Consider the following 57,671-nt stretch of genomic DNA (forward strand, 5'->3'; position numbering starts at 1 on the left):
CTGAAGAATCTTTCCGTTTGGAAGATATTGAACCGAACGAAGACGAATTAAAGATACTTCACAGAACTATCAAAAAAGTGGATGATGATATTAACAATTTCTCATTCAACACTGCTATTTCTCAGTTGATGATCTTTGTGAATGAATTAACTCCAAGTGCTCGTAGACCTCGTAAGATCCTAGAGCCTTTTTTACTTTTGATCGCTCCATTTGCTCCTCACTTAGCGGAAGAACTTTGGTCCTTGGCAGGAAAGCCTGATTCATTGACATACCAAGGTTTTCCGGGTTATGAGGAAAAGTATCTGACTGACGACGAAATACTGATCGTAGTTCAGGTAAACGGAAAGTTAAGAGCGGAATTCAAAGCAGCAAAAGAGATCGCTGGGGAAGAAGCGATTAAGATCGCAAAATCCTTGGATAAGGTACAGGTATTCTTAGATGGAAAACAGATCCGAAAAGAGATCTATGTTCCTGGAAAATTGGTAAACCTGGTAGTTGGATAGAAGAAGCGTTGTAGGAACTCCTACATCGCAATCACATAGTAAAGTCTGTGATTATAGCGCAGACTTTACTATTTCAATAAAATAAACGCAAGCAGTCCGACTAGTAGAACTACTCCAACCAAAATCGCGTAGTTGAGAGTATTATTGCTTTCGGATTGTTTTGCACCCATCCCGGCTGGACGAGGTGCGTTTGCTGCAGTTTTAGGTCTAGCTAAACGGACCGGTCTTTCTTCGAATGCTTGTAAAAGAACTCCAGCAGGACCTTTTGCAAAAATATGATATTCATTTTTTCCGGAAGCGATAGCAACGAAGGAACCGATCACAGGTTTTACGTTTCCATCTTTATCCATAGCACCTAAAGTTTTAGCCAAAGCTTTTTCTTCTGGAGAAACGGAAGGAAGTTGTAATAGGATCTTGTCGCCTTCGTTTAGATCGTCGAAGTCAATTCCGTTTACTGGAGAAAGAATAGTCTTAGCTTGTACCACTCTTCCGAAACCTTTTCGAATGGTTTCTATTTGGCGCATGACTGCAGCCTTTTCCGGATCCAGATTTTCTACTGGAGCTCCTGCTCCTTCTGCGGGTTCTTCAGGCGGTTTAGGAATGGATTGGATAATACCTGCAAAAAAACTTTTGCCTCTACATTTTAAACTAGATACGTATTCCACGTCTGCTTGGACACGGATCATATTGATCTTCATACTAGTTTTGATCTGATTCTCTAGCATATTGACTAGAGCTGCAGTATCATTACGATCCCACATTGGATAATATTGTTCTAATATTGGTCTTGTTAATTTAGTATGAAGAAGTCTTCCTACTAGGTCGGACAAACCAGGATCTGGAGCTTCTTGTCTAGCTGCTTCCGCAATATCATGTGAGATTTGACCGAAGTCTTCGAATGTCCTGATCTTTCGGATCACTGAGGAGTTGGAGAATAAGGAATATAATTCTAAAAATTCGTTTTTATATCTGGATAATAATCCTAAAACTACGCCAGCTTTGTTCTCAACATCGATCCTTAATTTTAAAAGGTAGGCGTCCTTGATTTTTCCTTGGATAAGTTCGATCGCTTGTTCTTCGGTATGAACGGATTCCAAGGCAAGGTTCATCTGATTTGCCTGTTCTTGGAGTTTACTTGTCTGAGGATTCTGTTCCATATTGCTAAAGACCTAACTGTAGTAAGGAGAACTTTAGGTCATGTTAAGCCGCTAGCCTTTTCTTGTAACCATTTTTGGTATCTTTGTCTTCTGGGCACATAATTCTGATCTAAAGGGATTTCGACTCTGGCAACAGTTCTATTCTCTGCCTGGCGGCTATAGATCGTAAACAAATGGCGGTCATAGCCGCTTTGGGCTACCAGTATTTCCACCATCGTGATACCCATACCTGCACCTTCCGTGGTATCACCATATTTCATATAGTACTCGAATAGATTGTCAAATTCTTTAGAATGGACGAACTTTTCTCGGATCCTTTTCTCTTCGCGAACTGCGAGAGTGAAATTATTTTGTACGAATAGAATGATCCGATCCGAACTGAAGCTGAGAGTAACTTTTACAAATAGACCATGCTCTTTCATCTTCCTACGATAGTAGGGAAACTTTCTACTAACTAGATTTTCCTTAAAAGACTCCATTCCCAAATCGTATTGGGAAGGGTCCGCGATATTCAGCCCGAGCTCCTTAAATAGAACCCGTTTAATAGCCGCTTTCGTTGCATTTACGATCAGCTCCTTTGCTGAGGTAAATATAAGTTCAGTCAGATCCTCTCTTTTGTATTTAGCGAGGACAGTTTGGATGATATGTTTGAGCTTATTTTCGCCCCGGGTACTCAGGACGTAGGTAATGATAGAAATCGGCTCTTCTTTTTTTACGGCCGTCTCGACCTCGAAGAGGAATTCTTGGGGAAGTTCCTCGATTCCCTCGTACATTTGGATTCTCGATTATATGGACCCCGGCGGGCTTACGAGAAAAAAACGAAATACGCTCGGGAAAAAAGAACGGGAATTTCCAGTGGAAAATGAAAAATTTTAACCTTTCATTTGTAGAAAACCGCTGATTTCGTCCATTACGGCTCCCACTTCCGGCTTGCAGGATCGAATAACGTTTACCAATTTCTGGTCGGTTCCCGGGATTTTTCCTTCATGGAATTTGAGTTTAAATTCGGTGAATTTTAAACCGTGTGCGGTAGAGATTACGACCACCTGATCACCTTTTGCAATCGTTCCTTTAGCCATCAGTTTGTATAAAGCGGCGAGAGCCACTCCAGTATGAGGGTCATTATACAATCCGAATAGATCGGTTTTGGCAGAAGCTTCCGAAAGTTCCGCTTCACTTGCCTGTTCCACAACCCCATTGAATTTTTTTAATGTACGAATTGCCTTTTGAACTGATACAGGATTTCCGATCTGTATTGCTGATGCAAGAGTAGGTTTTGCATCAACCGGACTGAATTCTTCGAAATTTTTCAGATAAGAAAGATAGAGTGGATTTGCATTCTCCGCTTGGGCCAAAACGATCCTAGGAAGTTTATCGATTAATCCTAATTCTTTTGCCATCTCGAAACCTGCGCCTAGAGCGGAAACATTTCCTAAATTTCCACCTGGAATAATGATCCAGTCGGGAACTTTCCATTCCAATTGTTGAACGATCTCAGGTGCGATCGTTTTTTGACCTTCGATACGAAGACTGTTCATTGAGTTTGCGAGATAGATACAGGCTTCTTTAGTAACTTCTTTAACGATCTTCATACAACCGTCAAAATCCGTTTCGAGAGCGATTACTTTTGCGCCGTTAGAAACAGGTTGGATCAATTGTGCTTGGGAAACTTTTCCCGCAGGAAGGAAAATAATAGCAGGGATCCCGGCCTTAGCAGCGTAAGAAGCTAAAGCAGCAGAAGTATCTCCTGAACTAGCACAAGCTACCGCTCTGATCTTAACTCCCTTATTCAACATATGTTTTACTTGAGAGAGAAGAACCGTCATGCCGAGGTCCTTAAATGAACCAGTGTGGGAGATCCCACATTGTTTGATCCAAAGGCCGCCTAGGCCAAAATGTTTTGTAAGTCTTTCAGAATTGAATAGATGAGATAGGCCTTCTCCAGAGCTTACGATCTCAGAATCTTCTACATGAGGAAGAACCCATTCTCTTTTATTCCAGATACCTGAGCTGTTCGGAAATTTTACCGAGCCCAATCTGGAATCGAATAGGTCCTTCCATTCCTTACCTGACTTTTCTTTAAGAGCTCCCATATCATGGGAAACTTGGAGAAGGCTTCCACATTTACGACATTCGTATACGATATCATTCAGATCGTAAGTTGCTCCGCAAGAATCGTTGATACAGCGGAATTCCGCTTTCAACTTGGTGAAGGTAAGGCTCATACTTTAGATAGAATTTAGAATGTCCTTTTTTTTGGCATCAAATTCTTCCTGAGAAATCAGGCCTTGGTCCAACATACTCTTGAGTTTTGTGAGTCTTGCTGTTGCATCGTTCTGGTTGGAAGTCCCACCGGCATTGTTCTGTCCCATCATTCCGGCCATCATATTTCCCATATTCATTCCCATTCCGAGGCCCATGCCTGCAGACATACCTTGACCGGCGTTCCCACCTTCGTTTTTGGCTGCTGCTTCTCCGATATCCAACATTCTTTTTTGTTGGTACATTCCGCCCAGAGCATCGATCTCGAATTTTTCCGTGAGAACCTTTTGGATCTTTTGGAAGTTCGGATCGTTTTGATCAAAGTTGATCGATTGAACAAAAAAATCTAAAACATCTATACCGTACTTGGAGAAGTCAGGTTGGATCTTTGTTTTTCCTGCGGAAGAAGCTTCTTCCAAATGTTGGTTCAATCGAGTGATCGGCTCTCCAGATTTTAAAACGACTTCCGCTAGAAAATCGCTTAGTCTAGTTATGATCATAGGCCTTAAGAAGTTATCCACCTCGTCTTGCGAATAAGCTCCTCTTGCACCGACTACTCCTACAGCAAATGCTTTGGAGTCCACAATCTTGATATTATATGAACCGTTTGCTCTTAATCCTAATGTGATCGTGTATTTAGGATCTTCTACTTGGATGGGCGCAGGAGTTCCCCATTTTAATTGGATAAGTGCCTTGTTGATATAAACTACTTCCGCAGTAAAAGGAGTTTGGCCTCCGAAAGGAAGGTTTACTAGTTTTTCCAAAATAGGAACGTTACCAGTTTTTAAAGTATGAGTTCCGGGTCCGAAAATATCCAGAGCCTTACCTTCTTTAAAGAAGATGGCTTCCTGGCTTTCGTTCACTACCAATTGTCCGAAGGTGCTGATATCGTTACGGGGAAATTTCCATACAATCTCTCCCGGTTTTCCTTCGTATTTTATTACGTCTATTAATGCCATAAGAACTCCTTGGAAATATATTATTCACTACTTAACATTCGGCAAATCAAAAATAAAACTAGCGTTTCAAGAAGACATCCTTCCTGCTCTTTAAGGCGGAATCGAATTCGTCTAATTCGGATCTAAAACTACTGACCCAATTTCTTACCGTGTCTACTAAAACTTCCGGAGGGAAGTTCGGGGATTTAACCTTGGTGGATAATTCTTCCGCATGATGGATCAAAGAATAATCCCATTCTGCCAAGGCTTCCAACTCTGATTCCGTTGCTTTGAACCCAGTGCCCAATCCGTTCAGACCGTAACTTGCTCCAATAATTTCGTTTTTGAGTCTTTCTAAGATGGAAAGTAAGACCTCAGTAGAGCCGATTAGGTCCATTCTTCTTTCTCGGACGAAATTTTCTTCGATCCTACGTATAGGTTCTTTGAGAGAATCCAATTTTTTGGATAATTCGTTTCGAGCGATCCTGTCCGCTTCGTAATATTGATGGTTCTTTAAGACTTCTCCATAAAAAGGAAATGAAGATAGAAAGGATAAGATCTTTCCCTTCTCCGCTTTGAATCTGGAAACATATTGTGAGATCGGGCTGTTCGAAGTCATATACAGAAGAATGATCCGGAATTTCTTTCCAAGCAAGACAAATACTTCGATTTTCTTATCATATCCATGAAATCGTAACTTAGGTCTTTGGATCCCCGGATTTATTTCTTGCTAGCAGATCCCTGAAAAGTTTTTAATTCAATTCAGGAAATAGAATCTCTTCATTATGAAATCCTATATACTGTCTATCTTTGCTTCCAAAAAGGGAGAAATAGAATCACTAAACGGAATCAGGGCGATCGCAATTTTGATGGTAATGACCAACCATCTTTGGGTTTCCAAACAACCGATCATGGGCGAGATGCCTTTTTGGTTGTCTTGGTTTGTGGAGAATCAAACCACGATCGTGGATGTGTTCTTTGTACTGGGTGGCTTTCTTAATTACGGAGGTATACTCCAATTTTATAAAAAGGAAAATAGCTTCCCTTATCGTAAGTTTATCGTCAATCGTTCTTTGAGAATACTTCCCGCTTATTATGCTGCGTTAGCTTTTTCTTATTATTATTTTTCTAAACAAATAGCAGGCCTGAAAAATATACCGAACCCAAATGCGGATCTGATTTGGTTGATAGATAAAGGGCAGAAGGCACTGGATTATGTTTGGGCAGATGGGATCTTCTTATCTAATTTTTTCCCCAGAGTTTTGGATGTGGGTTGGTACATTTCCTTAGAGCAGCAGATCTATTTTTTGATGGTTGTTTTGGGGCCGTTCTTCTTATTCTCTAAGACTAAGAAAATAAGGGTGATCATATTATCGATCATATATATTATCCCTTTCTTATCTAGATGTTATCTATATTCTAAAGGGCAGATGAACGCGGAGGCGCTTTTCTGGACTGAAAATCGATTCGATTCCATGATAGCAGGAATGCTTTTAGCAGAATATGTGGATTATAAACCTGTAGGAGAAAGTTTAGGAAAACTGAAATATTCTCTGATAGGGATCACTGCGATCGCTTTTATATTAATCTCTTATTCGTTCGATTGGAACCATATCATACGATTAACCCTCGCGAATAATTTTTACAATATTGCGTTGGCTTTGATCATCTACTTAGCAATCCAAAAGGAGGGGATATTCAAAACCATATTAGGTTTACCGATCTTCCGTCCATTATCTAGGATCACATTCACAGTATATTTATGGAATATACCTTTGATGGGGATCGCCACAAGATGGGCCCTCAAAGGAGAAACCTTAGTGACGTTGAGTGTATTGCCTAAACTTTATCTGATCTGTTTTGGATTTACGATCATAGCTGCTTGGCCGATCTTTTTATTGATAGAACAACCTTTTATCTGGTGGAAAGAAAAACCGAAAGTTTTGGAAAATAAGAACGAGGCCAAGACTGCATAGTCTCGTCCAATCAATACGAAACCATAGTATGAAATTTGATCCGGAAATTATTCGTTCGATCCAACAGTCCGTATTTCGCTGGATCAGACTTTCTTTTCCGATCGTATTTGCAATATTCTTCATATTATATTTCAGGATTTTCGTAATCCAATTCTATTTGATCAGCGGCACAAGTATGATGCCTAGCTATAAAGAAAGCGATTGGGTCCTTGTCAAAAAATGGGGATTCCCTGCGCAGGTTGGTCCTTGGGTTTTATATATTTTAGAACCGGACGTAGATAGATTCGATGTATTGGTTTTGGATGGGATTGGAGCAGAACTAAGTTTAAAAAGGGTGGTTGGACTTCCTGGAGATTTTTTCAGATTTTCAGAAGGAAGAATTTTAATAAACGACTCTTCCTTAGAGGAACCTTTTTTGAATTCAGGTTATAAGACCCAAGCTCCATCTGCATCTATTCTTCCTGTGATCGGAGTCTCCGGAAATATAGGCATAGGAGATTCGGGCAGAATCCCACCGGGTTATGTTTTGGTCTTGGGAGATAACCGAGAATTCTCCACGGATTCCAGAAACTACGGCCTAATTCCTTTCAAAAAGTTGAGAGGGAAGGTAATCACCAGCTTTTAAACCATTATTCCAATTCGGATTTCACTTGTACTAGAAAAGCTCTTTAATCATTCTGAAAAAGACCGAAATTTATAAAAGCGGTTCACTCATCGATGGATTATAGCCCTCTTAATCGGAAAAGATTCACCATCTTATTCATTCTATTATGCGTATTTTTTTCCGGGCTTTTGGTCCGAGTAGGTTATCTAGTATTTTTTAACGATAGAGAGATTGCGTTCAAGAATGGAGAAAGGATCCTAAGAGGAGCCATCTACGATAGAAGGGGAATTGAATTGGCATTGTCCATTGATTCTTCTACAATTGGGATTTATCCAGGAAATGTTTACGATCCGAATTTTACTGCAGTACAAATCTCTCCATATCTAGACATTCCTCCTGAAAAGATAGAATCTCTTATCAGAGAAAAAAGCAGATATTTCCTTTTAAAGAGAGAAATAGATGATACAACTGCAAGTCGTATCATGGAGATGGCCCTTCCTGGAGTGAGAAGGGAAAGAGAATTTAAAAGAGTTTATCCTCACGGAAGTTTAGCGGCAAGTCTTGTAGGCTTTACTGGAATGGACGATGATAAAGCTCTCTCCGGATTAGAATATTATTATAATCAGGAATTGATGACACCTACTGAGGCTGACTCTACCAGAGGTGCCAATGTACATTTGACTCTGGATGGGCTCATACAATTCAAATTAGAGAAGGCCTTAGGTAAAAGATTCGAGGAAACTGGGGCCAAAAGAGCGGTAGGACTTTTAATGGAGATCCATACCGGAAGAATATTGGCTATGGCCAGTTTTCCATCTTTCGACCCAAATCGTTACTCTTCCTTTGAAGAATATTCGCATACTAATTGGGCGATCCGACATGTATATGAGCCTGGTTCTACGATGAAAATTTTCCTGGCGAGTATTCTTCTTAACGAAAACTTAATACATCCTAACGAAAAATTCGATTGTCCAGGATACGTCGATTATGGAAAGACCAGGATCAAATGTACACATGTTCACGGAAAAGTGAATTTAGAAGAGATTTTACAATATTCTTGTAATGCAGGGATCATCAAAGCGGCTGCAAAGATCCCGAATGATGTACTTTACGAATATATGAAACGATTCCGATTCGGAGATAGATCAGGACTTTTACCCAACGAATCCGTAGGATATATGCCTATCTTGAACAAATGGACGCCGACCACTCCTATGTTCATGGCAATCGGCCAAGGAATTTCGGTAACTCCGATTCAGTTGGTCGCTTCTGCAGCTTCTATTGTAAATGGAGGAAGGTTTATCACGCCTAGAGTTGTCTCCCATATCACCGATTCTTACGGAGAAGTCCTGCACGAATTCCAATCGGAAGAAACTCCAGTAGGTATCAAAGAATATTCCACCGAAAGATTATTGAAGGCGATGACTCGAGTGGTCCAAGCCGGAACAGGAAAAAACGCATACATACAAGAATATTCCATTGCTGGAAAAACAGGAACAGGACAAAAGGCAGTTTCTGGTCGAGGCTACCAAGACGGATTATGGTCCGCCTCTTTCTTAGGATTTTTTCCTGCAGACAAACCTAAAGTGGTCGGTTTGATCCTATTTGATGAACCAAGAGGTGATAGTCATACTGGAGGAGGACTTGCCGCGCCTGTATTCAGAGAAGTGGTGGAGAATATTATCCCTATTATAGAACAGGGAGAAAGAACGGTTAACGTTAATCTTCCTAAGTTGGATAGAAAGCCACTTTCGGGAAAATCCGAACGTGTACCTGACTTGATCGGAAGAAGTAAAAGAGAAGTAGTGGAATTGTTAGCTCCGTTAGGGGTTCCGTATAAACTTCACGGAAGCGGTTTCTGTTACGAACAAGATCCTGCTCCGGGTTCTTCTTACGAAGAGAAAAGGATAAACGTATTCTTCCAATGAAAGAATTTAGGTCGGATTTACTCGAAAAAAATTTGGCCTCACTTCGCAGTTTCGCGCCGGAAGCCTCCGAGAGAATCGGATCTGCTCGGATCAATTTTGAGATCATTCCTACAAAGACGGAAGATCCTAGTTTGAAGATCGGCACTGTTCTATTGCATAGTTCAATGGATCCTCGCAAAGAAGCGGAAAGGCAGCTTGCGGATCTAAAAAAAGGAGATGAAGAAAGAGCATTTCTGTTTTTCGGCGCCGGGCTTGGCTATTCAATCCAACATACATTAGAATTTGATAAAATAATTTGCGTATGGATGGAACCGTTTCCGGAGATCATCAAGGCGGCATTTTCACTTTTCGATTTTTCTTCCATGATACTTTCCGGGAAGCTGAGAATATTTCTATCACCATATGAAGAATCTGCATTTTACGAAGGCTTCAAAGGGATCTCAGGATATCCCGTAAGTTTTATCCCTCATAGAGGAAGTTTACAGTGGAAAAAAGAAGAATACCAAGAACTTCGATTTTTAGCTGAGACATTCTTTCATAAGAAAGATGTAAACACTGCTACATTGACCAGATTCGAGAAGGTTTGGACCGGTAATTTTATCAGAAACCTTCCTGAACTCGTAGATATGCAGCCTATAAACGAATTATTCGGTTTATGCAAATCCAAAGTTGATGTGGTTGTTTGTGGGGCTGGACCTTCTCTTTATCTTTCCTTGCAGGAATTAAAAGAATATAGAGAAAACTTTATATTGATCGCAGTGGATACGGCACTTCTAATTCTACAAAAATCAGGAATAGATCCGGATCTTGTATTTAGTGTGGATCCTCAGCCTTTAAACTCGAAATACTTAGAAGGTTATTCCGGAAAGGCAAAGTTTATATTCGATCCGACTACTTCTTATCATTCATTAAGAATGCCTTATATAGGAAAAAATCATTTTCTGACTTCTTCTCCTTTTCCTTGGATTAAACTTTTGGAGAACGCTTCCGAAAACGGACTCGGAGCCGTGGATTTCGGTGGTTCCGTTTCCACAAACGCGGCCAGTCTCGCAGAGAAAATGGATGCAAGATCTATTTTACTTTTAGGACAAGACCTTTCTTTTCCAGGTTCTCAAGCTCATTGTAAGGGAGCGATCTTGGAAGAAAGATTGAACTTTTTAGAATCTAGGACTCATAGAAGGGAACATCATAATTATAAACAGATGACTGCTTTACCTCCTAAGTGGATTGAATCTTTAGAAGGGAAAAAACTCAGGACTAACGAAAAACTTCTTATCTTTAAAAAATGGTTCGAAGAGAGACAAAAAGATCGTCCTTGGGCCAACTTAGGAAGAGACGGAGCTAAGTTGGAAGGGATCAAAAATATTACATTTAAAGAATGGTTTAAACAGAACCCGTCGAATACAAAAGAGGTTTCCGAGGTCAAAGAAAAGATCCAGCGACTTCTTCCTTCCAAGATCAATGGGAAACAAGTATACGAAGAGTTAAACAAGATACATCAAGAATTAATAGAATTCGGAGTTCAAGTTTCTACTGGAGAAGTCCTTTCCGAAAAAATATACAATCTTATCCAAAGCGGAGAGAAGGATAAAGAATCCATTCGAAAAGCATTACATGAGATTTCCGTAATAGATGATCGTATCAGTTCTAAAAAAGGGCTCACTGAATTTTTAGGAATTAGTTTGCAGAGAGTGATCTTGGCGATCACAGAAGGATACGATACGGAACTTACATTAGAAGAGAAGAAGAACGAAAGACTTGCAGTCGCTAAAAAGAGTCTTCTACTCTATTCAGGGCTAAAAAAAAGTACGGAAATGAATTTGCATCTTATAAGCAAGGCAGTAGGGCGATTTTTTTCTTAAAGAAGTGAAGAATTCTTATTCTTCGGGGCCTATAATACGTGCATAACCTGTAAATAGCCTAGCGCGAATCCACCTTACTCTGCAGATTCCACCAAGTTTGCATCCGAATCCTGTCATAATTGCGTCGCATTTCGCAAATAGCATAAAAATCCATCTTTGAAACTTTTTTTCGTTTTTTGGTTGACTCTGTTTGTGCTACGCACTACAAATGGATTGTGCGCCGCACAACGGTGTGCCAAGGAGCTAAAAATGGAAAAACAAATTCTAGATGTACTGAACGCAGGTCTTGGTTTGGTTAAAAGCGGACAAGAAGGTCTGGATAAAGCGAAAGCAGAATTTACTAAGAGTTTTCAAGAACTTGCAGCTAAAGGCGCTTCCGACAATTCCGAAGCATCTGTTCGTGTTCGTGAGTTCGTAGACAAATTCTTAAACGAAGCAAAAGAATTAACTACTGCAGCTACTAAAACCTACGAAGATTCTCGCGCTAAGGCACTTGAAGTTTATAACCAGATTGCAGAAGAAGCTAAGAAATTAGTTCCTGCTGAACAAATCGAAGCTATCAAGGCAAAATTTAGCGAAGTTACGGAGTCAGTTAAAAAACCTGCTGCTCCAACTAAAAAAACTGCTTAATAAAAGCCTTTTGAACCTCCCAATATCGGCGGGAGATTCTTCCCGCCGAGAATTTTTCCTCTTATAATTTTCCGATCTTAATTCACGATTTAAAACCTACCTAGCTCATTTCCCGATAAACTTCGAACAATCTTTCTACTCCGATTTTTGTTTCTTCTTCAGAAGCGTTAGAGAAGTTCCAGCGTAGATGATTTCTTTCCGGTTTGCCAACGAAGAAGGATGATCCCGGAACCGTAGCGAGCCCTTTCTCCAAACATTTTTGAAAAAGAAGATCCGTGTCGATCTCTTGTGGGAATTCCAACCAATAAAATAATCCTCCTTTAGAAATTTGTAACGGAAGAGAATCACCGAAATTTTTCCGAAAACAATCGAATGTATGTTCTGACTTTCTTCGGTAGGATTTTCTGATTAAAGAAAGATGTTCTTCATATTTTGAAGAGGATACAAATCCGTAGACTAGTTCCTGATTTAAAGTGGCGGAATGTAAGTCCATGGATTGTTTTTGCACGATTAGATCTTTCAGGATCTTTTTAGGTGCCTTGATCCATCCTACTCTCAATCCCGGTGCAAGTGTTTTGGAGAATGTGCCGATGGAGATCGTATGTTCCGGGCCTATTTCACATAAAGAAATTGGAAGTTGTTCTTGGAAGTATAATTCTCTATAAGCGGTATCCTCTAAGATCGGAACTCCGTTCTCTAAAAGTAATTTAGAAAGCGAATTTCTGATCTCTAATGAATAAGAATAGGAAGAAGGGTTTTGGAAATCAGGTATGCAATAAAAGAATTTAGGTCTTTCAGAAGAAGTTGTCAGCGCGTATTTTAATTCTTCGATGTCCGGACCTTCTTCCGTATAATTGATGCCTATGAATAATGGCGCGTAAGATGAGAATACTTGAATGGCTCCTAAATAACTCGGTCTTTCTAAAAGAATAGGTGATCCCTCTTCTATAAAATAACGACTGAGTAGATCTAATGCTTGTTGAGAACCGGAGGTCAAAAGAATTTCTTCTGCCGAGGAACCTGGATAATATCTCTCCGTAATCCAAGCACGTAAGTCGGAATGTCCCTGAGTGTCCGCGTATTGGAATAGTTTTGGGCCTTTTTTAGAAACAGAAGTTTCGAAAATATTTTTTAGATCTTGGATCGGAAATAAAGTATCATCCGGAAGTCCTCCTGCGAACGAGATCATTCCGGGTGTATCGATCACCTTTAATATATCTCTAGTAACCGATGCAGGAGTTCTTTCAGTTCTTGCAGAAGGTCTAAAAATTTCGGATCTATTTTCTATAATTAACTTGCCCATCTTCTTATTTGGTTTATACATTAAATAGACATTACCATACAGATACAGAAATCGTTTTTATGACCGATACAGATAGGCTTCTTACTAAATATTCTAAAATTGCAAATTCTTTGATCGGAAGGATAGAATCAGGTGAATTTCCTCCAGGTTCTAAATTGCCTTCTCTGCGAAAAATCTGTTTATTTGAGGAATGTAATCTTTCTACTGCGGTAGAGGCGTTTGGCATTCTTCAAGAAAGAGGTTTTATTAATGGAAGAGAAAGATCCGGCTATTTTGTTCTTCCTCGGCCGGAGCTATATCCTAAATACAAATTAGAAAAACCTGTAAGAGTTCCGAATCCTTCTGTTCCGGAAGAAGTAAGCTCTTTGATGTCTGAACTTGCAGATCCAGGTTTTATACCGTTCGGTGCAGCGGTTCCAGATCCTCAGTTTTTGCCGTATTCTTCTCTACAAAAATCATATAAGAAATCCTTAAAAGACTCTCAGGTTTATAAATATTCGGATGCCGCCGGTATTTTGGAACTTAGGAAAAAAATTGCGATTCGCTCTTCCGGCAAGGAAAGAAGGATCCGTCCTGAAGAAGTATTTATTACCTTGGGTTGTTCGGAAGCTGCGTTTTTAGCTTTGAGTCTTTCTACAAAACCGGGTGATAAGGTTGCAGTGGAGAGCCCTCTTCATTTTGTTTTATATCAAATTCTTTCCGAGTTAAAACTAAAAGCGATCGAGATACCTACTGATCCTTTGACAGGTCTAGATCTTAAATCTTATATTTCCGTAATAAAGAAAGAATCTCCTAAGTTCTTAATTACAATTCCAACTTTTTCGAATCCAACCGGAAGTCTTATGCCTTTGGAATCCAAAAAGGAACTTCTAAAAATTTCTTCTAAATATGGCGTGAAAATTCTTGAAGACGATATTTATGGAGACTTGCAGCATAACGGAAACATTCGTCCTCCTTCTTTATTGTCTTTGGATACGGAAGGCATTATTACTCAAGTTTCTTCTCTTTCCAAATCCGTGAATCCGGGTCTTAGGATCGGTTGGATGATTAGCGAGCGGAGTAAGGTGGAGAATGCTAGGCGCCTTCGTTTAGCGGAGGCAATTTCTTTACCTGCGGTCCCTCAACTTGCTTCTTCTTATTTTATAGGATCTCTCGCTCATGAAAGACATTTGAGAGAATTTAGGCGAAGGCTGGGAGGTTTGGTACTCGCTTACGCGGATTCTTTTTTGGAATATTTCCCGAAAGGAACTAAGGTCGCTATTCCGAAAGGAGGGTTTCTTCTTTGGATAGAACTTCCTAAAGGAAAAGATTCTAGAGTTCTTAGATTCCAAGCTGCGAAAAAGAAGATCAGTCTTGTCCCGGGAAATCTCTTCTCTCTTTCCGGAAAATATGTGAACAATTTTAGGATCAATGCAGGAGTTCTAATGGGTCCCAAAGTAATCTCTGCCATCCAGACCCTCGGAAAAATCGCAAAAGAAATTTAGATTGTGGGTCCGTACAGGCTCGAAGTATTGTCCATTGCGAACATGAATTTAGAAACGGAAATCCAACAACCTACCATTTTATGCGATCCTTCCGGTAAAGTGAATCGGAATGCGATTGGCTGGTCCAAAACTCCCTTACATAGATGCAATGTAAAAGGCCACTGGCTTCGTAAGAAAAAATGGAATTACTGGTGTTTTTACGATCAAAATTTTTTGGCTTCTTTCACTGTTTCGGATATTGATTATGCAGGTGTGATCTTTTGTTATTGGTTGGACAGAAGGACCGGAGAATTCCAAGAAGCCACTGTAATCACTCCTTTTGGTAAGGGAACATTGCTCGGACAAACGGTTTCTAGCAATGCTCGTTACGAAGGTAAAGAAGGATTTTTAGATTTCCATATAGACGAAGATGGAAATTACAAGATCAAAGTAGACTTCCTCAAAGGAACTCGCAAGTCTATGAAAGCGGATCTTACATTAGAAGTTCCTAATCAATGGGAAAGTTTGAACGTTGTAGTTCCTTGGACCAGAAATCGTTTTCAATTCACTCATAAATTATTCGGATTAGGGGCAAAAGGAAAAGTTGCCACCGCTTCTCAAACATATGAATTTAGTCCTAAAAATTCATTCGGAGTTTTGGATTACGGAAGAGGGGTTTGGCCTTATTTCAGCAAATGGAACTGGGCTTCTATGTCTTATCGTCCTGGTGGAAACGAAGTATATGGAATGAACTTGGGTGCCGGTTGGACGGATGGAACGGGAACTACTGAAAATGCTCTTCTTATAAATGGCAGAATTTATAAAATTCCTTCCGTGATCGCTTTTGAATTCGATAAAAAAGATCCTAAAAAACCTTGGATGATCTATTCCAAAGAAAGTAAAGCTGTGGAGCTTGTATTTACTCCTGATTTTCATAGAAAGGCATATTCCAATATGGGTTTAATCTCTTCTAAAGTAAATCAGATGATCGGAAGTTTTGACGGTGTTTTCCGGATCGGCAAAAGTGAATTTAGGATTGAAAGCGGACAGGGCTGGGCAGAAGATCATATCGCTCGTTGGTAGGTTAGAATGATCCAACTTTCAGAATATTCCACTGAACCGGACAAAGATCTTTCCAAAGAAAAAGCGGAAGAACTTCGTCTCAAGGAATTGGAAAGGATAGAAGAATTACAGATCCGTCTTTTTGCTAGTAAAAAGAAATCCTTGCTTATCATTCTTCAGGGAGTGGATGCATCCGGGAAAGATGGAACTGTCAAAAAACTTTTCTCAGTCTTAAATCCGTTAGGCTGTACCTGCAAGGCATGGAAGGCGCCGACTCCGGAAGAATTGAGTCGTGATTTTCTCTGGAGAATTCATAAAGAACTTCCCGGGAAGGGTTGGATCCAAATTTTCAACCGTTCTCATTATGAGGACATACTCGTTCCTTTCGTTTATGAAAATTTATCTAAGGATAAGCTAAAAGAAAGATTAGAGTTCATCGATTCTTTCGAAGAGTTTGTTTCCAAGGAAAACCATACTCACATTTTGAAATTCTTCCTACATATTTCCCAAGAAGAGCAGATTAAAAGAATAGAAGAGAGATTATCCAATCCTGAAAAGAATTGGAAGTTTGATCCAAGCGATTTAGAAGCTCACAAAAATTTTAAAAAGTATCTAGATGCCTACGAGTGGATATTCTCCCATTCTAAGAATCGCTTTCCCTGGGTGATCGTTCCTTCCGACAAAAAATGGTACAGAGATTATCTGATCGCTAAGTCCGTTCGCAAGGAATTGGAGGATATGGATCTCAAATATCCTAAGTTGGAAGTCCAACCAGAGAGAGATCTGATCTAGTTTTCTTTTCAATTTTTTCTAAATTTTTGTAATTTAGGGGTTGACCTCTTTGGTGCGGTGCAATATGAATGGATTGTGCGCTGCACTAAATATGCGGCGAAAAAAGGAGAGAAAAATGGAAAAACAATTGTTGGACATTCTTAACGCCGGAATCGGACTTTTGAAATCTGGACAAGAAGGATTAGACAAAGCGAAAGTGGATTTAGAAAAAACCTACGGAGAATTAGTAGCTAAAGGCGCTGCAGACAATTCTGAAGGTTCCGTAAAAATTCGCGAAACTGTGGATAAACTTTTGAACGAGATCAAAGAAGTTTCCACTGTTGCCGGTAAAAACTACGAAGAAACTCGTGGCAAAATCGTTGAGAAGTACAATCAAATCTCCGAAGAGATCAAAAAACGCGTTCCAGAAGGACAATTAGATGCTGTTAAAGCTAAATTGACCGAAGTGGCTGAGACTATCAAAGCTACCGCAAAAGGAAAAGCGTAATTTTCGACCGAGCGGGCGCAGGGAAACCTCGCCTGCTAATTTCTTCCTTCCTCTCATTTTCCACTGCTTGACATTTTCTTTTTTCGGGTGTCTTTGCTTAAGGATGATCTCCCGTCCAAAACCGGCCTCACAATTTTTTCCGATCTTATCTATTCTTCTGTGTATCGTATCTTCGCAGGTTTGGGCCCAAACTACGGAAACTTCTCCGGATAAAACTATAGAGCAGAAACCCAGTCCAATGAATGGACTTCCTCCTGAAAAAACTCCTACAGGACCAAGCCAACCTGAACTCAGAGAGAAATTCAAGAATCAGATCAGCGGGTTTGCATTTGGGCGATCCGAAAAATATTATTCATTTCAGGTCGCTAGAATGTTGGATTCCCAATGGGCAATCGGACTCAACGGTTATACGAACTCTTATGTGAATCGTTTTGATAACGATACAGCGTATTCTTATTTTCTTCCCCCTCATGATTTTTATGGGAGATTGAGAAATCATCAAGAGAAGTATTGGGGAGGAGCGTTCTTCGTCCAAAGGTTCATTGCAGATTCTCCTTTTTTTGTTTCTCTTTGGTTAGGAAGGGAACATTACCAAAAGAATCAAACTGCTCTTTACTGGGAATCCGCAGGAAATACATATCGTTTCGAGAAAGATTCCTATAGTTCCGGTCCAAGGAATTACGCGGGCTTTGGTGTAGGATTCAGATTCCAAACTGTATCCGGTTTCTTTTTCGGATGGGAAGGAGTATGGAGTTGGTATTCTCCTTATCATAATTCATTCTCTGTTTCCGATCTTTATTATTCCGACAGAACAGCAAATATCGGAGATTTATTATATAGAAGGTATGCCTACCAGAATTCAGAAAGATTGCCGGGCTCTAGCTTCGGTTTAAATCTTTTTGTAGGCTGGGCTTTCTGATGAATTCGGATCCGTTCCTTATTCCTAAACCATGGGTAATCGCTCATAGAGGAGACAGCGGAGAATATCCTGAAAATACTATGAGTTCTTTTCGGAATGCCTGGGAACTCAAGGCGGATTGGATTGAGTTAGATATCATTCATTCTTCCGATGGAAAGATAGTAGTCATTCACGATGATACCTTGGATAGAACTACGGATCAAAAAGGAGAAGTGAAACTTCTTCCATTTAATACGATCCGTAAAGCAGACGCAGGTTCATGGAAAGACCCAAGGTTTAAAGGGGAGAAGGTGCCGGATCTTTGGGAGGTCTGGGACTACCTGAAGTCCAAAAATATAGGACTGAACGTTGAGATCAAGTCCGGTGCTTACGAAGAGATCCCGATCGATATCGCTATTGAACAAGAACTTATAGATTATACAAAACAAAATTCTCTATTTCACAAAACCTTGTTCTCTTCTTTTTGTTGGGACTCTTTGGTGCGTATTAGAGAGTTATCCGTAGAGGCAAAGCTTGGTATCTTGATAGGCGATGAAACTTCCTCTTGGATGGACGCACTAGAGCTTGGTTTTAGATTGAACGCATTTAGTTTGAATCTTTCTGCAAAGGGTTTGGATAAAGAGACTGTTTCCAAGATCCAGAAAGAAGGGTTTAATGTCTTGGTTTATACCCTGAATACGGAAGAAGAGTTGAAGTTCGGAATAGACTTAGGCGTAGACGGGATCTTTACGAATTATCCTAAAAGAATGAGATCTTTGCTTACTTGATCTCTACTCTTGCAAATTGGTCCAATTCAACTTGCCAATGATCTATCATATTTTTTAGAACCGTTACTACCTTTTCAGAAGGAACATCGTAATTGTCGGAAGAAAATGCGTCTGTTTCTTTAAAGCCAGCTACATTCTTTAAGTCTTCTCCTTCCGCTCTGAATCTATAGATCTCAAATTCTTCCGCTCCTCTTGCTTCTCCATTCTTGATGAAGAACGGCTTGATCAGGCTCATTCTATATTTTCCAAAACGAAAGCTCTGCAGAGATTGCAGGAATTTATAAGTTCCGAGAGCTAATTCCAATTTCATTTGGTCCGCATATTTTTCAGAGCCCAGGAATGTAAGAGCAGAAGTTCCGCCGAATCCTAAATAAACTTCGAATTTAGTTCCCTTCTCATCTTGGACTTTGACTAGATCAATTTCTTTTAGTCTTTCGCCGAATAACGCGAATGCTGCCATTTTGATCTTTTCTTCTTCATTTAATTGCATGTCGGAAAGTATCGTTTTTACTTTCTCTTGAGGCGACTTGGAACAAGAAGTTAATTGGAAGAAGGTGAGAAAGATCAATAATATATGAACAATTGTTTTCATAAAATTCCAAAACCGATCTGTCATATAATATGACTTATTTTCTTAAAAAAATCTATCGTTAAAAATGCAATTTTGGCGTTCAAGCCTTCAAGTAACGATTTTTTAGACAGGTCAATATCTATCGTTCATATCCCTTAAGGCTCGGCTTTTCATCGTTAGTTTAAATCTTTTCGTTTTGTTATGATCACCTAATGGGATCTCCGTTATATGTCAGAGCTATGGAAATAAATTTCCATATTTATTGAGAATTGATGTAAAACGACTTAACGTTGCCCTGGGCGAAATAATCGATTATTTTAATTGTTAATCGTTAGCCGAAACAGTGAACGCCTCTGACGAAGAAATTTATTAAAAAAACAGTAGCCTAATGCAAGTTTTGTCAAAAAATTTTATGCTATGTTATGTGGAAAATTAAAAACACTTTACTAACTTTGTAAGAATATAACTGTTGTTACGTCAGTTAACATTTATGAAACCAAAGAAAGTCACTAACGATGATTTGGAAAAGATCATCGCCGGGGTAAAAACTCAAGCTGTTGAAGCTATAGGTAATTACCTCTATAAAGGATTTCGCATTCAGGTTAGTAAATACAACCTGTCTGGGGCGGAGAGGGTTCAGCTCCTTTATCAAAGGAGAAGGAAAGAAGGTCTTTGTATCGTCTGCGGCACTAAAGTAGGTAAAAAAAATCCTTCTACTGGCAGGTTGTATCGCCTCTGCGAATTCCACCGGAAGAAAATAGATAAAAAAAAGTAATTCATAAAATCCGGAAAACGACTGATAATCTATATAGAGCTTAGCTCTGGTAGGTACTCTTGTTTTCCGGATTTTATTTTAAGGGCATACGCTTTCCCTTTTTCTCAAAAGTGACTTTAAAAACACTGCTCCCGTCCCGAATCCTAGTCTTCTCCCTTCTTATTTTTTCATTCTCCTTCTCCGCATTTGGCCAAGGGGAAAATCCTTCCAAACAAGGTCCCTCCGATCCTGACATTTTGTTTAGAATTGCTGAAGAAGCCTATAAGGACCGCCGCTTCTATCGGGCAGCGGAAAGTCTTCGCAACTTCCTGGTTCTTTATCCTGGAAATTCTAAAAAAAACAGGGTGCTAAGCCTTCTCAAAGATTGTTTTTTGAAGTTGGATCGCCCTGAGAAAGCTTTAGAAGTAAGTCTGGATCTTTATAAAATGGAACCGACTGGAGAATTCGGGTTAGAATCCTACTTGGAAGCAGGGCGCCTTCTGGCCAAGATGGGAGAAATCGACCAGGCGAAGCAGATTTTCTCCTCTATTTGCAGACAATCTTACTCCAGAGCAATGGCAGAAAAAGCCGCCCTGGAATTTTCCGGTATCGATTTACTTTCGGATGGGGAAGAATCTTCTCCGGAAGGGGAATCTTGTCGCGAAAAATAAGGAAATACTCGGATTTCAGTCCGAATTCCCTCATCGCGAGCCGATACTAGTTTATAGTTGAATTCCCACGGAAGAATTTTTTAATCTCTGGTAAGTATGTCCAACGGCTTCTTTCAAATCGTGAATTACCCGAAAGGGTCCTATGTCATCGTCGAAGGCAAGAAAGAAGCCCATAATTTCTTTATTATCCGACAAGGCAAGGTCAGGGTCACCCGCGAAAACCAAGTAGTAGGTGAGGATCCGAACCAACTTTTGGGACCTGGAGATTTTTTCGGAGTGGTTGCTGCGATGAGCCAGCACGCTCAGATCGAATCCGCAATCGCTCTCACTGATGTTTCCTTAATTCAGGTTAGTTATGATCAGTTCGGAACTCTGATCCAAAAAAATACTCCGGTAGCGATGAAGATCATTCGCTACTTCTCCATGAAACTCAGACAGTTCGACTCTACGATCACTCGTCTGTCTTTCCGTACTGCAGTGGAAGAAGATCCGAATCAATTGTTCGCGATCGGAGAATATTACTTCAATCAAAAGAACACTCTTCACGCAGCGTACGCTTTCCAGAAATATCTGCAGTATCTTCCTAATGGTCAATTTGCTACTCAGGCAAAACTGAAATTACAAACAGTAAACCAACCGGTTGCTCCTCCTCCGATAGATTACACAAAGTTTAACCGTTCTTATGGTGATAACGAGATGATCTTTTGCGAGCATGAGCCAGGTAGAGAATTATATATCATCCAACACGGAAGAGTTAAGATCACTAAGATCGTGGACTCTAACGAAGTGCTTCTCGCGGTTTTACAAAGCGGGGACATTTTCGGAGAAATGGCGCTCTTAGATAATAAACCTAGATCCGCTTCTGCAATTGCTTGGGGAGAAGTTCAACTTCTTGCGATTAACAAAGCAAACTTCGAAGGAATGGTTAAGGCACAGCCACAATTGGCAACTAGGCTTATCACTCTTCTTTCGGAAAGGATTTGGACCGCTTATAAACAGCTTGCTAACTTGCTTATTTCAGATCCTCAAGGAAGGGTCGCTGATACATTACTCACTCTTGTGGAGAAAAATAGAGTTAAGGTGATTCCTAAATCCACATACAATTTCGAGATCGGTACTAAAGACTTGATCAAGATGGTTGGATTGACTTATCCTAAAGATGAGAACCTTGTTTTGGATCTGATCTCCAAAAACAAATTTATCAAATTGGATCAGGGAAAAATTTCCTGCACGGATCTTGTGGAATTAGAAAAGTTAGTACAAGCATTCCGCAAAAAATCTCAAATAGACGCTAAGATCAAAAAACGTGCCTAATACAGATCGAGAGGTCCACTTGCGTAAAGCGGTCCTCTGGCTCCAGAAAAAAGACCCGACCACCAAAAAGATCATTCAAACCATCGGGCCCTGCACTCATAAGATGATTGGCAATCCTTACTATGTGCTGATCCGTTCAGTTATCAGCCAACAATTGTCCGTCCAGGCAGCAAGGACAATGGAGAATCGAGTCAAAGAATATTATGGAAACGGAAAGCAATTTCCTAAACCTGATGTTCTTGTAAAACTTACCAAACCCCAAATGAGAAAGGCAGGACTTTCATTTGCAAAAATCGAAGCTGTTAAACTGATCTCTAAGGCTTATTTAGATGGAAGTATCTCAGATCGAAAACTTTCTAAATTAAATGATCAGGAAGTTTTAGATCTTCTTTGCAGCATTAAAGGTGTGGGGCCTTGGACTGCGGAAATGGTATTGATGTTCTCTTTGGATCGTTGGGATCATTTTTCTTATAATGATCTGATTTTAAGAAAATCGATTGAAAATAATTACGGGATCCCGATGAATTCTAAAAAAGAAATTTTAGAATTCACTTCAGGATATTCTCCGTATCGTACTATTTTTTCTTGGTATTTATGGAGAGCTTCAGTAGGGATTGAAAATTTGTAAGACCAGCGCGGTCTTAGATATTAATCCCGGCAGCTTTACAATCAGCTTTGATCATGATCTCCACTAGTTCTTTGAACTTGACCTTAGGTTCCCAACCAAGTTTTGATTTTGCTTTCGCAGGATCTCCGATCAGAAGATCCACTTCGGTTGGTCTGTAAAAATTAGGATCTACTTCGATTAAAAGTTTTCCGTCCTTCTTATTATAACCTTTCTCTTGGTCACCTTTTCCTTTCCATTCTACTTGAATGTCTAGATGTCTAAAGGATTCCTCAATAAATTCTCTGACTGTATGCGTTTCGTTGGTTGCTACTACGTAATCGTCCGGCTCTGACTGCTGTAACATCATCCACATCATGTTTACGTAATCCGGCGCGTATCCCCAGTCTCTCTTTGCGTCTATGTTCCCCAAATGGATCGGGCCACCTTTTCCGGAAACGAGTCCCGCGACTCCAAGGGTGATCTTTCTGGTTACGAAACCTTCTCCCCTTCTTGGAGATTCGTGATTGAATAAAATTCCGTTAGAAGCATGTAATCCGAATGCTTCTCTATAGTTTACTACTGCCCAGTATGCGTATAATTTTGCGACTGCGTAAGGCGATCTTGGATAGAATGGCGTTTTTTCGTCTTGAGGAACTGCTTGCACTTTTCCGTACAATTCAGAAGTGGAAGCTTGGTAGAATCTGGACTTCACTCCTGTTTGTTTGATCGCATCTAAAATTCTTAAAGTTCCGACTGCGTCTACTTCTGCGGTGTATTCAGGAACCTCAAAAGAAACTCCTACGTGAGATTGAGCAGCTAGATTATAAATTTCGTCCGGTTGGACTTTTTCCAAAACCCTGTTTAGGTTACTGGAATCAGTTAAGTCTCCGTAATGTAGAAAAAGGTTAGGGTTTCCTCTTAGATGTTCGATCCGATCCCGATTTAAAGAGCTGGTTCTACGGACGATCCCGTGCACTTCGTATTTTTTTTCCAAAAGAAGTTCAGTAAGATAGGATCCGTCCTGTCCGGTGATCCCTGTAATAAGCGCCTTTTTCATTCTGGAACCAAAAACCCCGGCTTTGCTATTGGGGCAAGAAGGATTAGATTATCGAATCGGTCTGAAATTCCAATATTTGTGGGACTTCCAAAAACGGACTTAAACCGTCCCCTTTACCCAATTCTTCTTTCTGAATTCATAGATGAAAATCAGGGAAAGTGATGCGATCCAAACGAATATAGCTGCCCAGATCCCAAGAGTTCCACCTTTCCATACGATCCCGAAAAGATAAGCCAATGGAAGCATTACTGCATAAGTGAGAAGAATATAGACCCTAAAGACATAGTTCTGTAGGCCTGCTCCTCTTAAAGCAGCACCGATTACCATATGATATGCATCTCCGATTTGGATGACTCCTAATAGTAAAAGTACAGGATAACATTCTTCTACCAAGGTTTGGTCTCTAGTCATCGCATATACGATCGTTTTTCCTAAGAAGATAAAACATAAACCTATGAATCCCATCACATGTGCTGAAATGAATGCGGAACGAAACGCAGAATGATACGCTAATTTATATTTTTTCGCTCCCATCGCTTGTCCTAAAATCGTGGTCGCAGCTACTCCGAATGCGTATCCGGGGAGAAATGCAAAACTCAAAGTAGAAAATAGAACGTTGGATGCTGCAACTGCAAGCACAGAGATCAATCCTTGGATTTTCGAGAAGATCACGAATGCAACGTTGACTAAACCTTCTTCGAAGCCAGGAGGAATTCCCACTTTGAAAATTTCTATTAAGTGTTCTTTGCTTGGTAGAAGGTTTACTCCTTCGAAATATTCTCCTAGTTTATAATAAAAAAAGAATATAGGGAATACCAATAGTCCTGCTAATCCCGCAATAGAAGATGCAAGTCCTGCGCCTCCGATCCCCATAGGAGAAAATCCTAGGTTTCCATATATCAAGATCCAATTAAAGAATATGTTTGCAATAGTAGTTACTGCCATGGAAACAAAGCCTGCCTTGGTTAATCCAAGACCATCCATAAATCCTCTGAAACAGAATCCTAAAAAATAAAATCCGCTGCCTATAAATCTAAAATATAAATATTCGGTTCCGAGTGAGTTGACCGTTTTTTCAGGACCGATCCAAAACATAATCCATTCCGAAACCCACGCTCCGGATACGGATAAGAAACATCCTAAAAATATGGAGAGATAAAGTGTAGAAACTCCTACTTTTCCGATCTCGGATCTTTTACCTTCTCCAAATCTTCTCGCGACAATGATCTGTATTCCCATTGAAAATCCGATGAGGAATGCAACAAGAGTGTAATAACATGTCCCGCCTATACCTATCGCCGCGATTGCATTTTGACCGAGATATCCGATCATAACGGTATCCGTAATCCAAACCAAAGACTGACTTAACATTCCGAAAACTACAGGCAGTGCTAAAGAAAGGATTTTAACATTCAATCGGCTCGGGCGATATAGTTTGCGTATTTTTTTATATAAAGAGGCCAAGTAGTTTCCAGCTTTGAAAGAAGGGTTGTGCAAACAACTTTTTTTCCATGAAAAACGGTTTATCCAGGTAACGATAGAGTTAAGATGACTTAAAAGCGTAGAAGATACATGGATTCGAATTTAGGATTTGCTGACCTTCACAATCATCTATACGGTAGTCTGAAACCTGAACTTCTTAGGCGGATTGGATTGAACAATCCTTCTCCTCGTTGGGAAATTTTTACAAAACCTTTCCAAGAACTTTATGGAAAGTCCATCAATACGGAAACATTCTTCGAGGACCATAAGTCTTTAGAAGATTTTAAAAAAATCTATTTATTTAATCACCAAGGGCCCTTTCCCGAATTCCAAGCAAAGTTTAACTTGATCATTGCACTTTCTAAATTCGATCCACAAGAGGTTAAATTTGTATCTAAACATATCACTAAGGATCAATACGAAGAAGGTGTTGTCTTCGGAGAATATCGTATCATGTATTCTCCACTTGATACTTATGAGGGAATCTATTCTAAAACTTTGGCCGCTTGCGAAGGTTTTGAAGAAGCGGAATCCGAACTTTCAGGAAAAGCAAAATCTCGCTTGGTAGTCTCCTTACATAGGGACGGAGAAGTTTTTAAAGAATACGAAATGTTAAAGGAGATGATGGAAAAAGATCCTCTCATAAAAAAATATTTAGTAGGATTAGATTTTTGTTATATTGAGGAGGGCTTTCCTCCGAAAGGTAAAAGAGAATTTTTAAAAGAAGTACAAAAAGATAATATTGCGGAAACTTCTACGGCGCTCACAGTTCTTTATCATGTGGGAGAATCTTTTTTGGACAAAACTCTTCTCTCCGCATCTCGTTGGGTTGTAGAATCTGCAGAATGGGGAGCACATAGGCTCGGACATGCAATTGCGGTGGGTTTGGATCCAACCGCTTATCTTGGAAAAAAAGTTTTAGAGCCAGTTTCCGAAAGAGAAGATACTCTCAGATTCCAATTAGATCATTGGGAAGAAATTTCTAAGTACGGAGAATTACCTCCTAAAAAAAGATTGGAATCCGAATTGGATTCGATCCGACATAAGGAGAAGGTAGAAATTTCCGTTACTGAAAACCTTGTCTCTGAAACAAAGGCATTTCAAGAGTATTGTATGGATCGGATCAAAAATACGAATGCTGTCATCGAGTCTTGCCCTAGCTCCAACGAATATATTGGAATGGTCCGAGATAAAACTCATCATCCTTTAGTTAGATTCGCTAGTAATGATCTAAAATTTACCATCTCGACCGATGATCCTGGAATTTTCGGAACTAATATCAAAGAAGAATATGATAAGGCAGAAAGTTTAGGACTAGATACTACACTTTTGGAAAAGATCAGAAAGAATTCTTTTCAATATACATCTGAAATTCTTTCCGGAAGAATAAATTCGGAACAAGGAGTAGTTCTCTGAAGATGAGACCTTTTTCTAGATTAAACAAGTTTCTTGCGCTTAGTATTCTTTTTATATTTTCTTTTCCGGTGTTTTCTCAGAACCAAAGTGATTTCTCGGATCCATACGATTATAATTTAAGAAATTATAAAGATGAAAAATCTCCGGATGGATTTAGGGAGTATTCTATTCCTCCTAAAATGGATAAACCGACTTTGGTAAATCCTAGGAATGTGCAAGTTCCCTTTCAAACAGGTTTGCCGACGACTTCAGGAAGCCAAGGGACCAGAAGAACTACTAATCCAGTGCAAGGCAGAAGTGATGATGGGCTCTTCAATCCAGTCACTGGAGAAGTGAATACCGAAGCTTTACAAAGACAACAAGACCAAGCAAGAGATCGTAAAAGAAAATTAGAAGAATTCGGGAGCGACCCACAACCTTATACTGAATCCAGGCTTCGCCGTTTTTCGATCATATTTTTTATGACTCTACCAATAGCTGCAGGTGTAACATATGGTGCGTTAGCCGCTGCTGATCCGGGTTATCAAAAAACATTCGAGGGAGGATGGATCGTATTCGGGGTGGCTTCTACCTTGGCATTGACAAATGCTTGGCTGGATTTGAGAGATTATGATCGAATGAAGTTGGAGAACCAACCGCAAAGTCCTACTCCGAATCCGACTGTGCCAGATAAACTTTCGGAAACGATACACCCTAAAACAATCCCAGGATACGGATTGTATTCCAGAAATTTCGAATATAGAATGGAATTCGAATTCTTTAGCACTCGTTTCTGATAAAGTATGAATTCTTTTTTAGATCCCGACTTACGGACAAAATTGGTTTCCGAATGGGGAAGGATCTCTCTCATCTTCGAAGAGAGTATCAAACCTTTCTTAAGATTTATATTCGGAGTATTGGGAGTTATTTCTCTTTTTATACTCATCTTTCTATATGGATTTTATTACCCACCTAAATGGATCCATCCACTTCGTTTAGTTACCATGACTATAGTCTGGTATTTGGTAATTTACGAATGTTTAAGTTTTCTATTCACATTAACTCCGTATCGTGCCTATTTAAAGTTTCATAAGGTAGAAGCATTTGTAGTTTTAGTAGTACTCTTGCAATTCTTCTTCGAAGAGAGAATAGAATCCATTCTTTCGCAACAGAGAACGGAAGAGGCTGTACTTTTGTTCTTATCCTTAAGTCAGTTGACATTGGCGTTCGGAGGGTTTGCTCATTTTTTAAGAAGGGCAAGACTTTCTCTCGGAAAAATTTCTCCTTCTTTGGTGATGACCGGAAGTTTTGCAATGCTGATCTTTTTAGGAACCGCTGCGTTATGCCTTCCTAGAGCGGAAGCAAGGCCGATCCAATTAGTAGATCTTTTTTTTACAGCGGTAAGCGCAGTATGTGTCACAGGTCTTAGTACAATAGATGTCTCTCAAGATCTGACCGGGACTGGACAAGTGATATTGATGGTCCTCGTTCAACTAGGCGGTTTAGGGCTGATGACTTTAACAGTATTTTTTGCATTGGTTTTAGAAGGGCAAGTTTCAGTGACCGAAAAACTGATCGTTAAGGACCTGTTCAGCCAAGAATCCATCGGAAGGGCAGGCTCAATCTTAAAACAAGTTGCTTACCAAACATTTGCGATAGAAGGGATTGGTTCTGTTTTTCTTTACTTAACATTTCCAAAGGAGCTTGGCTTCTCTCAAAAAGAACTTATATTCCAATCTATATTTCATTCTATAACAGCGTTTTGTAATGCAGGGTTTGCTCTTTTTCCAAGAGGATTAGCGGAGCCTTATTTCAAGGGATCTTATACATTCCTTTCCACATTTATGGTTTTGATCGTATTTGGGGGGCTAGGTTTTCCTACTGTGAATCAACTTTTAAGGAAAATTAGATTTGATGGAGAATCTTTTAGAAATCGTTTTTCCCTGGGTTCTAAGCTGATCCTGATCACAACTTTATTCTTATTACTCTTTGGATGGATATCCTACTGGGTATTAGAAAGAAATTTTAGTTTGAAAGATTTGAATTGGTATGACCAGGCTTTTCATTCTTTATTCTATTCAGTTACAACGAGGACCGCTGGATTTAATACCTTGGATATTTCTTCTATGGGAATACCAATGGTGTTTGTGAGTTTATTTTTGATGTGGGTAGGCGCTTCTCCTAATTCTACTGGCGGTGGGATTAAAACTTCTACATTAGCGCTTGCAGTCTTACAGTTTTATCAATTTTTTACGGGAAAAGAAAGAGTGGATGTTTTTGGAAGAACAGTCGCAGAAAATTCTCTTTCCAGAGCGTCTGTTGCGATCGTACTTTCCATGTTTATAATATTTTTAGGGATCTTTTTCATAGTCTGTTTCGAGAAACCTTTTCCTTTTTTGGATATTTGTTATGAAGTGGTTTCCGCTTACGGAACTACAGGTCTTTCGAGAGGGATCACTTCCCAGTTTGAGGCACCCGGAAAATTATTATTATGTTTTGTAATGTTTGTGGGTAGGGTCGGGGTTTTGACGGTATTATTAGCTTTTGTTCCGAAACCTAAACCTAGAAGATATTGGTATCCTGAAGAATATGTTGTGGTCGGTTAAAGGAAGGTTCGAATGAGAAAGAAAAGGATCGCAGTTGTTGGCCTGGGAGATTTCGGGATCGAACTAGTAAAAAGACTGTATGAAGATGGGCAAGAAGTCACAGCAATCGATCAGGATAAAAATAAGATAGATCGAATCAGAGAATTTTCTACTTACTGTGTTGCGATCGATTCCACGGACGAATCTGAATTGAAAGAGCATGGTTTGGACGAGATGGATGCAGTAGTTTTAGCGATCGGAGATAATTTCGAAAATTTGATCGTGACTGCCGACGCATTAAAAAAGATCGGCGCAATCAATATATTCGCTCGTTATCAATCCGATCTGAACAAAAGAGTTTTGCAGATGTTGGGAATAGAGAATTTATTCAATCCGGAAGAACAGGCTGCTCATTCTATGGCGGAACAACTTGCAAATAGCAGCGTAAAAGGTGTCACCTTACTCGGACAAGATTATAGAATTTTAGAAGCCGTGGTACCGAAACATATGCAGGGTAAAACCGTACAAGGTGCCAAACTGAGAGAAGATTGGAATCTAAATTTGATCACAGTCAAAAGACCTAAAAAGACCAGAAGGAAATCGGATCGAAATGACGAAGAAGTTTTAGGAATTCCTTCTCCAAATCTGGTTTTATCGGAAGGAGACATCCTAGTTCTGTTTGGGAAAGCGGAAGATCTGGAGCAAATGATTGGAAATCGTTAAGTAAGTTTTCCATAACTTTTATACAAAAGCTTCGAATTTTAAATGAAAACAATCCGATTTCGGAGTAAAATCGAGTTCGATTCGGTCGAAAGAATATAATGATGAGAGTTCTGATCCTTTTACTATTATTAGGATGCAATTTTTGCTCTCCTCTCCAGGTTAAATCCCAGGTAGAGGTAGAAAGATCGGATCATATTCGCTACTACGAAAAAACCTACGCATTCCTTCCATTTTTCGGTCAGGCACCTCCTATTATTATCCGTGAAAACGAAGATCTTATTCGCGAAAAACTTGCGGAGAAGGGTTACAAAGAGGTAGATATCTCCAGAGCGGATCAATTGATACATTACGATATATTAATATTTCCGAGAGGAAGTGTAATCGATAATAGAGCCGATCTTGGCGCTTTCGGAGGATGGACCAGTGCAAGAGGGATGAGATACCATTCGTATGGTGGTACTTCCAGTAGATTAGCTGCAGTGCCAATTTTAGGAAGCGTTGGAGGATATTCTCCTTTTGCATTTATGGGAAATTTCGGTAATTCCAGAATTTCAGGCGCCAGTCCTTATTACGAAAATTTTTACGATGTGATCTTTAAACTCGTGATCTATGATGGCAAACGTTATAGAGGACTTCCTTCCAGCGTACTTTTAAAAGCAAACGTGGAAGGAGAAGGCAGATCGGGACCGATGTTCGATGTGATCCCTTATCTAATCACCGGTTTTTTTAAATCATTTCCCAATTTCGTAGGAGAAAAAAACGAGATCATCTCCGAAGAAGAAGTTTGGAGAGGACATTGATTATCCCATCGGATAGGGGATCTTTTTAGAGACCTCATCTATCTTTTTTAAAATATCGTCGGACAAGATAAGATTTGTTGCCTTTAGACTTTCTTCCAATTGTTCTACAGTATTCGCTCCAATAATGGTAGAAGCCACATAATCATGTTGTTTGGACCAAGCAACTGAAAGGGTAGTCACACTTATTCCTGCTTCCTTGGCTATTTCAATCAGTTCTTTTGTGGAAGCGAGAGTCCCTTCGTTCAAAAATCGATTTGCCATTCTTCTTTGTCTTTCTGTTGGAAGTTTTGCATAACGCGTAAATCTGGCATTTTCAGGAGGAGTTGATCCGTTATACTTTCCCGTCAATACTCCACCGGCTAAAGGAGAATAAGGAAGAAGACTGATTTGTTCTCTTCTACAAATATCGGATAGAGCATCTTCGAACCTTCGATTCAAAATGCTAAAATTGTTTTGTATTGATTCGTATCTAGCAAGTTTGTTCGTGCGGGAAACTTCTAAACTTTTCATAGTTCCCCAGGCGGTTTCGTTACTGCTTCCTATGTATCTAACTTTACCTTCGTCTATCAATTCGGTCAAAGCTTCTAATGTTTCTTCAAATCCGAAATCATGATCAGGCCAATGAGTTTGGTATAAGTCTATATAATCGGTTCCGAGCCTTTTCAAACTTCCTTCGATTGCTACTTTTATATTTCTGCGATCTAGTGCAGTTTTACCTTCTCTCACTGGAGGAGTGAACCATCCATGACCTGGGCCACAAACTTTAGTTGCGATCAGGATAGATTCTCTCTTCTTAGTCTTTAACCAATTGCCGAAAATTTTTTCAGTGGCGTGAACATACTCGGCCTCCGGAGGAACAGGATAGATCTCTGCAGTATCGTAAAAATCTATTCCCGAATCGAAAGCTTTGTTCAAAATTCGATGTGCTTCCTTCTCATCACAACTGGAGCCGAAAGTCATAGTCCCCATACAAATTTCGGAAACAACCATCCCTGTTTTTCCAAGCCTTCTTTTTTTCATTCTTGCCTCTTTCTATTTTCCTTCCGCCCAGGATTCTTTTCTGGGGTCGGCTCCGCCATATAAAATTCCTGTTTTAGGATCTTTTAAAGAAATACAAGGAGCCCCAAAGTCATATTCCCATTTTTCCCTTTCTTTGACTTCGTAACCGAGAGCTTCGAGCGCTTTTCCTTCTTTTTTGTAGATCTCCTCTTCCAATTCTATTCTTCCCGGATAATATTTATGAGGGGAGAATGCATCAGGCCAGTTTAAGGAACGGAAACGAGGAGCGTTAACTGCGTTCTGTGGATCCATTCCAAAGACGACTAAATTTAAAAATACTTGGACTACTGCTTGAGTTTGCATATCCCCGCCAGGAGTCCCGAAGCTCATCCAAAATTTTCCGTCTTTAAATACCATTGACGCGTTAGGCGTAATTGTTGGTCTTTTCCCCGGAACCAATGCGGAAGGGTGGTTTGCGTCCAAGCGGAATTGGGTCATCCTAATTCCTAATGTTATATCTCCGTCTATGATCGGAGATTGAGGAAAATCACTTGGAGTTAAGGACAAAGAATTTCCTTTAGAGTCAATAATACTCAGATAAGTTGTGTCTCTCCCAATTTTTCCTGATTCTGTTCTTTCCCAAAAACTAGGAGTAAGATCAAAAAAAGATTCTTTATTCATAGCAAGAGTATCTTCTATTTGATACGCGATCTTTTTAGAACTCGCGGGAGATTCGAACAAGAATGGATTTCCTGAGGGAGGAGTTTTTCCGAACGCTTTCGATTGCAATAGTTTCCTTCTTTCCGCAGCATACTCTTTACTGAGTAAACCTTTCTCCGGAACGGAAACATAAGCGGGATCTCCGAAATATTTTTCACGATCTGCCATCGCTAACTCGATTGCTTGGATTACAGTGTGAACATACTCCTTGGAATTATGGCCCATGGATTTTAGATCGATCCCTTCTAAAATTTGTAGAACGACAGGTACAACTGCGCCTTGGTTCCAAGTACGATTGGAGAAGATCGTATAAGGTCCATAATTTCCTTGTAATGGAACTTCCCAGTCCGCGCTATATCTCACTAGATCAGATTTAGCCATAGTGCCGTCGTGTTCTTCGTGAGCTTTTGCGATCTTATCTGCTATAGGGCCCTTATAAAAATAATCTCTCAAAGCCTCTAAGGACTCTATACGATTTTTTCCGGAAGAAGAAGCGGCCTTTTCGGCTTCTGCCAACTCTTTCAGTGTTGCGGATAATTCTGGCCTCTTGAATCTTTCTCCCGGATGAAGAGGTTTCCACCATTTATCTCCCACGTAAATTTTTGCATTATAAGGAAGTAAAAACTTAAGACCTAATCTTTTGAAAACTCCTATGTTCAAATTCCTCATTAGAATTCTGTGAACTGGAAAACCTTCTGCTGCAATTTGGATTGCAGGTTTACTCACTTCTTCAAAAGATTTGGTACCGTATTTTTTAAGTAATGCTACGATCACATCCGGAGATGCGGGGACCAACTGAGAAGAATATTTTAACATAGGAATGGATTCATGTCCTCGCGACTTGAAATATTCTATCGTAGCTTTTGCAGGTGCAGTCCCAACTCCGATATAACTATGAACTTTTTTATCCGCTTGGTCATAGTAGAGTAGAGGAGCCACTCCAGGAAAGGAAGCCTCTTCTCCTTGGGTCACATTCAAAACTAAAAAAGCTGCTACTCCTGCATCCGCGGCATTCCCGCCCTTCTCCAAAATTTCCAAAGCTGCTTTGGTTGCCAAAGGATGACCGCTTGCCACCATCAACTTAGAACCTTTTGCCGTGGGTCTTTCCGTGTGATACGGATCTTGGAAACTCATCGTTTCTCCCGGTTGGGAAGTTGCGAAATACAATATTACAAGAACTAGAACGACTACTAGTATCCCTGATAAAGAATACGTTAGGATTTTTTTCATGATTTCCTCTTCACTGCGAGAGGATCTTTCTAATTCTTCCGAAAGAACGAGCAAGGTTTTTTTATATCCGAAAGGTCCGAAGGGAACGAACGGAATTTATAACTTTTAAATGCTAGTATAGTCCAATCATAAACAGGGAATTCGAAAGGATCTCCCGGCCATTGTTATAAGAGGCTTAGATTGAGCAGACGTTTTTCTTTTCACTATGCTTGGGTCGTTTTGATCGTTACATTCTTCACTTTGATCACGGCTGCCGGAGTAAGGTCCATGCCTGGGATTCTGATCATTCCTCTTGAAAAAGAGTTTGGTTGGGACAGATCTGCCATCTCTTTTGCAGTCTCAGTAAATCTTCTATTGTACGGATTAGTCGGACCATTCGCTGCAGGTCTCATGAATCGTTTTGGCATAAAACGAATTATGGTAGCTGCTCTTGGACTATTGATCTCAGGAATTCTACTAACAACGATTATGCGAACAAACTGGGAATTAGTAGTTCTTTGGGGAGTGATGGTTGGATTTGGTTCAGGAATGGCTGCCTTGGTTTTAGGCGCTACAGTGGTCAATCGTTGGTTCGTTTCTCATAGAGGTCTTCTTATGGGAATTTTGACCGCGAGCACTGCTACAGGGCAAATCATCTTTCTTCCATTTCTTGCGTCGCTTACGGAACAAGAAGGATGGAGAAACGCAGTCTATGCGGTGGCTTCTATTTTAGCGATACTTCTTCCTACAGTATTCTTCTTGATGAAAGATTCTCCTAAAAAATCCGGCCTCTTACCTTATGGAGCAAAAAATGAAGAAGAAGGGATCGTGCCTGTTTCGGGAAACCCATTCATGGAAGCAATTTCTGCATTAAGAGTCGGATTGAGATCCAGAAGTTTTTGGCTTCTTGCAGGAAGTTTTTTTGTATGTGGAGCCAGCACAAACGGTCTTGTAGGAACTCACTTAGTTCCTGCATGTTCTGATCATGGAATTCCTGAAGTAAGGGCCGCAGGTCTTTTGGCATTGATGGGGATTTTCGATCTGATAGGAACGGTAGGTTCCGGTTGGTTGTCTGATAGAGTGAATAACAAAATTCTGTTATTTATGTATTATGGATTGAGAGGGATCTCATTATTATTATTGCCTCAAGCATTCGATCCTGAATCGAATAAACTTTCCATATTTGCAGTATTTTACGGTTTAGATTGGATAGCGACTGTTCCGCCTACAGTTGCATTGACTGCTAAAATATTCGGAAGAGAAAAAGTAGGATTGATGTTCGGCTGGGTGGTTGCATTTCATCAGATTGGAGCTGCGGTCGCGGCATTCGGAGCAGGTTATATCCGTACAACGCAAGGAGAATACGATCTTGCATTCATGTTCGCAGGTGCATTATGCGTAATTACAGCATTCGGGATCTTTGCAGTATCAACGGAAAAAGAAGAAGAGAAACTTTCAGAGACGCCTGAATTTGCATCATAATTATAATGTAATATAGTAAGTGCAAAAATATCTAGCGACTTATTCCAGAAGTTCCACTTTGCCTGAAATTGGAGTGATAGAGCGGATCTTATCTTTTTTATAATCTAATTCGTATAGAGTATAATTATTATAAGGTCTGTATTCCTGATCTTTGGATTGTTTTACGAATTCAGGGTCTCCTAAAAAGTAAACAGATCCGTTTTTAACCACTGGAAAACAACCAACAAAAGAAGAATCATATCTTTGTTTGGTTTTTAGATCTACAACTACTATGTTTCCCAATTTTCCATCCGCTCTTTCAGTGAAGGACAAAACTTTTCCATCAGGACTAAAGCTGATATTTACTTGTTCTTTATTTTCTCTAGGCTCTTTTGACTGAGGATTTACAGGAAACGGGTAGAATGGATCGGAGAACTTGACCAATTCTCCAGTTAAGGAAGGCAGTTTATAAAGTCTGTTTTCCTTCTCTGTTGCTACACGCACCAAGACCAGATCTTCTGTACTCGTATATACATCGGTGATCTGTAGCTTCCCACTTTCTACCCAAGCTAGAGTTTTTAATTCGGAAGTTTCGAGAGAATATTTATGGATCGGAACTCTGAGAGATTCTTCTCCGTGTTCGGAGTAACGTACTTCGTTGCCTATCAAGACTAGATTTTTTTGATCCGGAGAAACGTATGGTTGGTAACCAGGAAGAGATTTTATCTCCTTCTCTTTTTCGTAATCGTATAATACAGTTTCCCATCGATCTGCGTTTTTTCTGGAGAAGATCACAATGGATTTATCTTTTAAAAATCCGCTATTACCAGGAAATGCGTCTCTTGTTCCTTTGATTGTCTTAACTTTAGAGTTTGTTAAGTTTAATAGATTGAGTTCTTTAGAAGTTCTAAAAAGAATATAATTCTGTTTTCTAAAGACAGGGATCCCTTTTTCTTGTGTGCCTGTATAAACCAGTCCGGTCTTTCCATTGATAGAAGAAATTGAGATGAGCCTTAAGATACCTTTATCTTCTTGAACCGCATATACCGGACTCATAAAAGAAACAGGAGTAGGAGTGACTGAGAAAATCGGGTTTTGTAAGACCGATGCGATAAAGATAGATCCTAGAATTCGGAAGAGAGCAAGGTTTAGAAATTTATTTTTAGATGTATCCTTCGCTTGCATACAGTCATTCTCCGAAAAAATCCAGGTTTAGTCAGTAAAATTTATCCGATTGAACTCAAGATCGGATTTCTAATGGGGAACATTAGATCAACGTTTGATCTCGAAAGTCCTAAACGTACCTTTAGCATCTTCCCATTGGATTGTAGCTTCCGTTACTTTTGCTTTAGAAGGTCCTCTTTGAACTGCTTTGTACAAATCTTCAATAAAAACTTTGTCTCCTTCGACCACTACTTCGACTTCTCCTGTAGGAAGATTCATAGTGTAACCTTTCAGTCGGCATTCTTGCGCTCTTTGCAGCACATAATATCTAAAACCAACTCCTTGTACGGTTCCTCGGATCCTGATTTTTGCTCTAGATTCGTTTTTTGCAGCCATTCACGTTGTAACTCCTACAGCTAAATTATACTCCCTTATTCTTGAGAAGAAGCCTTATTTACCATCCATGAGGAGAAATCCTGCAAAAACTGCCAAAGTATCTCTTTAGATTCTTCATCTGCTTTCCAGTCTTTTATTGCTTTGCGGTAACAGGAAAGCCAGACTCTTCTCGCCTTTTCGTCGATCGGAAAAGGAAGATGTCTCGCTCTCATTCTTGGAGGGCCATATTTTTGAACATAATAGGGTGGGCCTCCGAGAACCTGTACCATAAAGTCTGCTGATTTTACTTTGCTCTCTTCTAGATTTTCCGGAAACATCGAACGAATTTCGCTGACGGCTATTTGATCATAGAAAACGGAAACAAGTTCCCTAATGGAATCTTCTCCAACTTTTGCGAACAATTCTCTGAGACGAGGACTGGGAGGAGGAGGTCCTCCGGATGGAGTATAAAATGTTTCGCTCATGAAGAAGGTCCCTTCTTCATAAAATCCAAGATCTTAGGTTCGAACTCTTGTACTAGTTTTTGGTACACATCTTTTTTAAAGGAGACCACGGTCGAAAGGCATTCTTGGAAAGGAATAAATCTAACTCTTTCGAATTCTTGCTCATGAACCGTTAGATCGCAGTCTTCCGCTTTACCATCCCAGTATAGAAGATACCATTTTTGGGTTTGGCCTCTATACTTTTTTAAATTAGAGCTTAAATGTAAGGACTCGGGAAAATCATAATTGATCCAACTTGGATATTCACAGATGATCTTAGCGTCTTGGATGCCTACTTCTTCTAAAAGTTCTCTTTGAGCAGCAGAGTTAGGATCTTCTCCGTCATCTATCCCGCCTTGAGGAAACTGCCAAGAGCCTTTAAAATTCAGTCGTTCTCCTACTAAAACCTCTCCTTTGGAGTTGAAGACTACCATTCCAACGTTCTTTCTATACGGTTTGTCCATCTTAGTAGAGATTTACATCATATATTCGATAGACAAGCCTATAAAAAAATTTGGACCTAAAGTGATACCTTAACTTGGGAATATTTTTTAAACAAGGGAAGACTCTCTCATTGAGACTCTGTTTCTTTTCAGTAGAAAAACATGATAAATCAATTGCGGATGGACAAAGAGAGGGCATAAGATTCTTTGGATTAATATTCCGATTCCAGTAGGAGGATGTGTTTTTTACGATGTCGGTCAGATATAAAATTCGCAGACCTCGAGTATTTTCAGAAAAGGATTTCGAAATTAGGGAATCCGAGATACCCGGAATTGGAATGGGACTATTCTCCACGCAAGACTTAGTCAAAGGTGATACTATCGGATTTTATACCGGTAGAGTGCTAAACGATAAGTCTGCAAACTCCGCTAAATATTGTGAGTCTAAATATTTACTCTGGATCTGCAAAGATCATTGGATCTACGGAGAAGGTAAAGAGTCCAACTATACCCGTTATATCAATCATAGCTCCAAGCCGAATGTAAAATTAGTGGTATCCACTCGCTGGAAGACTGCGCGATTCGAAGCAATGCGTAAGATCAAAGCAGGCGAAGAATTATTCTTCGATTATGGAGACGAATATTGGATCCATATAGACATCTCTCCAGTAGAGCAGAATTAAGTTCCGCTTTGACATTAGCAATTCCCGTTTAACAGCGCATATTATGGTTTTTTTCCCATGTGAAAACTAAAAGTTTCAGGGATCTTAATTATTAATTTTAATCCTATTTCCTGCAAAGAGTGGATTCCCTTTAAACGATAAGGAATATTGGAACCTGGGGCGAGGTTCTGAATTTTATATCCGACATAAAGAACAGCGGAAAAACTCCCAATATAGAAAATAAGGCGCTTCCTTATTGGACTTGGATCCTTCCGTTAATCCTATTTCATTTCGCTTCCAAGGCATCCTTGGCCTTCCAAGTGGATACCGGGGTCTCCATATCCTATCTTCCTATTCCTGTCGGTATCATATTATGCTTTTGGTGGGGACCGGCACGCACGTTACCCGCAATGTATGCAAATGCATTATTCAGCGCCCATCTCTGGGGGCTCCACGATGTGGACAAATATCCGATCTATTGTCTCTGGGAAGTTTTGGCTGTGGGAATTTCCTGGTTCTTTTTTATCAAATTGAGAAAAGGAAAGCCTTGGATACCGGATCTTAGAGAGACGGTACGATTTTTACTTTGGGTAGCTTTTCCCGCAGCGATATGTAACGGGTTTTTGGTTACTGGAGGGCTTCTTCTATTCGGGGATCTTTTTCAGGATAAATGGCTCTCATCTAGTTTGTCTGGATTGGTCGCCACGTTATTCGACACATTGAGCATTTCTGTTCCTATACTGTTATGGGTAACTCCTTGGATGGAGGTCAAAGGTTGGACAAGAACGGAAGGCGCTTGGGGAAATAGAGAAACAAGCTGGGACAGAAGTAGGCTCAGAAACCTAAAACCGAGAAGGATCGCGGAGATTGTCTTAGTATTTTTGCTCTGTGGAGTTTTCGGTGCAATCATTCCTTCTTTAGAATATTGGTTTGTTTTCGCATTATTCGTTCTTTGGGCTGCATTAAGATACGGTATCACTATGGCTCTAACTGCTAATATCTGGGTGCAGTTAGTTACGTTGATATTTCCAGTTTTGTTTGGTCGTTCTGAACAGTATCAATGGTTTAAGGATGATAAAGAACTTATCTTTTTAGTAAACTTAGGGATCTTATGCATGGTTGCTTTGATTACTGGACGAGCAACAAGCGATTCTAGAAAAGAGTTACAAAAGAGAAGGAGGATAGAAGGTAAACTTCTACAGAGCCGAGAACAATACCGAAAATTTTTCGAAGAAAATCTTTCCGCAAATTTTATAACAGACGTTTCTGGAAATATTTTAGCAGCTAATTCTTCTTTTCTGAGGATGTTCGGATTTGAAACTCAAGCAGAAGCTTCTCTCAAGAATTTCGCAGACCTTTTTCCTTCTTACGATGATTATTCATTTTTCTTACAAAAAATACGGATCAGTTCCAGATTAGAAACCTACGAAGAATTTTTTCAGGACAAGAATGGATTGCCCATCCACACAACGGGAAATTATTTCGCTACATTCAATAAATCAGGAAATGTGGATTCTATCCGTGGATATCTATTAGATGATACTCTTCGTCGTAAACTAGAAGCTCAATTAATAGAATCTAAAAAACTAGAAACGATCGGAACACTAGCGGGAGGGATCGCTCACGATTTTAATAATATTCTGCAGATCATTTCCGGGTATGCGACTAAAATGCAATTGGAGTCTTCTAAATTTGCTTCTCTTTTGGACATGTCCCGTTCTATCAATGCTGCCGCGGCAAGGGGAGCAATTATAGTCCGAAGACTTCTTTCCTTAGCTAGAAAGGGAGGAGGCGGATTTAAGACGATCTTAGCGGACCAATTGGTGAATGAAACTGTAGATCTTTTGCTCCCCACATTCTCCGAAAAAATTAAATTCAAAAAAGAATGTAAGGAAGGACTTCCTACGATCGTAGGAGACTATTCCCAATTGGAGCAGGTGCTTATAAATCTTTGTTTAAACGCAAGAGATGCACTTCCTGATGGAGGAGAGATCTCTATCCGAGCGTTTGGAGTCCAAGGCGCAAATATTAGAGAATCGTTCCCACTTTCGGAACCTGCGGAATATCTTTGTATAGAGGTTTCGGATAACGGAGAAGGGATGAGTGAAGATACCAAAAAGAGGATTTTCGAACCGTTCTTTACTACAAAGACCAAGACCCAAGGAAGCGGGCTTGGAATGTCTATGGTTTATGGGATCATGCAAAACCATGAAGGAATGGTGCAGGTCAGTTCCCAGTTAGGAATGGGCACAAGTATAAGATTGTTTTTCCCAGTGGCAAAAACCAAAACTTCTCAATTTATAGAAAGCTCTGGAAAAAGTTCTCAAACCTCTACGGGTATTATGTTGGTAGTGGAAGAATCTCCTTATTTGTCGGAAATCTTACAAGACCAAATGTTAGCCTTGGGCTTCAGATTGATCAGCGCAGATAGCGCTAAAAAGGCTCACGAAATATTACATAAATTTAAATCAACTGCCGTTTTAACGGTTATCGATCTGGATTTTGAAAATCTTTCTTCCTTGGAATTTTTGGAAACCATTAAGAAAGAATGTCCCGATCTGAAAATTTTCGTTTCCGGAACTGATTTTGGAAATGAAACCAAGGAAAAACTTTCCGTACTTGGAATTAACGATCTTCTGGAAAAACCGTATAAAATCAGGGACTTGATCGAATTCTTTTATACGAAAAGTTTTTAAATTAGGCTGCCTTCTCTTTCACTTTAGCGTTCTTAAAGAAGAATGCGAACCCCTGCACTAAATCGTAGATCGCGGGTATTTGACCCAAAGAAATCCCAACATCTCCATGAGAGATCAAAGGTGTTAATACTAATTTGGATTTTTTGCGCGGAAGATTTTCCTTTAAGATCAAGGCTTCTTTTGCAGGAACCACGTTGTCTCCCAGGCCGTGAACTATGGAAACATGGCAGTCTAATAGGTGAAGTTTATCTTTTACTTGAAGCTCTTGTAAGAATGAACTTTGAGATCCGGCATTGGCCACAATCTCTTTCCAGATCTTTTCTCTGAAACTTTTATCTTCTCTAAGTTTGAAGAATATTTCTTTGTTTTCTTCGCTGATATTTTCTAAGACGGTAGGAAGTTCTAAGTTTTCTCTGGAAAAACTTCCGTCTAAAACGCAAGCCTTCAATGCAAATTCCAACTCTTGATTATCAGACTTGAGAGCATACTTTACGAAATTATAAAGAAGGATCATTCTTCCGTATTCGTCTCCCTCGTCAGAAGTCATCACATAATCCAGAGTAGACTGCACATCACAATAAGCACCGATCGTAAGGATGGAAGAGATCTTTTTTCCTACTTCCGGATCGGAAGCAGCAATTAAGCCCATACTTCCTGAAAAAGAAGGAGCGATATAAGAAAGTTTTTGATCCGGACAATATTCTTTATTAGAAGAAATATGAAGGATCAGATCTTTTATCTTTTCAACAGTCTCTTTCCGAATCCGGAATTGTGTAACTTCTACTAGTAATGGAGAAATAACAGTGTAGCCTACTGCCGCTGCAGATTTGCAGACTGCTGCGAATCTTGGGTCCTTATTTCCCATGTAAGCCAATCCATTTACTGCCAAAATGGTTCCACAGGATTTTCCTTTTGGAGTATATAAGATTGCGGGGATTTCAAATTGATCCGTTTTAACTGAGATCTCTTGTTCGGAGACTTTAGGAGGAGTAGGTAATTGGCAATGAAGGGCGAATTTGGCCGCCTTCCAGAAATATTTCATATTTGTATCCAAACCCGGACTCGTTAAGATCGGATAACAATTTAATGACGATTTGAAAAGTCGCGGAGCAGAGAATCCACGTTCCATCGCGCTCCCGTCGGTAACCACTATTCCGCAAACCAAGCGATCGAAATGGCAAATTCTACTTTGCAGGCATTATCAAAATTTTCATTCTCCGAGAAAAAAAATTACACAAATCACATTAAGGTATTCGAATGAAAAAAGAGAAAAGAAGTAGAACCAAAATTCTGCCGGAGGATAATCCTGCCTTGAGCAAGGATGAGATCCGTCTCCTTCTCAACGCATCCAGAACTCACGAAAATCATTATCTTTGGTTTCGAATGTTATACTCGTTCGGGCTTCAACTTTCCGAGTTGGTCTCTTTGAAAGTGGAGGATCTGGATTGGTCCCATCATAATATATTGATCCACCATTCCCAAACCTTAAACCCTAGAAACCCTTCCATCCCGCTTTCTCTCAGAAGGGATCTTTGGTTTATTTCTCAGGGCAAACAAGGAGAGGACTTTTTGTTTTCAGGCAGGATGGGCAAACTTCGTCCCAGAACTGTTCAAAAAATGTTTTCCAAGCTAGAGGAGATGACGGGTCTTTCGATTTCAGTTTTTAGGCTCAGGAGAAGTTTGGCTTCTCACCTGCTCGAGGCAGGCTGGGACCTGGAAAGCATCCGGGAGCAGTTAGGGCTTTCTTCCCAAAAGTCCCTGAAAGACTTGATTGGCCAGAAACCTAAGCAGGTTCTGCTCAAAAAATTTCCATTGGAAGAGATTAACGGATCGGCGGCATAATATTCCAAATTTAGGATTTTCCAACTATGGGAGAATTAGAGGACGGGAAAAAATTCTTGTAAAACCCCATTTCCTCACTATTTTAGTCTACGGCGAACTTTCCGTTCCCTTTTTGTAACTAAAAAGGAAATTTTCTTTGTCGGAATATGATCTTATGGATCGTCGCTCGGAGCCTAGCTTGGAAATTAAAACGAAAAAAGTAGGGAAACACACCCTAGTCCAATTGGATGGCAGGCTGGATATCACACATTCGGACGAGGTAGAAGCAAAACTTCTAGACGATGTCCAAGCAGGAACTGGTGATATCGTCATTAACTTGCAAAATATTTCTTATATATCTTCTTCCGGGATCAGGATCTTTGTCGGAATGGTCCGGGAACTAGAAAAGCAGAATCGAAAACTCAAACTTTGCAACATCACGCCTAACGTTAAGAAAGTTTTCGACGTTGTGGAATTGTTGGATCTTTTCGAAGTCTACGAAACCGAACAAGAAGCATTAGCTACCTTAAAATAATTAGCCGGGGGCGCTTTGTATCATGGGTTCCCCCGCTAGCACAAGCACAGAAGACCGATCTTCCGAAATTTACGGACTCATCGGTCTTTTCTTTTTATCTATACTTTCGCTTTTAATATTTAGGATCTCCGGGTTGGAGTTCCCACCTGTATGGCCTGACGAAGTTTTATTCTATTCTCCTTCTTTAGATTTTGCAAAGAATGGACTCTTCCGCACAGAGGTGCTCGAAGGTTTAGTAAAAGGAATGGAGACCAAAACTCTTTGGATGCCTCCCGTCTTCTTTTTGTTAAATGGTTGGGTTCTCAAATTTTGGGGAGAAGGTCTCGAAGTTTTAAGATTATTCGCAGCGATCTTATCCGTTGCGAGCGTCTGGATATTCTGGTTCATACTAAAAACATTCGATTATTCTCCGATTGCAAGATTAGGTGCTTCTTTACTTTTATTCACTGATCTATTGTTTTTAAGAGTGGGTTGGACCGCTAGAATGGAGGCTCTCAGTTTATTTTGGGCACTCCTATCCTTACTAGTACTCGCAAGAAAAGCAAAATGGAAGGGAGAAGTTCCGCTTAAACAATATGAAGCATTTTTCTCCGGATCCTTTTTAGGGATCTCATTTTTATCACATCCGTTCGGTGCAATTTTCGGAGTGCCTGCATTACTTCTGATCCACCAAGCAAAAGCATGGAAGGTCTGGATGTTTTGGTTGGGTGGAGCGCTGCCGATCCTCGTTTGGGGAATTTGGATCCATCCTGATTGGGGAATTTTTTTCTATCAGTTCGGTGCGCAGTTCGGACGTAAAAAAGATCTATTCCAATCCTTCTCCCCAATTACAAAGATCAAAGTATTATTAGGCGGATACGAATCTCCAGGCTTAAGATTATTCTTTTATTTAGCATTAGCTTACGGGCTCTGGGTAGTAAGAGGGGAGATTAAGGATAAGCCAAAGTCTGCATTCTTTTTCTCCGCATGGACAGTTTCCATTCTATTCTTTTTGATCTTATCCACTGAATATTATTACGTAATGTATTTGTGTATCCCTTTGTCGGCTTTGGGAGGATTCTTTTTCGAAAGGATCAGAAGCAGAAGGGTACAATTCATCGCAGCTATATTAGTATTTTCCAATATAGCAATTTTAGTGAATGCATATAAAAGGATAGGTTTCGGAAATCCTGAATTCGATCTCAAGGATAGATTTTACGAAGTTTTAGGACCTGAATTAAAAGGCTCTAAGAAGATGTATCTGCAGGCAATTCCGGATCCTTATTTTCATATTCAAAAAGAATATCCGAATTTGAAGGTGTTGGAATTTATCCCTGGAGAACTTCCCATTCCGAAGGAGGATTTTATCCATACATTGGATTCTATTGATACGTTCGTATTTTCGGATCGTCAAAAGAGAAATGAATTCGTTCAAGCGTATTTAGAAGAGAATTCCTCCAAGTTCAGAAAATTCAGAATTACTGCAGAACCTTCTACACTTAGAAAAGTTGCAATTGTAGAAGCAGAAGTATATCGCAGAAGATAATTAAACTTTTCCGTTATCTTTGATCTTTTTCACAAGGTTCCGATTTGCTTCTTGGCGTAGGATTGCATTTTCGTATCTTCTGATCTCTGTTTCCGTTTCTGGTTTTATTTTAGGAATGGGGCAGGGCTTCTTATTTTCATCCAAGGCAACGAATGTGAGATACGCAGTAGTTGCACGAGTCACAATCCCTGTATAAGGATTTTCTTTAGAGACTTGTACGCCGATTTCCATAGAAGATCTTCCTGCATAATTTGCTGAAGCCTTTAGGATTACATGATCTCCCAAAGAGATCGGTTCCAGAAAATTCAGTTTGTCCACACTTGCAGTGACTGCTTCTCTTCCACAATGTCTTTGAGCGACCATGACCGCGATCGAGTCTATCCAAGACATTAGGGTCCCTCCGAAGAGGGTACCATAATGATTGGTATGATCGGGCATAACGATATGCCTGGTTTCCACTGAGGATTGTTTCGGCGTTTTTGTAATTTCTTCTGACATCTATGATTTAGACAGGCAAGCCGTTCTTATAATTGGCATTGCAGAATAAAATCGTTGAATACTTGAGCGATATAAACTCTTTCCTTATACGAAAGTGCAGTACTTCCTGCAGAGATCAATTCGCCTGAGTTAGAAAAGATTTCTCTGATAGAATCATCAGGCGAAATAGTAAATATCTTAGTTGGAGAATGTGCTTCTGCATTGCTTGCATGTTTTAGGAATTTCATTACGGAAGGGTGAGTAACAGTGAAGATGGTCCCTTTTTCGTCAATCTCCAGATTGTCCGGCCCGCTTCCGAGTAGGATCGATTTAGGTTCCCCTAATACGATTGTTCCGTTTTCTCTTTTGATATCGAATTTTAGAACGGTACCTTCATTAAAGGAAGATCTGTATAAAACTTCTTTTCCGTCCGGTCTTTTTACATACAGGATTCCATTCCCTAGGGAGACAGGATTTCCCAAAGAAGACCAAGACTTTCCATTGTAGTAAGCGATCTCGGAACGTTTCATTCTAAAAAGGTCATGGAATAGATAGAGCATAAATCCTCCTTCTCCATGATCGTTAGAAACGAAAATTTCATTTTCGGACGCGACAGATAGATCGTTAGGACTTGTAACTAAAGGATCTTGCAGAGTTTGGATATGTTTCCATTTTCCCGCCTTGGACTTCGCGGAAGGTTTTTCTACTCTTTCAAAAACTTCTATAGAATGTTCTTTGTACAATGTGATATGGGAGATCACATATAATCTATACTTTCCGTTTTGGTTTAAGAGACTCATCCCATGCGGTCTGAAATTTTTAGGATACTCTGTTTCCAAAAGTTTCGGTTCTAGAGCAGAAGAATTTAGATCCAAAAAGTAGATCTTTCCTTCTTGGTCCTTGATCCTTCTTTCATGGGAAGATACGTAAAGTAAACCTGCATCTCTATCTATGGCCAAATCTTCCGGGCCAGGCATCCCGGAAATCTTGGAGCAGCCTTTTAAAGGGATATCTTTGATATCTCCGGAACAATTGCTGAAAAACAGGCCAAAAACGGCAAATACTAAGGGTAGAATGGAGACTCGCATGGGGTCCAAAGATCTGCCCTAAATCCGGCACTGGCAACTAGATTCAAGGCCCGAGCAGGAATTTTATTCTTGCATTTTTTGTGCAGTGCATAAAAATGGAGTTAAAAAGGAATAGCAGGGCATGGACAACCAAAAACTAAACGATATAATCAATGCCGGGATTGGGGCCGTCCAGACTTCGAAAGAGATTTTCGATAAACTTCTCCAGGATCTAAACGACGGAAAGGAGAAGGTGGAGCAGAGATTCGACGAACTCAAAGCACAGGGAGAAAAAGACCTGAGCGATAACGCGTTGAAATTCAAAGTTCCTCTGGCTTGGGGAATCGTTAAAATAGAAGAGATTCGAGAGAATATCTTAAAACAATTTTTAAAGAAATGATGGGCGGATTTTTCCCCTGGAATAGGAAACGATCATGTTTCGATTTTCAGAGGGAAAGAAATCCGCTCTAGGCTGTTTTTTACTCTTTCAACTATCTTCTCTTTTCTTTTTCACTCCATTATATTCTCAAAATCATTCTTCCAAAACGATCACACCAAACTCCGAGACCTCCGAGGAGTTGATCCTTGTGACAGAGGTAAGTTCCGGTAAACCCAAGTTCGAAAAGGCTTACGGAGCATCTGAATTTCTGAAAAGGGAATATTCTCCTGCTTCTACTTTTAAAACGTATCTAGTTTTGTCTTTGCTCGAGAATAACGTCATTGATCCGGAAGAAAAAATAGAATGTGCAGACAAACATATTCCTAATTCTCCCAGGCCTTTGGATTTGAGAGACGCGTTGTTTTATTCTTCCAATGATTATTTCGAAAAAGTTTTTCCTAAATTGGGAAAAGACAAACTGGACATTACATTACATAAGATCGGTTATTTAGAAAATTCTAAATCGAATATCAAAGTTAAGGATTGGTGGATTGATCTTGCAGGTTTAAAGCATGGAGGAAGGATCAGATTAACTCCTAAGAGTGTACATTCTTCTTGGTCCAAAATTTTTGAGAATGGTTACGGTCTTAACAAAGGTATTATGGAAGAATGGAAAAAGGCCCTTTTTTGGTCTGAATGTCCTGAACAATCGGCTAACGTGTACGGTAAAACAGGTTCTTGGGAAGGAAGTTTTTGGTTCCAGGGGGCTTTGGTTAAATCTGAAAACGATTACGTCATATATACTATCTTGAATCGAAGTAAATCAGGATCCAGAACCGGAACGATCATTAGATTTTATGAAATAGTGGGTTGTAAGGTTCCGAGTTTGGAATGAAGAGAAGTTAAAAGAGGACTTTCGGAGTGACTGGACTTGAACCAGCGACCCCTTCCCCCCCAGAGAAGTGCGCTACCACTGCGCTACACCCCGGTCCTCAGGTGTATGATTTTTTAGGATTGATCCCTATGTAAACTGGTTTTTAAAAAACAGGGCCGCAGCTTAAGTAAGCATGAAAGATCAACAAAGAAAGTCGGGAGATACAAACCATATGATCTGTCCCCCTTGGAATTTTTCGCGAGGAATATTCACTGCAAGTGCGGAACCAGGAGTGAATAGAAAAGATTTCCCTACTCCTGAAATTCCCAGAAGAGTTTCTGCAAATACGCTTACATCAGGACTATGACCCACTAAAAGGATCGCATCCGAATTAGAATTATCTTTAAGAAGAGGACAGATCCTAAAATAGTCTTCTCCAGGAAGAAGATACTCCGCGGATTCGGTTTCCAACTCAGGCTTTAAGATCTTGGAATAAATTTCAGCGGTGGCTTTTGTGCGAACGTAAGGACTGTGATAGATCTTTTTGATCTTAAATCCGGTTTGAAAGAACCGGGCCATCTTTTCTATATCTGTGATTCCCTTTGGAGTGAGTACTCTGGAGGAATCTTTGCCGTCTTCTGAATGGGGATCGGCTTCCCCATGTCTGGCTATGATAATCTTCATAGAATAAATGTAGAATTGTGCGTACGCGTTCTAATAAAAAGGATTGCTTCGAGAAGCAATGGAACTATCGTCTCCGGCACTTGGTCTAAGGATTTTTGAATGCCTCAATTTGCAATTGAAATAGAGCACCTACGCAAATTTTATCCGAAAGTAAAAGCATTACAAGGGATTGATCTAAAAATTCCGCAAGGTGGGATTTTCGGTCTACTTGGTCAAAACGGAGCCGGTAAAACTACTTTGGTCCGTATCCTACTCGGATTTTCCAAACAGACCGAAGGTAGCTGCAAGGTTTTGGGTTTGGAACCTTCTCCTCTTGCCAGAACTAAGATAGGTTATCTTCCGGAAAGAATGGCCGTCCCTACTTATTTGAGTGGGAGAGAATTTTTAGAAGCAAGTTTTAAATTAGCATTACTATCTTCTGCTATTGCAAAAAAGAAAAGTAACGAGTTTTTAGAAAAGTTGGGATTAGCAGAAGCGGCCGATCGAAAAATTTCCACTTATTCCAAAGGTATGCTCCAAAGATTGGGTCTTGCAAACGCGCTGGGTGCTGAACCTGAACTTTTGCTTTTAGATGAGCCTGGAACCGGCTTGGACCCTGCGGGTTATAAAGAATTCAGAGAATTAATCTTAGAAGAGAATCAAAAGAGAGGAGTCACTATTCTGATCAACTCTCATCGTTTGTTAGAAGTAGAACAGATCTGTACCGAGATTGGTATCCTTCATAAAGGAAATCTAATGGCTCAGGGCAAACTAGACGAATTAAAACAAGGCAAGGACAGGATACGTATTCGTTTGGAATCTGCGCCCGAATCGTATTTGGAAGAGATCTCTTTGGAAAATAAGAAGGACGGAAAAACCTGGGAAATACGCCCTAAGCCCGAAGTAGATCTAAAAAAACTTCCTGCTATCTTAGTGGAGAAGGGTGCGGAAATTTTCCTCTACGAAAGAAAGACCGAATCTTTAGAAGATGTATTTTTTAGACTTACTGAAGGTTCCGAAAATGGAGGATCAAATTGAGCTCTCAAGCCGATTTCAAATTTTTTATCTCCTCTGCGTTTCGCCAAATTGGGACACTGCTTCGGCTAACGTTTGTCCAAGTGCTTCGGCGTAAGGCAATATTCTTTTATTTTTCTCTGCTTGGCTTTTTTTTATTGGGAGAATGGACCTGTACTACTTCTGTAGGAGGAGAGACTAGTCACGGTGTTTCTTCTTATATGTATTTTATCCTGACTTCTTTTTGGAGTTTGGTCTTTCTGGTGATCCTGACTTCCGATCTTCTCCGTCAAGACATGGACTCTCAGGTCCATACTCTTTGGTTGAGTCGTCCAGTGGATCCGTTCGCGTACGTGGGAAGTAAGGGGCTAACGTTACTGATATGTGTAGTTCTTTTTGTACTCCTGGCGTTCGGGATCAGCTCTTGGTTCTCTTTGGAAATTCCTTGGGAGTTCCTTTGGTATCAAGGGACCATGATGTTAGTGTATTCGTTTTTTGTTCTATTGGTTCTTTTGGTGACTCTGTTTTCGAACCAGTCTCTTGCGATCGTAAGTTCTCTTGGTCTCATACTTTTCAGCTGCATTTTGGATTTTGTAGCCTATAACCAAAATATCGATATGTCAGCGGAAGCGAGCGATTTCAAAAAGTTCGTTCTAAAAGCGATCTACTGGGTGCTTCCCCAGGTCGGGACTGTTTTTTATCATTCTTTTGCGCTTTTTTTGGGGAAGGCAGATCCTAAAAATTTCTATGGACCTTATTCATTCGTCCAAGTAGGAGCATGGATCGTAATTTTAAAATCCACTCTATGGTTGAGCACTCGGCACAAAGAGATTTAGGCCCTAAGGGATTCGGGGAATTTAATCTAGGGTTGACAAAACCTGCTCAGCAGTAGGATATAGCAGGCCCTTCCGCCGAGCGAAAATGAATATAAATTGGTACCATTTCGAAAAGGAAGGATACTATCTGAGCGTTCGAAACGTAAACGAACGCATTGAAAAGCTAAATCCTCTCTACATCCGGTTTACCACCTTGAACAAAAGTGTGGATAAACTACTCAGCGTTCTTTTGGACAGGTACCTCGTCTATTTGGATGCGATCTCCCTAAAAGAATCCGTTTTTTCTATCTTAAGAGAAAGCGCGATGAACGCCGTTAAGGCAAATTCCAAACGTATCTTTTTTGCCGAAAACAATCTAAACATTTCCAACCCCGACGATTACGTGAGGGGGATGGCGAATTTCAAAAAAGAAATGATCAAGGACAAGGAACGATATGCTGCCTTGTTGGAAAAAGTCAAATTCCATTGTTTGATCACTCTTGCTTTCAATCGAACTAGTTTTTTGATGAGGGTCTCTAATAACGCTCCTATCATTCCGGAAGAATTAAAACGTGTAGAGAATAGGATCGGTAAGAGTAAAGAGTATAACGACCTAGGAGAAGTTTTTGCGGACCATGCAGACGATTCCGAAGGTGCAGGTCTTGGACTTGCCATGTCCCTTTTGATGTTAAAAAACGAAGGGATTGCCGCTGATTCTTATAAGTTAAAAGCAGAAGGTGGGATCACTTCCGCTTATATCAAAATTCCGTTGGACTTCAAACATAGAAATGTTTCCTACCAACGTACCGTTGAGATCATCGCAGAAATAGATAAACTCCCCACATTCCCGGAAAATTTAAATCAGATCATGAGTCTGATCAATAAGCCTGATTCTTCCATACAACAGATCACTGAACAAGTCGGAAGAGACGTTTCTTTATCTACCAATATTCTAAAACTTGCGAACTCAGCTTCTTTTGCACAAGGAAGAAAGGTCGAAACACTTGAAGATGCGATTAAGTTGATCGGTCTATCAGAATTAAATAATATTCTCCTGAGTCTCGGGACCAAAAAGATCCTGGAAGAAAGATATAAAGAGTTCGAACATATCTGGGAAATGTCCAGTCTCTCCGCTTATATTTGCAGAAGGCTTGGAGAAAGAATGGGATGGAAGAAAACATTTCTTACAAATCTGGTTTGTGCCGCACTTCTTCATAATATAGGACTTGTACTTTTACTTTCTCTAGAAGGAGATACGATCGAAAAGTTAACCGATATTTCCGGCAAAAAACTTTTACCTTCTACCCTTGGATTGGAAGAAGCCGCGCTCGGGATCACTCATACTTCTTTGGGAGGTATGATCTGCGAAAAATGGAATTTTTCGGATACGATCAAGGTCGCCGCGGAATATCACCATAGACCATTGATGGCCAAAAAAGAATCCAGAGACGTTGTATTTGCGGTCTACTTATCCGATTGGATCATAGACTGTCTGGATGGAAAAGCGGATCCGGCGGCCATTCACTGGGAAGTTCTGCAACATTTCAGTTTTAAAAAAGACGAGGAATGGCTAGAATTCGGTAAGAAGGTGATAGAAGAATACAAAGCCTTCCAGAAATATTCTAGCTGATCCTTTTCTTCTCAAAAAAAACTTTACAACTTCGATTGGACCCGGAAGTCTAAAGATTAAGTTTGCATATGATTGCCTGTGTTTAACAACCTTTTCCTCAAAGGACCCTCGCATCACGAGGGAGTTACATGAAACATACCTATAATGTAGGTTTGGGCAAAATAAATGGATCAAAAACCATCTTTGAATTTATCCGTATGGGATGCGGATCGAGAAAAAGAATTTATCAAAATTTCAGAGGACCTAGGTATCTCTGATCCGATTCCTGCGAGGATTATCGGAGAACAAGGACAAGAGTTTCGACTCGAATTAGGAAGTAAAAAAGAAGAAGGTACCGGAACGTTAACGGGTGCACTTCGTTTTAATGCGGATTCTAGTTTGGATCTACCTGTCGCAGGAGATTGGGTCCTCGTCACAAAATTAAGCGGAGAAGACTATCTAATCCACAAAGTCCTTCCAAGGAGAAGTTTACTCGTACGAAAAACCAAAGGAGAAACTTTAAAACCGGATCCGATTTGTGCAAACATGGATCGAATTTTTCTGCTACAAGGTTTGGACGGAGATTTCCAACCAAGAAGATTGGAAAGAACCTTAATACAGATCTGGGAAAGTAAGGCGACGCCTGTAGTCATACTGACCAAGAAAGATCTATATTCGGACAGGGAAGATGAACTAAAGGAAAAGATCCTTATCGTTCAAAGATCTTGTCCTGGCGTGGAAGTATTCTCCGTTTCCAATCATAAACAAGAAGGTTTAGAAAAATTGGAAACATTTTGGAAAGACGGATCAACTTCCGCTTTTATAGGATCTTCCGGAGTAGGTAAATCTTCTCTTCTTAACTTATTGATCGGAGAAAAAATCAGATCCATAAACGAAGTCAGAGAATCGGATTCGAAAGGAAGGCATACCACTACGAATAGATGGATGTTCCATTTGGATTCCGGCTCTTGGATTTTGGATACTCCAGGTATGCGGGAGATCCAACTTTGGTCCGATGGCTCGGGACTAGAAGAAACCTTTCCTGAAATTTTCGAAGCCTCTTCTAATTGTAGGTTCCAAGATTGTTCTCACATTAGCGAACCTGATTGTGGAGTAAAACTTGCGATCGAGTCGGGAAAAATTTCGGAAGAAAGATTTAAAAGTTATTTGAAACTCAAAAGAGAATTGGAAAGAACTGTGAACTTAAGCGCTCCAAATTCAATCGAATTCAGAGAACAAAAAGCGAAGTGGAAAACTATCCACAAAGAGCAAAAAAGGATGCAACAACAACGAGACCGAGAAAGGTATCGTTAGTTTTTGAGAAGAGCAGGGGGACTTTTCCTCTGCTCTTTTTAATCGATCTAAAAAAAATCCACAATTCTATAAAAATCTTCTGCTTTTAATTCTTCCGGTCTTTTGTCTAGGGAAATTCCTGCAAATTCTATACATTCTTTCAATTTAGATCTTAAATTTTCTTCGGAGATTGGAAGAGGAAGACCATTCGGATAAAAAGAATCCAATGGAGCTTCTTTAATAGAAGAACCTATCTTCTTTCTTTTTCCCCAAAATAAGGTCCTACATAAAATTTCTAAAACTTGGTAGGATTCTTTTTTAGAAAATCTTTTGTTTGAAACAAATGTAAGAACACTCGAATCCACATTTGGAGAAGGATAAAAACATCCAGCCTTGATCGTCTTTTTGCTCTGGAATTTTCCGTAAGCACCAGCATAAATCGAAAGAGAAGAGATCTCTTTCGTGATTCTTTGCGCGAATTCTTTTTGGACTAAAAAAACTGCGCCTTGTAAATTCGGAAGTTTCTCCAAAGAAAGAAGTATGAGTTCTGAAGTGATATAATAAGGTAGGTTACCGAATAAAAAGCATGAGCGATTTTCCTGTTCCGATAAGGTTTGCCTTGCATCTCCTAAAATGATTTCTGTTCCGGGTAAGAACTCATTTAACCATTTATAATATACCGGATCGATCTCGTATAATCTGAGTTTTTTTCCAAGCCCATAGAGCATATGGGAAAGTGCTCCAAGGCCGGGGCCAATCTCTAAGATCAGTTCTGATTTTTGTAGAAGTTGGGGCTCTGCGCTGGAGAACAAAGTTTTTACAGCGTTTGGATCTATTAGAAAATTTTGGCCCCATTTTTTGAGCGGAGCAGAAGATCTTTCTGACAGAAATTCCCGGATTACATTTGGTTTATAAAACGGGTATTCCGGGGAGCTCATCACTTCCAATAAACTTCCAACCGGGAGCGATTCCAAGCTGTTTTCTGAATCGATTCCATTCTCTTGGATCTTCTTTGATCCCGAATCTTGGAAGGATCAGTATGATCCCTTCTCCGCTTTTTGTCCGGTTCGCTAAAGCAAAGAGTGAATCTTTTCCAACCTCGAATCGGATTAGTTTTTGGCCCGGCTCTGGTAGGTAAAATTCTACTGCCTTTGGAACTGAGATCAAATTTTCAAAACCTGAAATTTTCGGTTTTTCTTTTCCTCCATATTGCAGAGATAGATTCTGATTTTTTTTCAAACATTCCGAGACCCAGGCCAAGCAAGATTCATGTTCTATGTAGATCTGAAGGGTGGTTGAATTTCCACAGAATCTTTCCGGATCTTTTCCCAATGATTTATACAGAATTTTGGAGCTATACTTACATTTTCCTGCGAGTACTAATCTGTTCTTTTCTTGGAGATAAAATATAAATCGATCTCCAAAAAAAGCATCCGGAAGCCTAATCCAAATAGAAGAATTTGCTAGCAAGAATTGGAAACCGCAGCAGATACAAAATCCAGGAAGCCAGATCTTTTTAAGTAGCGCTGCCCTACGGGATTTCCTGTTTGCAGAATTAGAAAGATCTAATTTGGAATTTTCTACTTTGTCAGAAGGGAGCAATTTCCAGAGAAATAAAAAGATTAAGAATAAAAACCAAATTCCTAATCCGAAAAACTTTGTATTTCCTCTATAATAACGAACCCAATTCAAATCCGATTCTCCCCAATAGAGAGTCGTTCTTTCTAAAATTTCCAAAAGGAATAAAACGACTTGCCAGATTGGTTTAGCAGGTAAGGAGAGATGGATCGATTCTAATACTAAAGAAAAATATAATAAAGGAAGTAAGAGTCCGCAGGTTGGAACTAAAATAAGATTTAAGCCGAGCGATCCGAAACTATAAGTTCCGAAAAAGTAAATTAAAGAAGGTAGAGTCCCTATTCCAGCGGACAATGAAACTAAAAGGTTTTCTCTCCAAAATCCGATAAATCTACTTAAGATTGTTTTATCTTCGGAGGTTGGAGGCAGGCATTTTTGAAAACAGGGAAGTAAAAGTAAAATACCGGAAACAGCACCGAAAGAAAGTAAAAAAGAAACCCCAAAAGAACGAACAGGATCCCAAAGATAAACCAATCCGGCCGAAGAGAGTAGCATATCTGCAGGTTTGGATTTTCGGAAAAACAAAGATTGTAAAAGTATCCAGGCAGAAAAGATCCAAGCCCGTGCAAGTGAAATTGGAAAACCTAGACAAGCCAAGTAAATAAGTCCGAATAATGCAGGAAGTATTCTCGGAATAGAATATCCTAAAAAAGGAATTCGTTTTAGTACCGTGAATATACATCCTATTAAAATTCCCAGATGTAGACCGGAGGCAGCGAATAAATGTAAAATTCCACCTTCTCTTGCATTCTTCTTAAATTCTTTATCTAAACCTTTTGCATCTCCTAAAACTAAACCTAAGGAAATTTCTCTGGCTCTTCCTTCTATCTTAGCTCTGTCTAAGGTCTGGTTGATTTTGTGGGAGAATTCCTTTTTCAAAAAACTGGATTCTCTTAAAAATGGGGCTGATCTATTTGTGTAACCGCAAATCGCCAAAACAAAGAATAGGATCACTCCCCAGGAAAAGTATAAGATCTTTCTTCTGAAGAATAAAAGAGAGATAAATATTATGTTAATTGAATGTATTGCTGTCCAAATTAAGACCAGATCCGGAAAGAAGACGTCCAAGAATAAAGAAGATAGAAGTCCGAGAATTAGATAGGAAAATAAGGAGGAGGGGATCCAGTCCCGGTAGTTTTGTTCCAAGTATTCGCCCATACGAATACCTGTTTTGGAAAATTGGAATAGTTCACGGAATTCTCATTCCGCACACAAATTTGGATTAGAGAATAGGGATCTAAATTTAAACCGAAACTTTTGAGATCCCGATCCCGAGTTTTCCTCTTACGTTATCCAAGATTTGGGAAGAAGCTGCTCTTGCTTTGTCTGATCCTTTTTTCATAACGGATCTTACATAAGCAGGATCTGCGGCGATCTTTTCTCTTTCTTTTCGATAAGGTCCGAAATATTCTAAGACAGTTTCCAATAGTGCTTTTTTGAGATCTCCATAACCGGTTCCTGGGTTTGTAAATCTGGACTGAAGGTCTTTTTTTTCGGATTCGTTTAAGAAGAGAGAATGGATCGCGTATATTATACTTTTCTCATAATCCTTGGACTCATCCACTCCTGCAGAATCCGTGAGGATTCCCATTACGGATTTTTTTAATTTCTTCTCATCGTCGAAAAAGTTGATCGTGTTTCCGTAAGACTTTGACATTTTCGCTCCGTCCACTCCTGGAACGATCGCAGTCTCTTCGTCTATTTCAGGTTCAGGAAGTTTGAAGGTCTCTCCGTACTGGGAGTTGAACTTCTCCGCAATATCTCTTGCATATTCTAAATGTTGTTTTTGGTCTTTTCCTACAGGCACCTTATCGCTATTAAACGCGAGAATGTCTGCTGCCATTAATACAGGATAAAAGAAAAGTCCTCCACTTGGAACGATCCCTTTTGCGACCTTATCTTTGTAAGAATGCGCCAATTCCAATTTAGGAACAGTGATAGACATACTTAGATACCAAGTAAGTTCAGTGACTTCGGGAACTTCTGATTGGATCCAGAACGCACATTTATCAGGATCGATCCCTAATGCTAAAAAATCGCAAACGGCATCGTAAGTATTTTCTGTTTGGTTTTTTGCGGAACTGAAAGTGGTTAATGCGTGCAGATCCGCCACGAAACAGAATAGGTCGGACTTGTTTTGGTAATCGACTAACTTGCGTATAACGGAGAAGTAATTTCCTAAATGTAATTTACCAGAAGGCTGTACTCCGGTCAATATCCTCATTGTTCCTCCGAGGAAGCGAATCGGTTTTGTGGATCGTCGAAAGTTTTTCCGGAAAGACGTTCATATTCTGCTTTTAAAGCACTAAGTTCTGCATCCAACTTTCTGTGAGCGGTCAGTTTGTTTACTGTAAACTTGTCTTTATAGATGACCGCATAGTTAAATAGTAACTGGGCCATATCCACAAAAACATATTCTAAAGTTTTACTATTCAAACGGTTTCCGGAAACCATCGTAGAATCATAATATGGAAGAAATCTATGAAGGACTTTCACTTCTTCTAACACTTTTTCTTTGGAAGCTAAAACTCTTTCGTTCAACTGCCCTTTGGCTTCGTAATCCTTTGCCAATAAATGGTTTTCGACCAATACGTTGATCTTCTCTGCGAATTTTCCCATGAAGGCAGAAGCTTCTGAAAGTAATCTTAATAGATTTACCGTGATCTGATCTTCAACCGAGCCACCTGAAGTGTTTTGGTTAAAATTGGAGAATGTATACTGGAAGCTAGGATACTTCTTATTGAATGCATCCAATTGTCTGAGAAGATTATTGATCTCTTCTATCTCAGCTTTGAATAAGCCGGGTTGAGTTACCAATACATCTCTATTATGGTTTTTGGTCCCTATCTTGACTGTCCCTTCTAAAAGAGGAGTGTAACAAGATTGAAAGTCGCGGAGAAGGATATGGATCAGTTTATGAGGCATTCCTTTGTAAGAGGACTTGAACGCGGCAGAGTTCATATTTTCCGGCATATGATGAGCGAAATAATCGTCCACAACCCCGTTCAAGAAGTCGAAAGAGATCTTTCCGTTATCGTCTATTTTGAAATAACGTTGTCTTAGGCCGTGTAATTCTTCTTTCTTATTCATTCTGGTCAAAATATCATCCGATAGTTT

The 57,671-nt window shown here is 39.9% G+C and carries 56 protein-coding genes and 1 tRNA gene (1 of these 57 running past the window's edge); 33 read left to right on the top strand and 24 right to left on the bottom strand.

Annotated elements, in window-relative coordinates:
• Nucleotides 1–503, top strand: a 503-nt coding sequence (locus tag CH352_RS16455) for a class I tRNA ligase family protein (RefSeq protein ID WP_165781667.1), incomplete at its 5' end; no start/stop codon positions are given.
• Nucleotides 504–571: 68 nt separating this feature from the next.
• On the opposite strand, the gene CH352_RS16460 is transcribed toward CH352_RS16455, so the two are convergent.
• The 5 genes from CH352_RS16460 to CH352_RS16480 form a co-directional block, all read right to left on the bottom strand.
• Nucleotides 572–1,660 carry an LIC10486 family protein gene (locus CH352_RS16460; RefSeq protein ID WP_100705139.1) on the bottom strand — a complete coding sequence of 363 codons (1,089 nt, stop codon included), beginning with the start codon at nucleotides 1,658–1,660 and terminating at the stop codon, nucleotides 572–574.
• A gap of 38 nt (nucleotides 1,661–1,698) precedes the next feature.
• On the bottom strand, nucleotides 1,699–2,433 hold the full coding sequence (locus tag CH352_RS16465; RefSeq protein WP_008593546.1) for a hypothetical protein: 735 nt from the start codon (nucleotides 2,431–2,433) through the stop codon (nucleotides 1,699–1,701).
• Between the two features lie 99 nt (nucleotides 2,434–2,532).
• Complete coding sequence (thrC, locus tag CH352_RS16470) at nucleotides 2,533–3,885, bottom strand: threonine synthase (protein ID WP_100705140.1); 1,353 nt, start codon at nucleotides 3,883–3,885, stop codon at nucleotides 2,533–2,535.
• A gap of 3 nt (nucleotides 3,886–3,888) precedes the next feature.
• Nucleotides 3,889–4,881, bottom strand: a complete 993-nt coding sequence (locus CH352_RS16475; protein ID WP_100705141.1) for an SPFH domain-containing protein — start codon at nucleotides 4,879–4,881, stop codon at nucleotides 3,889–3,891.
• Nucleotides 4,882–4,939: 58 nt separating this feature from the next.
• A complete protein-coding gene (locus tag CH352_RS16480) occupies nucleotides 4,940–5,479 on the bottom strand; it encodes an LIMLP_15305 family protein (protein WP_100705298.1) in 540 nt (179 codons plus the stop codon).
• A gap of 166 nt (nucleotides 5,480–5,645) precedes the next feature.
• Between CH352_RS16480 and CH352_RS16485 the strand changes: the two genes are divergently transcribed.
• The 5 genes from CH352_RS16485 (at nucleotide 5,646) to CH352_RS16505 (ending at nucleotide 11,860) form a co-directional block, all read left to right on the top strand.
• A complete protein-coding gene (locus CH352_RS16485) occupies nucleotides 5,646–6,836 on the top strand; it encodes an acyltransferase family protein (RefSeq protein ID WP_100705142.1) in 1,191 nt (396 codons plus the stop codon).
• 28 nt (nucleotides 6,837–6,864) lie between these two features.
• A complete protein-coding gene (gene lepB, locus CH352_RS16490; RefSeq protein WP_100705143.1) occupies nucleotides 6,865–7,461 on the top strand; it encodes a signal peptidase I in 597 nt (198 codons plus the stop codon).
• Nucleotides 7,462–7,553: 92 nt separating this feature from the next.
• Nucleotides 7,554–9,368, top strand: a complete 1,815-nt coding sequence (locus tag CH352_RS16495) for a penicillin-binding protein (protein WP_100705144.1) — start codon at nucleotides 7,554–7,556, stop codon at nucleotides 9,366–9,368.
• Entirely contained in the window at nucleotides 9,365–11,230 is a 1,866-nt protein-coding gene (locus tag CH352_RS16500) for a motility associated factor glycosyltransferase family protein (RefSeq protein ID WP_100705145.1), read from the top strand. The genes CH352_RS16495 and CH352_RS16500 overlap by 4 nt, the downstream gene beginning before the upstream one ends.
• 249 nt (nucleotides 11,231–11,479) lie before the next feature.
• Complete coding sequence (locus tag CH352_RS16505) at nucleotides 11,480–11,860, top strand: phasin-related domain-containing protein (protein WP_008595019.1); 381 nt, start codon at nucleotides 11,480–11,482, stop codon at nucleotides 11,858–11,860.
• A gap of 100 nt (nucleotides 11,861–11,960) precedes the next feature.
• Here CH352_RS16505 and CH352_RS16510 read toward each other — a convergent pair whose 3' ends face one another.
• A complete protein-coding gene (locus CH352_RS16510; protein ID WP_243396196.1) occupies nucleotides 11,961–13,163 on the bottom strand; it encodes an aminotransferase-like domain-containing protein in 1,203 nt (400 codons plus the stop codon).
• 59 nt (nucleotides 13,164–13,222) lie between these two features.
• Here CH352_RS16510 and CH352_RS16515 point away from each other — a divergent pair, with 59 nt between their 5' ends.
• The 6 genes from CH352_RS16515 to CH352_RS16540 all read left to right on the top strand — a co-directional run bounded on the left by CH352_RS16515 (nucleotide 13,223) and on the right by CH352_RS16540 (nucleotide 18,653).
• Nucleotides 13,223–14,647 (top strand): aminotransferase-like domain-containing protein, encoded by a 1,425-nt coding sequence (locus CH352_RS16515; RefSeq protein ID WP_100705147.1) that lies wholly within the window; start codon nucleotides 13,223–13,225, stop codon nucleotides 14,645–14,647.
• A 42-nt stretch (nucleotides 14,648–14,689) separates the two neighbouring features.
• Nucleotides 14,690–15,709, top strand: a complete 1,020-nt coding sequence (locus CH352_RS16520) for a DUF2804 domain-containing protein (protein ID WP_100705148.1) — start codon at nucleotides 14,690–14,692, stop codon at nucleotides 15,707–15,709.
• A 6-nt stretch (nucleotides 15,710–15,715) separates the two neighbouring features.
• Nucleotides 15,716–16,480, top strand: a complete 765-nt coding sequence (locus CH352_RS16525) for a PPK2 family polyphosphate kinase (RefSeq protein WP_100705149.1) — start codon at nucleotides 15,716–15,718, stop codon at nucleotides 16,478–16,480.
• Between the two features lie 115 nt (nucleotides 16,481–16,595).
• Complete coding sequence (locus CH352_RS16530) at nucleotides 16,596–16,967, top strand: phasin-related domain-containing protein (RefSeq protein WP_008594027.1); 372 nt, start codon at nucleotides 16,596–16,598, stop codon at nucleotides 16,965–16,967.
• Between the two features lie 103 nt (nucleotides 16,968–17,070).
• Complete coding sequence (locus CH352_RS16535) at nucleotides 17,071–17,886, top strand: type 1 periplasmic-binding domain-containing protein (RefSeq protein WP_100705150.1); 816 nt, start codon at nucleotides 17,071–17,073, stop codon at nucleotides 17,884–17,886.
• On the top strand, nucleotides 17,886–18,653 hold the full coding sequence (locus CH352_RS16540) for a glycerophosphodiester phosphodiesterase (RefSeq protein WP_100705151.1): 768 nt from the start codon (nucleotides 17,886–17,888) through the stop codon (nucleotides 18,651–18,653). Before CH352_RS16535 ends, CH352_RS16540 begins: the two co-directional genes overlap by 1 nt.
• Here the strand turns inward: CH352_RS16540 and CH352_RS16545 are convergent.
• Nucleotides 18,646–19,245 carry a hypothetical protein gene (locus tag CH352_RS16545; protein ID WP_100705152.1) on the bottom strand — a complete coding sequence of 200 codons (600 nt, stop codon included), beginning with the start codon at nucleotides 19,243–19,245 and terminating at the stop codon, nucleotides 18,646–18,648. The two genes, CH352_RS16540 and CH352_RS16545, sit on opposite strands and share 8 nt — an antisense overlap.
• Before the next feature lie 469 nt (nucleotides 19,246–19,714).
• On the opposite strand from CH352_RS16545, the gene CH352_RS16550 reads away from it, so the two are divergent.
• The 4 genes from CH352_RS16550 (at nucleotide 19,715) to CH352_RS16565 (ending at nucleotide 22,591) form a co-directional block, all read left to right on the top strand.
• On the top strand, nucleotides 19,715–19,999 hold the full coding sequence (locus tag CH352_RS16550; RefSeq protein ID WP_010513869.1) for an LIC10235 family protein: 285 nt from the start codon (nucleotides 19,715–19,717) through the stop codon (nucleotides 19,997–19,999).
• Nucleotides 20,000–20,235: 236 nt separating this feature from the next.
• Nucleotides 20,236–20,649 carry a tetratricopeptide repeat protein gene (locus CH352_RS16555; protein ID WP_243396197.1) on the top strand — a complete coding sequence of 138 codons (414 nt, stop codon included), beginning with the start codon at nucleotides 20,236–20,238 and terminating at the stop codon, nucleotides 20,647–20,649.
• A gap of 96 nt (nucleotides 20,650–20,745) precedes the next feature.
• Nucleotides 20,746–21,963 carry a Crp/Fnr family transcriptional regulator gene (locus tag CH352_RS16560; protein ID WP_100705154.1) on the top strand — a complete coding sequence of 406 codons (1,218 nt, stop codon included), beginning with the start codon at nucleotides 20,746–20,748 and terminating at the stop codon, nucleotides 21,961–21,963.
• Entirely contained in the window at nucleotides 21,956–22,591 is a 636-nt protein-coding gene (locus CH352_RS16565; RefSeq protein WP_100705155.1) for a DNA-3-methyladenine glycosylase family protein, read from the top strand. The genes CH352_RS16560 and CH352_RS16565 overlap by 8 nt, the downstream gene beginning before the upstream one ends.
• Before the next feature lie 13 nt (nucleotides 22,592–22,604).
• Here CH352_RS16565 and gmd read toward each other — a convergent pair whose 3' ends face one another.
• Both gmd and CH352_RS16575 read right to left on the bottom strand, forming a co-directional pair.
• Complete coding sequence (gene gmd / locus CH352_RS16570; protein WP_100705156.1) at nucleotides 22,605–23,627, bottom strand: GDP-mannose 4,6-dehydratase; 1,023 nt, start codon at nucleotides 23,625–23,627, stop codon at nucleotides 22,605–22,607.
• A 99-nt stretch (nucleotides 23,628–23,726) separates the two neighbouring features.
• The gene (locus CH352_RS16575; protein ID WP_207766628.1) at nucleotides 23,727–25,091 is read right to left on the bottom strand and encodes an MATE family efflux transporter; all 1,365 of its coding nucleotides are present in this window, start codon (nucleotides 25,089–25,091) and stop codon (nucleotides 23,727–23,729) included.
• A 108-nt stretch (nucleotides 25,092–25,199) separates the two neighbouring features.
• On the opposite strand from CH352_RS16575, the gene CH352_RS16580 reads away from it, so the two are divergent.
• The 5 genes from CH352_RS16580 (at nucleotide 25,200) to CH352_RS16600 (ending at nucleotide 30,612) form a co-directional block, all read left to right on the top strand.
• Nucleotides 25,200–26,525 carry an amidohydrolase family protein gene (locus CH352_RS16580; RefSeq protein WP_100705158.1) on the top strand — a complete coding sequence of 442 codons (1,326 nt, stop codon included), beginning with the start codon at nucleotides 25,200–25,202 and terminating at the stop codon, nucleotides 26,523–26,525.
• A gap of 2 nt (nucleotides 26,526–26,527) precedes the next feature.
• Entirely contained in the window at nucleotides 26,528–27,301 is a 774-nt protein-coding gene (locus tag CH352_RS16585) for a hypothetical protein (protein ID WP_100705159.1), read from the top strand.
• 6 nt (nucleotides 27,302–27,307) lie between these two features.
• Nucleotides 27,308–29,110, top strand: a complete 1,803-nt coding sequence (locus CH352_RS16590; protein WP_100705160.1) for a TrkH family potassium uptake protein — start codon at nucleotides 27,308–27,310, stop codon at nucleotides 29,108–29,110.
• Between the two features lie 12 nt (nucleotides 29,111–29,122).
• On the top strand, nucleotides 29,123–29,812 hold the full coding sequence (locus tag CH352_RS16595) for a potassium channel family protein (RefSeq protein ID WP_100705161.1): 690 nt from the start codon (nucleotides 29,123–29,125) through the stop codon (nucleotides 29,810–29,812).
• Between the two features lie 101 nt (nucleotides 29,813–29,913).
• Nucleotides 29,914–30,612, top strand: a complete 699-nt coding sequence (locus tag CH352_RS16600; protein WP_100705299.1) for a DUF4136 domain-containing protein — start codon at nucleotides 29,914–29,916, stop codon at nucleotides 30,610–30,612.
• Here CH352_RS16600 and CH352_RS16605 read toward each other — a convergent pair whose 3' ends face one another.
• Both CH352_RS16605 and CH352_RS16610 read right to left on the bottom strand, forming a co-directional pair.
• Nucleotides 30,613–31,632, bottom strand: coding sequence for an aldo/keto reductase (locus tag CH352_RS16605; protein ID WP_100705162.1), 1,020 nt, complete (start codon nucleotides 31,630–31,632; stop codon nucleotides 30,613–30,615). It abuts the gene before it with no gap.
• A gap of 12 nt (nucleotides 31,633–31,644) precedes the next feature.
• Complete coding sequence (locus tag CH352_RS16610) at nucleotides 31,645–33,561, bottom strand: gamma-glutamyltransferase family protein (RefSeq protein ID WP_100705300.1); 1,917 nt, start codon at nucleotides 33,559–33,561, stop codon at nucleotides 31,645–31,647.
• Between the two features lie 180 nt (nucleotides 33,562–33,741).
• Between CH352_RS16610 and CH352_RS16615 the strand changes: the two genes are divergently transcribed.
• Nucleotides 33,742–35,022, top strand: coding sequence for an MFS transporter (locus tag CH352_RS16615; RefSeq protein WP_100705163.1), 1,281 nt, complete (start codon nucleotides 33,742–33,744; stop codon nucleotides 35,020–35,022).
• Nucleotides 35,023–35,061: 39 nt separating this feature from the next.
• Here CH352_RS16615 and CH352_RS16620 read toward each other — a convergent pair whose 3' ends face one another.
• From CH352_RS16620 to CH352_RS16635, 4 genes are all read right to left on the bottom strand, one after another.
• Nucleotides 35,062–36,186, bottom strand: a complete 1,125-nt coding sequence (locus tag CH352_RS16620) for a TolB-like translocation protein (RefSeq protein ID WP_100705164.1) — start codon at nucleotides 36,184–36,186, stop codon at nucleotides 35,062–35,064.
• A gap of 87 nt (nucleotides 36,187–36,273) precedes the next feature.
• Complete coding sequence (locus CH352_RS16625; protein ID WP_100705165.1) at nucleotides 36,274–36,561, bottom strand: acylphosphatase; 288 nt, start codon at nucleotides 36,559–36,561, stop codon at nucleotides 36,274–36,276.
• Nucleotides 36,562–36,596: 35 nt separating this feature from the next.
• Nucleotides 36,597–37,025: a globin domain-containing protein gene (locus tag CH352_RS16630; RefSeq protein ID WP_100705166.1), complete on the bottom strand. Its 429-nt coding sequence runs from the start codon at nucleotides 37,023–37,025 to the stop codon at nucleotides 36,597–36,599.
• A complete protein-coding gene (locus tag CH352_RS16635; RefSeq protein ID WP_100705167.1) occupies nucleotides 37,022–37,507 on the bottom strand; it encodes an RNA pyrophosphohydrolase in 486 nt (161 codons plus the stop codon). Before CH352_RS16635 ends, CH352_RS16630 begins: the two co-directional genes overlap by 4 nt.
• A gap of 230 nt (nucleotides 37,508–37,737) precedes the next feature.
• On the opposite strand from CH352_RS16635, the gene CH352_RS16640 reads away from it, so the two are divergent.
• Nucleotides 37,738–38,169: an SET domain-containing protein gene (locus CH352_RS16640; RefSeq protein ID WP_100705168.1), complete on the top strand. Its 432-nt coding sequence runs from the start codon at nucleotides 37,738–37,740 to the stop codon at nucleotides 38,167–38,169.
• A 287-nt stretch (nucleotides 38,170–38,456) separates the two neighbouring features.
• On the top strand, nucleotides 38,457–40,844 hold the full coding sequence (locus tag CH352_RS16645) for an ATP-binding protein (RefSeq protein ID WP_243396198.1): 2,388 nt from the start codon (nucleotides 38,457–38,459) through the stop codon (nucleotides 40,842–40,844).
• A 1-nt stretch (nucleotide 40,845) separates the two neighbouring features.
• Here the strand turns inward: CH352_RS16645 and CH352_RS16650 are convergent, their stop codons facing one another.
• Nucleotides 40,846–41,886: an alpha/beta hydrolase gene (locus CH352_RS16650; protein ID WP_100705301.1), complete on the bottom strand. Its 1,041-nt coding sequence runs from the start codon at nucleotides 41,884–41,886 to the stop codon at nucleotides 40,846–40,848.
• 215 nt (nucleotides 41,887–42,101) lie between these two features.
• On the opposite strand from CH352_RS16650, the gene CH352_RS16655 reads away from it, so the two are divergent.
• The 3 genes from CH352_RS16655 to CH352_RS16665 all read left to right on the top strand — a co-directional run bounded on the left by CH352_RS16655 (nucleotide 42,102) and on the right by CH352_RS16665 (nucleotide 44,725).
• Entirely contained in the window at nucleotides 42,102–42,686 is a 585-nt protein-coding gene (locus CH352_RS16655) for a tyrosine-type recombinase/integrase (protein WP_100705170.1), read from the top strand.
• Between the two features lie 178 nt (nucleotides 42,687–42,864).
• A complete protein-coding gene (locus CH352_RS16660) occupies nucleotides 42,865–43,200 on the top strand; it encodes an STAS domain-containing protein (RefSeq protein ID WP_020769420.1) in 336 nt (111 codons plus the stop codon).
• A 22-nt stretch (nucleotides 43,201–43,222) separates the two neighbouring features.
• Nucleotides 43,223–44,725, top strand: coding sequence for a glycosyltransferase family 39 protein (locus CH352_RS16665; protein ID WP_100705171.1), 1,503 nt, complete (start codon nucleotides 43,223–43,225; stop codon nucleotides 44,723–44,725).
• Here the strand turns inward: CH352_RS16665 and CH352_RS16670 are convergent, their stop codons facing one another.
• Both CH352_RS16670 and CH352_RS16675 read right to left on the bottom strand, forming a co-directional pair.
• Nucleotides 44,726–45,223: an acyl-CoA thioesterase gene (locus CH352_RS16670; protein ID WP_100705172.1), complete on the bottom strand. Its 498-nt coding sequence runs from the start codon at nucleotides 45,221–45,223 to the stop codon at nucleotides 44,726–44,728.
• A 26-nt stretch (nucleotides 45,224–45,249) separates the two neighbouring features.
• Nucleotides 45,250–46,290 (bottom strand): SMP-30/gluconolactonase/LRE family protein, encoded by a 1,041-nt coding sequence (locus CH352_RS16675; RefSeq protein WP_100705173.1) that lies wholly within the window; start codon nucleotides 46,288–46,290, stop codon nucleotides 45,250–45,252.
• Between the two features lie 121 nt (nucleotides 46,291–46,411).
• Between CH352_RS16675 and CH352_RS16680 the strand changes: the two genes are divergently transcribed.
• Together CH352_RS16680 and CH352_RS16685 are read left to right on the top strand one after the other, a co-directional pair.
• A complete protein-coding gene (locus CH352_RS16680; RefSeq protein ID WP_100705174.1) occupies nucleotides 46,412–46,669 on the top strand; it encodes an LIMLP_16025 family protein in 258 nt (85 codons plus the stop codon).
• Between the two features lie 34 nt (nucleotides 46,670–46,703).
• Nucleotides 46,704–47,543, top strand: coding sequence for a penicillin-binding transpeptidase domain-containing protein (locus CH352_RS16685; protein WP_100705175.1), 840 nt, complete (start codon nucleotides 46,704–46,706; stop codon nucleotides 47,541–47,543).
• Between the two features lie 21 nt (nucleotides 47,544–47,564).
• On the opposite strand, the gene CH352_RS16690 is transcribed toward CH352_RS16685, so the two are convergent.
• Both CH352_RS16690 and sixA read right to left on the bottom strand, forming a co-directional pair.
• Nucleotides 47,565–47,636: transfer RNA gene (locus tag CH352_RS16690), tRNA-Pro, on the bottom strand.
• A gap of 87 nt (nucleotides 47,637–47,723) precedes the next feature.
• Nucleotides 47,724–48,206, bottom strand: coding sequence for a phosphohistidine phosphatase SixA (sixA, locus tag CH352_RS16695; protein ID WP_100705176.1), 483 nt, complete (start codon nucleotides 48,204–48,206; stop codon nucleotides 47,724–47,726).
• A 99-nt stretch (nucleotides 48,207–48,305) separates the two neighbouring features.
• On the opposite strand from sixA, the gene CH352_RS16700 reads away from it, so the two are divergent.
• The 4 genes from CH352_RS16700 to rsgA all read left to right on the top strand — a co-directional run bounded on the left by CH352_RS16700 (nucleotide 48,306) and on the right by rsgA (nucleotide 52,937).
• A complete protein-coding gene (locus tag CH352_RS16700; protein WP_100705177.1) occupies nucleotides 48,306–49,223 on the top strand; it encodes an ABC transporter ATP-binding protein in 918 nt (305 codons plus the stop codon).
• An 80-nt stretch (nucleotides 49,224–49,303) separates the two neighbouring features.
• Nucleotides 49,304–50,035 carry an ABC transporter permease gene (locus CH352_RS16705; RefSeq protein WP_243396199.1) on the top strand — a complete coding sequence of 244 codons (732 nt, stop codon included), beginning with the start codon at nucleotides 49,304–49,306 and terminating at the stop codon, nucleotides 50,033–50,035.
• An 85-nt stretch (nucleotides 50,036–50,120) separates the two neighbouring features.
• Nucleotides 50,121–51,644: an HDOD domain-containing protein gene (locus CH352_RS16710; protein ID WP_100705179.1), complete on the top strand. Its 1,524-nt coding sequence runs from the start codon at nucleotides 50,121–50,123 to the stop codon at nucleotides 51,642–51,644.
• A 165-nt stretch (nucleotides 51,645–51,809) separates the two neighbouring features.
• Entirely contained in the window at nucleotides 51,810–52,937 is a 1,128-nt protein-coding gene (gene rsgA / locus CH352_RS16715; RefSeq protein ID WP_100705180.1) for a ribosome small subunit-dependent GTPase A, read from the top strand.
• A 47-nt stretch (nucleotides 52,938–52,984) separates the two neighbouring features.
• Here rsgA and rsmA read toward each other — a convergent pair whose 3' ends face one another.
• The 4 genes from rsmA to CH352_RS16735 form a co-directional block, all read right to left on the bottom strand.
• Nucleotides 52,985–53,854: a 16S rRNA (adenine(1518)-N(6)/adenine(1519)-N(6))-dimethyltransferase RsmA gene (gene rsmA / locus CH352_RS16720; protein ID WP_165780133.1), complete on the bottom strand. Its 870-nt coding sequence runs from the start codon at nucleotides 53,852–53,854 to the stop codon at nucleotides 52,985–52,987.
• The gene (locus tag CH352_RS16725; RefSeq protein WP_100705182.1) at nucleotides 53,826–55,712 is read right to left on the bottom strand and encodes a ComEC/Rec2 family competence protein; all 1,887 of its coding nucleotides are present in this window, start codon (nucleotides 55,710–55,712) and stop codon (nucleotides 53,826–53,828) included. Before CH352_RS16725 ends, rsmA begins: the two co-directional genes overlap by 29 nt.
• An 85-nt stretch (nucleotides 55,713–55,797) precedes the next feature.
• A complete protein-coding gene (gene trpS, locus CH352_RS16730; protein ID WP_100705183.1) occupies nucleotides 55,798–56,778 on the bottom strand; it encodes a tryptophan--tRNA ligase in 981 nt (326 codons plus the stop codon).
• Nucleotides 56,775–57,671, bottom strand: the final stretch of a protein-coding gene (locus tag CH352_RS16735; protein WP_100705184.1) for a hypothetical protein. Its footprint extends 933 nt past the window's final position; only the last 897 of its 1,830 coding nucleotides appear in the window; the start codon falls outside the window, past its right edge; the stop codon is at nucleotides 56,775–56,777. Before CH352_RS16735 ends, trpS begins: the two co-directional genes overlap by 4 nt.

This window comes from Leptospira hartskeerlii, from assembly GCF_002811475.1.
GTDB classification, from domain to species: domain Bacteria; phylum Spirochaetota; class Leptospiria; order Leptospirales; family Leptospiraceae; genus Leptospira_B; species Leptospira_B hartskeerlii.

Bases quoted from the DNA above. Each gene is read 5' to 3' on its own strand.
- CH352_RS16475 (WP_100705141.1), bottom strand. From the start codon at position 4,881: ATGGCATTAATAGACGTAATAAAATACGAAGGAAAACCGGGAGAGATT.
- CH352_RS16680 (WP_100705174.1), top strand. From the start codon at position 46,412: ATGGACAACCAAAAACTAAACGATATAATCAATGCCGGGATTGGGGCC.
- CH352_RS16460 (WP_100705139.1), bottom strand. From the start codon at position 1,660: ATGGAACAGAATCCTCAGACAAGTAAACTCCAAGAACAGGCAAATCAG.
- CH352_RS16655 (WP_100705170.1), top strand. From the start codon at position 42,102: ATGAAAAAAGAGAAAAGAAGTAGAACCAAAATTCTGCCGGAGGATAAT.
- CH352_RS16550 (WP_010513869.1), top strand. From the start codon at position 19,715: ATGAAACCAAAGAAAGTCACTAACGATGATTTGGAAAAGATCATCGCC.
- rsgA (WP_100705180.1), top strand. From the start codon at position 51,810: ATGGATCAAAAACCATCTTTGAATTTATCCGTATGGGATGCGGATCGA.
- CH352_RS16670 (WP_100705172.1), bottom strand. From the start codon at position 45,223: ATGTCAGAAGAAATTACAAAAACGCCGAAACAATCCTCAGTGGAAACC.
- CH352_RS16635 (WP_100705167.1), bottom strand. From the start codon at position 37,507: ATGGACAAACCGTATAGAAAGAACGTTGGAATGGTAGTCTTCAACTCC.
- CH352_RS16630 (WP_100705166.1), bottom strand. From the start codon at position 37,025: ATGAGCGAAACATTTTATACTCCATCCGGAGGACCTCCTCCTCCCAGT.
- CH352_RS16585 (WP_100705159.1), top strand. From the start codon at position 26,528: ATGAGACCTTTTTCTAGATTAAACAAGTTTCTTGCGCTTAGTATTCTT.
- CH352_RS16685 (WP_100705175.1), top strand. From the start codon at position 46,704: ATGTTTCGATTTTCAGAGGGAAAGAAATCCGCTCTAGGCTGTTTTTTA.
- CH352_RS16725 (WP_100705182.1), bottom strand. From the start codon at position 55,712: ATGGGCGAATACTTGGAACAAAACTACCGGGACTGGATCCCCTCCTCC.
- CH352_RS16500 (WP_100705145.1), top strand. From the start codon at position 9,365: ATGAAAGAATTTAGGTCGGATTTACTCGAAAAAAATTTGGCCTCACTT.
- CH352_RS16650 (WP_100705301.1), bottom strand. From the start codon at position 41,886: ATGAAATATTTCTGGAAGGCGGCCAAATTCGCCCTTCATTGCCAATTA.
- CH352_RS16495 (WP_100705144.1), top strand. From the start codon at position 7,554: ATGGATTATAGCCCTCTTAATCGGAAAAGATTCACCATCTTATTCATT.
- CH352_RS16540 (WP_100705151.1), top strand. From the start codon at position 17,886: ATGAATTCGGATCCGTTCCTTATTCCTAAACCATGGGTAATCGCTCAT.
- CH352_RS16505 (WP_008595019.1), top strand. From the start codon at position 11,480: ATGGAAAAACAAATTCTAGATGTACTGAACGCAGGTCTTGGTTTGGTT.
- CH352_RS16560 (WP_100705154.1), top strand. From the start codon at position 20,746: ATGTCCAACGGCTTCTTTCAAATCGTGAATTACCCGAAAGGGTCCTAT.
- CH352_RS16515 (WP_100705147.1), top strand. From the start codon at position 13,223: ATGACCGATACAGATAGGCTTCTTACTAAATATTCTAAAATTGCAAAT.
- lepB (WP_100705143.1), top strand. From the start codon at position 6,865: ATGAAATTTGATCCGGAAATTATTCGTTCGATCCAACAGTCCGTATTT.
- CH352_RS16605 (WP_100705162.1), bottom strand. From the start codon at position 31,632: ATGAAAAAAAGAAGGCTTGGAAAAACAGGGATGGTTGTTTCCGAAATT.
- gmd (WP_100705156.1), bottom strand. From the start codon at position 23,627: ATGAAAAAGGCGCTTATTACAGGGATCACCGGACAGGACGGATCCTAT.
- CH352_RS16525 (WP_100705149.1), top strand. From the start codon at position 15,716: ATGATCCAACTTTCAGAATATTCCACTGAACCGGACAAAGATCTTTCC.
- CH352_RS16535 (WP_100705150.1), top strand. From the start codon at position 17,071: ATGATCTCCCGTCCAAAACCGGCCTCACAATTTTTTCCGATCTTATCT.
- CH352_RS16700 (WP_100705177.1), top strand. From the start codon at position 48,306: ATGCCTCAATTTGCAATTGAAATAGAGCACCTACGCAAATTTTATCCG.
- CH352_RS16580 (WP_100705158.1), top strand. From the start codon at position 25,200: ATGGATTCGAATTTAGGATTTGCTGACCTTCACAATCATCTATACGGT.
- CH352_RS16665 (WP_100705171.1), top strand. From the start codon at position 43,223: ATGGGTTCCCCCGCTAGCACAAGCACAGAAGACCGATCTTCCGAAATT.
- CH352_RS16610 (WP_100705300.1), bottom strand. From the start codon at position 33,561: ATGAAAAAAATCCTAACGTATTCTTTATCAGGGATACTAGTAGTCGTT.
- CH352_RS16600 (WP_100705299.1), top strand. From the start codon at position 29,914: ATGAGAGTTCTGATCCTTTTACTATTATTAGGATGCAATTTTTGCTCT.
- CH352_RS16520 (WP_100705148.1), top strand. From the start codon at position 14,690: ATGAATTTAGAAACGGAAATCCAACAACCTACCATTTTATGCGATCCT.
- CH352_RS16510 (WP_243396196.1), bottom strand. From the start codon at position 13,163: ATGGGCAAGTTAATTATAGAAAATAGATCCGAAATTTTTAGACCTTCT.
- trpS (WP_100705183.1), bottom strand. From the start codon at position 56,778: ATGAGGATATTGACCGGAGTACAGCCTTCTGGTAAATTACATTTAGGA.
- CH352_RS16620 (WP_100705164.1), bottom strand. From the start codon at position 36,186: ATGCAAGCGAAGGATACATCTAAAAATAAATTTCTAAACCTTGCTCTC.
- CH352_RS16675 (WP_100705173.1), bottom strand. From the start codon at position 46,290: ATGCGAGTCTCCATTCTACCCTTAGTATTTGCCGTTTTTGGCCTGTTT.
- CH352_RS16640 (WP_100705168.1), top strand. From the start codon at position 37,738: ATGTCGGTCAGATATAAAATTCGCAGACCTCGAGTATTTTCAGAAAAG.
- CH352_RS16710 (WP_100705179.1), top strand. From the start codon at position 50,121: ATGAATATAAATTGGTACCATTTCGAAAAGGAAGGATACTATCTGAGC.
- CH352_RS16465 (WP_008593546.1), bottom strand. From the start codon at position 2,433: ATGTACGAGGGAATCGAGGAACTTCCCCAAGAATTCCTCTTCGAGGTC.
- sixA (WP_100705176.1), bottom strand. From the start codon at position 48,206: ATGAAGATTATCATAGCCAGACATGGGGAAGCCGATCCCCATTCAGAA.
- rsmA (WP_165780133.1), bottom strand. From the start codon at position 53,854: ATGAGCTCCCCGGAATACCCGTTTTATAAACCAAATGTAATCCGGGAA.
- CH352_RS16595 (WP_100705161.1), top strand. From the start codon at position 29,123: ATGAGAAAGAAAAGGATCGCAGTTGTTGGCCTGGGAGATTTCGGGATC.
- thrC (WP_100705140.1), bottom strand. From the start codon at position 3,885: ATGAGCCTTACCTTCACCAAGTTGAAAGCGGAATTCCGCTGTATCAAC.
- CH352_RS16485 (WP_100705142.1), top strand. From the start codon at position 5,646: ATGAAATCCTATATACTGTCTATCTTTGCTTCCAAAAAGGGAGAAATA.
- CH352_RS16590 (WP_100705160.1), top strand. From the start codon at position 27,308: ATGAATTCTTTTTTAGATCCCGACTTACGGACAAAATTGGTTTCCGAA.
- CH352_RS16530 (WP_008594027.1), top strand. From the start codon at position 16,596: ATGGAAAAACAATTGTTGGACATTCTTAACGCCGGAATCGGACTTTTG.
- CH352_RS16480 (WP_100705298.1), bottom strand. From the start codon at position 5,479: ATGACTTCGAACAGCCCGATCTCACAATATGTTTCCAGATTCAAAGCG.
- CH352_RS16545 (WP_100705152.1), bottom strand. From the start codon at position 19,245: ATGAAAACAATTGTTCATATATTATTGATCTTTCTCACCTTCTTCCAA.
- CH352_RS16625 (WP_100705165.1), bottom strand. From the start codon at position 36,561: ATGGCTGCAAAAAACGAATCTAGAGCAAAAATCAGGATCCGAGGAACC.